Source organism: Pseudomonas sp. MF6751 (genome assembly GCF_016613265.1).
GTDB classification, from domain to species: domain Bacteria; phylum Pseudomonadota; class Gammaproteobacteria; order Pseudomonadales; family Pseudomonadaceae; genus Aquipseudomonas; species Aquipseudomonas fluorescens_BV.
Window position 1 is genome coordinate 115343 of sequence record NZ_JAENSV010000009.1, and the last position, 55338, is coordinate 170680.

Annotated in this window: 46 protein-coding genes, 2 tRNA genes and 1 riboswitch (1 of these 49 running past the window's edge); of the genes, 31 read left to right on the forward strand and 17 right to left on the reverse strand. The window is 60.9% G+C overall.

Features of this window, described 5'->3' with window-relative positions:
* Both msbA and hldE read left to right on the forward strand, forming a co-directional pair.
* Window positions 1–1091 carry the 3' portion of a lipid A export permease/ATP-binding protein MsbA gene (gene msbA, locus JJD66_RS10735; protein WP_014716640.1) on the forward strand. It extends 715 nt beyond the left edge of the window, so the window shows 1091 of its 1806 coding nt (coding positions 716–1806); its start codon lies beyond the left edge, outside the window; it ends in the stop codon at window positions 1089–1091.
* Window positions 1092–1320: 229 nt separating this feature from the next.
* The gene (gene hldE / locus JJD66_RS10740) at window positions 1321–2745 is read left to right on the forward strand and encodes a bifunctional D-glycero-beta-D-manno-heptose-7-phosphate kinase/D-glycero-beta-D-manno-heptose 1-phosphate adenylyltransferase HldE (protein WP_198714734.1); all 1425 of its coding nucleotides are present in this window, start codon (window positions 1321–1323) and stop codon (window positions 2743–2745) included.
* Window positions 2746–2772: 27 nt separating this feature from the next.
* On the opposite strand, the gene JJD66_RS10745 is transcribed toward hldE, so the two are convergent.
* From JJD66_RS10745 to JJD66_RS10760, 4 genes are read right to left on the reverse strand one after another with little or no spacing between them, the layout of a single operon-like run.
* On the reverse strand, window positions 2773–3732 hold the full coding sequence (locus JJD66_RS10745) for a metal ABC transporter ATPase (protein ID WP_198714733.1): 960 nt from the start codon (window positions 3730–3732) through the stop codon (window positions 2773–2775).
* 41 nt (window positions 3733–3773) lie between these two features.
* A complete protein-coding gene (locus JJD66_RS10750; protein ID WP_198714732.1) occupies window positions 3774–4586 on the reverse strand; it encodes an aldo/keto reductase in 813 nt (270 codons plus the stop codon).
* Complete coding sequence (locus tag JJD66_RS10755) at window positions 4583–5758, reverse strand: NAD(P)/FAD-dependent oxidoreductase (RefSeq protein WP_200648122.1); 1176 nt, start codon at window positions 5756–5758, stop codon at window positions 4583–4585. Before JJD66_RS10755 ends, JJD66_RS10750 begins: the two co-directional genes overlap by 4 nt.
* Window positions 5759–5813: 55 nt before the next feature.
* Window positions 5814–6149 (reverse strand): DMT family transporter, encoded by a 336-nt coding sequence (locus JJD66_RS10760; protein ID WP_003188013.1) that lies wholly within the window; start codon window positions 6147–6149, stop codon window positions 5814–5816.
* Window positions 6150–6252: 103 nt separating this feature from the next.
* Here JJD66_RS10760 and JJD66_RS10765 point away from each other — a divergent pair, with 103 nt between their 5' ends.
* Together JJD66_RS10765 and waaA are read left to right on the forward strand one after the other, a co-directional pair.
* The gene (locus JJD66_RS10765; RefSeq protein WP_200648123.1) at window positions 6253–7143 is read left to right on the forward strand and encodes a LysR family transcriptional regulator; all 891 of its coding nucleotides are present in this window, start codon (window positions 6253–6255) and stop codon (window positions 7141–7143) included.
* A 23-nt stretch (window positions 7144–7166) separates the two neighbouring features.
* Complete coding sequence (gene waaA / locus JJD66_RS10770) at window positions 7167–8444, forward strand: lipid IV(A) 3-deoxy-D-manno-octulosonic acid transferase (protein WP_200648124.1); 1278 nt, start codon at window positions 7167–7169, stop codon at window positions 8442–8444.
* Window positions 8445–8562: 118 nt separating this feature from the next.
* Here waaA and JJD66_RS10775 read toward each other — a convergent pair whose 3' ends face one another.
* Window positions 8563–10002, reverse strand: a complete 1440-nt coding sequence (locus JJD66_RS10775) for a TolC family outer membrane protein (RefSeq protein ID WP_032893875.1) — start codon at window positions 10000–10002, stop codon at window positions 8563–8565.
* A 196-nt stretch (window positions 10003–10198) separates the two neighbouring features.
* Window positions 10199–10304: riboswitch (TPP riboswitch) on the forward strand.
* A gap of 149 nt (window positions 10305–10453) precedes the next feature.
* Here JJD66_RS10775 and thiC point away from each other — a divergent pair.
* Window positions 10454–12343, forward strand: coding sequence for a phosphomethylpyrimidine synthase ThiC (thiC, locus tag JJD66_RS10780; RefSeq protein ID WP_200648125.1), 1890 nt, complete (start codon window positions 10454–10456; stop codon window positions 12341–12343).
* A 182-nt stretch (window positions 12344–12525) separates the two neighbouring features.
* On the opposite strand, the gene JJD66_RS10785 is transcribed toward thiC, so the two are convergent.
* Complete coding sequence (locus JJD66_RS10785) at window positions 12526–13272, reverse strand: RsiV family protein (RefSeq protein WP_054896254.1); 747 nt, start codon at window positions 13270–13272, stop codon at window positions 12526–12528.
* 193 nt (window positions 13273–13465) lie between these two features.
* Between JJD66_RS10785 and JJD66_RS10790 the strand changes: the two genes are divergently transcribed.
* The 9 genes from JJD66_RS10790 to JJD66_RS10830 all read left to right on the forward strand — a co-directional run bounded on the left by JJD66_RS10790 (window position 13466) and on the right by JJD66_RS10830 (window position 25135).
* Window positions 13466–14083 (forward strand): NUDIX domain-containing protein, encoded by a 618-nt coding sequence (locus JJD66_RS10790; protein WP_198714728.1) that lies wholly within the window; start codon window positions 13466–13468, stop codon window positions 14081–14083.
* Window positions 14074–14523: a DUF1249 domain-containing protein gene (locus JJD66_RS10795; RefSeq protein WP_073524857.1), complete on the forward strand. Its 450-nt coding sequence runs from the start codon at window positions 14074–14076 to the stop codon at window positions 14521–14523. The genes JJD66_RS10790 and JJD66_RS10795 overlap by 10 nt, the downstream gene beginning before the upstream one ends.
* A gap of 97 nt (window positions 14524–14620) precedes the next feature.
* The gene (gene cpdA, locus JJD66_RS10800) at window positions 14621–15433 is read left to right on the forward strand and encodes a 3',5'-cyclic-AMP phosphodiesterase (RefSeq protein ID WP_200648126.1); all 813 of its coding nucleotides are present in this window, start codon (window positions 14621–14623) and stop codon (window positions 15431–15433) included.
* Between the two features lie 191 nt (window positions 15434–15624).
* Entirely contained in the window at window positions 15625–16233 is a 609-nt protein-coding gene (locus JJD66_RS10805; protein ID WP_014716651.1) for a YqiA/YcfP family alpha/beta fold hydrolase, read from the forward strand.
* A 46-nt stretch (window positions 16234–16279) separates the two neighbouring features.
* On the forward strand, window positions 16280–18184 hold the full coding sequence (parE, locus tag JJD66_RS10810; RefSeq protein ID WP_003188026.1) for a DNA topoisomerase IV subunit B: 1905 nt from the start codon (window positions 16280–16282) through the stop codon (window positions 18182–18184).
* The gene (locus JJD66_RS10815) at window positions 18184–19179 is read left to right on the forward strand and encodes an esterase-like activity of phytase family protein (RefSeq protein ID WP_200648127.1); all 996 of its coding nucleotides are present in this window, start codon (window positions 18184–18186) and stop codon (window positions 19177–19179) included. The genes parE and JJD66_RS10815 overlap by 1 nt, the downstream gene beginning before the upstream one ends.
* A gap of 70 nt (window positions 19180–19249) precedes the next feature.
* A complete protein-coding gene (gene parC, locus JJD66_RS10820) occupies window positions 19250–21514 on the forward strand; it encodes a DNA topoisomerase IV subunit A (RefSeq protein WP_020301636.1) in 2265 nt (754 codons plus the stop codon).
* 173 nt (window positions 21515–21687) lie between these two features.
* On the forward strand, window positions 21688–22401 hold the full coding sequence (locus JJD66_RS10825; RefSeq protein ID WP_032873461.1) for a PqiC family protein: 714 nt from the start codon (window positions 21688–21690) through the stop codon (window positions 22399–22401).
* 163 nt (window positions 22402–22564) lie between these two features.
* Window positions 22565–25135: a hypothetical protein gene (locus JJD66_RS10830; RefSeq protein WP_200648128.1), complete on the forward strand. Its 2571-nt coding sequence runs from the start codon at window positions 22565–22567 to the stop codon at window positions 25133–25135.
* 53 nt (window positions 25136–25188) lie between these two features.
* On the opposite strand, the gene JJD66_RS10835 is transcribed toward JJD66_RS10830, so the two are convergent.
* Complete coding sequence (locus JJD66_RS10835; protein ID WP_105225544.1) at window positions 25189–26736, reverse strand: HAMP domain-containing protein; 1548 nt, start codon at window positions 26734–26736, stop codon at window positions 25189–25191.
* 133 nt (window positions 26737–26869) lie between these two features.
* Between JJD66_RS10835 and serB the strand changes: the two genes are divergently transcribed.
* The gene (serB, locus tag JJD66_RS10840) at window positions 26870–28084 is read left to right on the forward strand and encodes a phosphoserine phosphatase SerB (RefSeq protein ID WP_003188034.1); all 1215 of its coding nucleotides are present in this window, start codon (window positions 26870–26872) and stop codon (window positions 28082–28084) included.
* A 141-nt stretch (window positions 28085–28225) separates the two neighbouring features.
* On the opposite strand, the gene asd is transcribed toward serB, so the two are convergent.
* The 3 genes from asd to JJD66_RS10855 are packed head-to-tail and all read right to left on the reverse strand — an operon-like array spanning window position 28226 to window position 31510.
* Window positions 28226–29086: an archaetidylserine decarboxylase gene (asd, locus tag JJD66_RS10845; RefSeq protein ID WP_054896259.1), complete on the reverse strand. Its 861-nt coding sequence runs from the start codon at window positions 29084–29086 to the stop codon at window positions 28226–28228.
* Between the two features lie 15 nt (window positions 29087–29101).
* Window positions 29102–29917, reverse strand: coding sequence for a rhodanese-like domain-containing protein (locus tag JJD66_RS10850; protein WP_200648129.1), 816 nt, complete (start codon window positions 29915–29917; stop codon window positions 29102–29104).
* A gap of 57 nt (window positions 29918–29974) precedes the next feature.
* Window positions 29975–31510 (reverse strand): HDOD domain-containing protein, encoded by a 1536-nt coding sequence (locus JJD66_RS10855; protein WP_200648130.1) that lies wholly within the window; start codon window positions 31508–31510, stop codon window positions 29975–29977.
* Window positions 31511–31676: 166 nt separating this feature from the next.
* On the opposite strand from JJD66_RS10855, the gene motA reads away from it, so the two are divergent.
* Both motA and motB read left to right on the forward strand, forming a co-directional pair.
* Window positions 31677–32528 (forward strand): flagellar motor stator protein MotA, encoded by an 852-nt coding sequence (gene motA, locus JJD66_RS10860; protein ID WP_003188041.1) that lies wholly within the window; start codon window positions 31677–31679, stop codon window positions 32526–32528.
* Window positions 32529–32531: 3 nt separating this feature from the next.
* On the forward strand, window positions 32532–33551 hold the full coding sequence (motB, locus tag JJD66_RS10865) for a flagellar motor protein MotB (protein ID WP_034134753.1): 1020 nt from the start codon (window positions 32532–32534) through the stop codon (window positions 33549–33551).
* A gap of 58 nt (window positions 33552–33609) precedes the next feature.
* Here the strand turns inward: motB and JJD66_RS10870 are convergent, their stop codons facing one another.
* Window positions 33610–34005 (reverse strand): type II toxin-antitoxin system PemK/MazF family toxin, encoded by a 396-nt coding sequence (locus tag JJD66_RS10870; protein ID WP_200648131.1) that lies wholly within the window; start codon window positions 34003–34005, stop codon window positions 33610–33612.
* A gap of 286 nt (window positions 34006–34291) precedes the next feature.
* On the reverse strand, window positions 34292–35323 hold the full coding sequence (rsgA, locus tag JJD66_RS10875) for a small ribosomal subunit biogenesis GTPase RsgA (protein WP_072434863.1): 1032 nt from the start codon (window positions 35321–35323) through the stop codon (window positions 34292–34294).
* A gap of 108 nt (window positions 35324–35431) precedes the next feature.
* Between rsgA and orn the strand changes: the two genes are divergently transcribed.
* Both orn and JJD66_RS10885 read left to right on the forward strand, forming a co-directional pair.
* Entirely contained in the window at window positions 35432–35974 is a 543-nt protein-coding gene (gene orn, locus JJD66_RS10880; protein ID WP_105225549.1) for an oligoribonuclease, read from the forward strand.
* Window positions 35975–36086: 112 nt separating this feature from the next.
* Window positions 36087–36704 carry a trimeric intracellular cation channel family protein gene (locus JJD66_RS10885; RefSeq protein WP_169913170.1) on the forward strand — a complete coding sequence of 206 codons (618 nt, stop codon included), beginning with the start codon at window positions 36087–36089 and terminating at the stop codon, window positions 36702–36704.
* Here the strand turns inward: JJD66_RS10885 and queG are convergent.
* Window positions 36701–37765 carry a tRNA epoxyqueuosine(34) reductase QueG gene (queG, locus tag JJD66_RS10890; protein WP_032904047.1) on the reverse strand — a complete coding sequence of 355 codons (1065 nt, stop codon included), beginning with the start codon at window positions 37763–37765 and terminating at the stop codon, window positions 36701–36703. The genes JJD66_RS10885 and queG overlap by 4 nt on opposite strands.
* Before the next feature lie 63 nt (window positions 37766–37828).
* On the opposite strand from queG, the gene JJD66_RS10895 reads away from it, so the two are divergent.
* The 12 genes from JJD66_RS10895 to JJD66_RS10950 all read left to right on the forward strand — a co-directional run bounded on the left by JJD66_RS10895 (window position 37829) and on the right by JJD66_RS10950 (window position 52178).
* Window positions 37829–38689, forward strand: coding sequence for an NAD(P)H-hydrate dehydratase (locus tag JJD66_RS10895; RefSeq protein ID WP_200648132.1), 861 nt, complete (start codon window positions 37829–37831; stop codon window positions 38687–38689).
* Window positions 38677–39147: a tRNA (adenosine(37)-N6)-threonylcarbamoyltransferase complex ATPase subunit type 1 TsaE gene (gene tsaE, locus JJD66_RS10900; protein ID WP_014716665.1), complete on the forward strand. Its 471-nt coding sequence runs from the start codon at window positions 38677–38679 to the stop codon at window positions 39145–39147. Before JJD66_RS10895 ends, tsaE begins: the two co-directional genes overlap by 13 nt.
* 15 nt (window positions 39148–39162) lie before the next feature.
* Window positions 39163–40584, forward strand: a complete 1422-nt coding sequence (locus JJD66_RS10905; RefSeq protein WP_003188054.1) for an N-acetylmuramoyl-L-alanine amidase — start codon at window positions 39163–39165, stop codon at window positions 40582–40584.
* Window positions 40584–42500, forward strand: a complete 1917-nt coding sequence (gene mutL / locus JJD66_RS10910) for a DNA mismatch repair endonuclease MutL (protein ID WP_105225552.1) — start codon at window positions 40584–40586, stop codon at window positions 42498–42500. Before JJD66_RS10905 ends, mutL begins: the two co-directional genes overlap by 1 nt.
* Window positions 42500–43471 carry a tRNA (adenosine(37)-N6)-dimethylallyltransferase MiaA gene (miaA, locus tag JJD66_RS10915; RefSeq protein ID WP_054896266.1) on the forward strand — a complete coding sequence of 324 codons (972 nt, stop codon included), beginning with the start codon at window positions 42500–42502 and terminating at the stop codon, window positions 43469–43471. The genes mutL and miaA overlap by 1 nt, the downstream gene beginning before the upstream one ends.
* A 94-nt stretch (window positions 43472–43565) precedes the next feature.
* On the forward strand, window positions 43566–43826 hold the full coding sequence (gene hfq / locus JJD66_RS10920) for an RNA chaperone Hfq (RefSeq protein ID WP_003188059.1): 261 nt from the start codon (window positions 43566–43568) through the stop codon (window positions 43824–43826).
* A 12-nt stretch (window positions 43827–43838) separates the two neighbouring features.
* Window positions 43839–45140 carry a ribosome rescue GTPase HflX gene (gene hflX, locus JJD66_RS10925; RefSeq protein ID WP_200648133.1) on the forward strand — a complete coding sequence of 434 codons (1302 nt, stop codon included), beginning with the start codon at window positions 43839–43841 and terminating at the stop codon, window positions 45138–45140.
* A 96-nt stretch (window positions 45141–45236) separates the two neighbouring features.
* Window positions 45237–46412: an FtsH protease activity modulator HflK gene (hflK, locus tag JJD66_RS10930; protein ID WP_003188062.1), complete on the forward strand. Its 1176-nt coding sequence runs from the start codon at window positions 45237–45239 to the stop codon at window positions 46410–46412.
* A complete protein-coding gene (hflC, locus tag JJD66_RS10935) occupies window positions 46412–47278 on the forward strand; it encodes a protease modulator HflC (RefSeq protein ID WP_003188064.1) in 867 nt (288 codons plus the stop codon). Before hflK ends, hflC begins: the two co-directional genes overlap by 1 nt.
* 294 nt (window positions 47279–47572) lie before the next feature.
* Window positions 47573–48760, forward strand: a complete 1188-nt coding sequence (locus JJD66_RS10940) for an ATP phosphoribosyltransferase regulatory subunit (protein WP_003188066.1) — start codon at window positions 47573–47575, stop codon at window positions 48758–48760.
* Window positions 48761–48814: 54 nt separating this feature from the next.
* A complete protein-coding gene (locus JJD66_RS10945; RefSeq protein ID WP_200648134.1) occupies window positions 48815–50104 on the forward strand; it encodes an adenylosuccinate synthase in 1290 nt (429 codons plus the stop codon).
* Window positions 50105–50243: 139 nt separating this feature from the next.
* Complete coding sequence (locus tag JJD66_RS10950; protein ID WP_105225555.1) at window positions 50244–52178, forward strand: methyl-accepting chemotaxis protein; 1935 nt, start codon at window positions 50244–50246, stop codon at window positions 52176–52178.
* A gap of 108 nt (window positions 52179–52286) precedes the next feature.
* Here JJD66_RS10950 and JJD66_RS10955 read toward each other — a convergent pair whose 3' ends face one another.
* The 4 genes from JJD66_RS10955 to JJD66_RS10970 form a co-directional block, all read right to left on the reverse strand.
* Entirely contained in the window at window positions 52287–53840 is a 1554-nt protein-coding gene (locus JJD66_RS10955; RefSeq protein ID WP_200648135.1) for an ABC transporter permease, read from the reverse strand.
* The gene (locus tag JJD66_RS10960) at window positions 53840–54865 is read right to left on the reverse strand and encodes an extracellular solute-binding protein (RefSeq protein WP_200648136.1); all 1026 of its coding nucleotides are present in this window, start codon (window positions 54863–54865) and stop codon (window positions 53840–53842) included. The genes JJD66_RS10955 and JJD66_RS10960 overlap by 1 nt, the downstream gene beginning before the upstream one ends.
* Window positions 54866–55009: 144 nt before the next feature.
* A tRNA-Leu gene (locus tag JJD66_RS10965) sits at window positions 55010–55096 on the reverse strand.
* Between the two features lie 154 nt (window positions 55097–55250).
* Window positions 55251–55337: transfer RNA gene (locus JJD66_RS10970), tRNA-Leu, on the reverse strand.
* Window position 55338: the final 1 nt, after the last annotated feature.

The following is a 55338-nucleotide window of genomic DNA, read 5'->3' on the forward strand; positions in this document are numbered from 1 at the left end:
ACGAACAGAAGCGCTTCTTCAAGGCCAGCCAGAGCAATACGAACAAGCAACTGCGCATGACCCGCACTGGGGCGATCTACACCCCGGCGCTGCAATTGGTGATCTACTCCGCCATGGCCGTGTTGATGTTCCTGGTGCTGTACCTGCGTGGCGACGCCTCGGCGGGTGACATGGTGGCCTACATCACCCTGGCGGGCTTGCTGCCCAAGCCGATCCGCCAGCTCTCGGAGGTCAGTTCGACTATCCAGAAAGGTGTGGCAGGCGCCGAAAGTATCTTCGAACAGCTGGACGAAGACGTTGAGGTCGACCACGGCACTCTTGAACGCGACAAGGTCAGCGGTCGCCTGGAAGTGCGTCACCTGAACTTCACCTACCCTGGCACCGATCGCCATGTGCTCAAGGACATCAGCTTTACCGCCGAGCCTGGGCAGATGATTGCGCTGGTGGGGCGTTCGGGCAGTGGCAAGTCGACCCTGGCCAGCCTGATCCCGCGCTTTTACCATCATGAAAGCGGTGAAATCCTGCTCGATGGCATCGAAATTGAAGACTACAAGTTGCTCAACCTGCGCAAACACATTGCCCAGGTCACCCAGCATGTGACCCTGTTCAGCGACACTGTGACCAACAACATCGCCTACGGCGACCTGGCCGGTGCACCTCGTGCCGATGTGGAAGCGGCGGCGGCGGATGCCAACGCCAAGGACTTCATCGATCAGTTGCCCAAGGGCTTTGATACTCAGGTTGGCGAGAACGGTGTGTTGTTGTCCGGCGGCCAGCGTCAGCGTTTGGCGATTGCCCGTGCGTTGCTCAAGAATGCCCCGTTGCTGATCCTCGACGAGGCCACCTCGGCCCTCGATACCGAGTCCGAGCGGCATATCCAGGCGGCACTCGATAAGGTCATGCAAGGTCGCACGACCTTGGTGATCGCGCACCGCTTGTCCACCATTGAGAAGGCTGATCTGATCCTGGTGATGGACGACGGGCGGATTGTCGAGCGTGGTACCCATGGCGAGTTGTTGGCGCAGAACGGTTACTACGCCCGCCTGCATGCCATGGGTCTGGATGCACCGGTGCAGGCTGATATCACCTGATCCAACCGGCATCACGGTGTAAATGAAATGTAGGAGCGAGCTCGCTCGCGAAAAACCTCAACGATAAACCGCGCTTCCTGAATAAACGCGGCGTCTGTGAGTTTTTCGCGAGCAAGCTCGCTCCTACAGAGATCAAATCCCCTCCCACATTTGCCCTGCGGTGGTCGCAAGCCATCGCAAACCCTGTGCTAATATCGCGCCCCTGTTCATTTTGTATGTGGGTTGCTCCATGAAGTTGTCCATGCCGCGATTCAATCAAGCCGCTGTCTTGGTGGTCGGCGATGTCATGCTCGACCGTTACTGGCATGGTGGTACCTCACGGATTTCCCCTGAGGCTCCGGTGCCGGTCGTCAAGGTCGAGCAAATCGAAGACCGCCCAGGTGGCGCTGCCAACGTCGCGCTCAATATTGCCGCCCTCGGCGCCCCGGCCTCCCTGGTGGGTGTGACCGGTGACGACGAAGCGGCCGAAAGTCTGGCCAACAGCCTGCAGGGTGCCGGCGTGCATGCGTTGTTCCAGCGCATTGCTCATCAGCCGACGATCGTCAAGCTGCGGGTCATGAGCCGTCACCAGCAGTTGCTGCGTATCGATTTCGAAGAACCCTTCGCCACCGACGCTCTGGCCCTCGGCGACCAGGTCGAGGCGCTGCTCGAAGGTATCAAGGTGCTGGTGTTGTCCGACTACGGCAAAGGCGCCTTGCAGAATCACCAGGTATTGATCCAGGCCGCCAAGGCCCGCAACATCCCGGTGCTGGCCGATCCCAAGGGCAAGGACTTCTCGGTTTACCGAGGCGCCAGCCTGCTCACGCCCAACCTCAGTGAGTTCGAAACCATCGTCGGCGGTTGCGCTGATGAGCACGAACTGGTGAGCAAGGGCGCGGCGCTGATGGCCGATCTCGACCTGGGCGCCTTGCTGGTGACCCGTGGCGAGCACGGCATGACCCTGTTGCGTCCGGGTCACCCGGCGATGCACCTGCCGGCGCGTGCCCGTGAAGTGTTTGACGTTACGGGCGCCGGTGACACGGTAATCTCTACTCTGGCTGCGTCTATCGCGGCTGGCGAGGAACTGCCCCACGCCGTGGCCCTGGCTAACCTGGCCGCGGGCATTGTGGTGGGCAAGCTGGGTACTGCAGCCATCAGCGCACCTGAGTTGCGCCGTGCGATCCAGCGTTCCGAAGGCTCGGAGCGTGGTGTGCTGGGCCTGGAGCAGTTGCTGCTGGCAATTGACGATGCTCGAGCTCACAACGAAAGCATTGTGTTCACCAACGGCTGCTTTGACATCCTGCACGCCGGGCACGTGACGTACCTGGAGCAGGCAAGCGCCCAAGGCGATCGCTTGATCGTTGCGGTCAACGATGACGCTTCGGTCAGCCGCTTGAAAGGTCCTGGCCGCCCGATCAACAGCGTTGACCGGCGCATGGCGGTCCTCGCGGGTCTGGGCGCGGTGGACTGGGTGATCAGCTTTTCCGAAGGCACCCCGGAAAACCTGTTGGCCCAGGTCAAGCCCGACGTGCTGGTCAAGGGTGGTGACTACACTGTCGATCAGGTAGTCGGTGCGGACATCGTCAGCGCCTACGGTGGCACGGTAAAAGTGCTGGGGTTGGTTGAAAACAGCTCCACCACTGCGATTGTCGAGAAGATCCGCAACAACGAGTGATACCCCGTGGGGCGAGCCTGCTCGCCCCTAGCTTTTCTTCGGCACGATCTTGCGCAGCATCTGCCGTGCCTTGCCGGTCAAGCGCTTGAGCTTGGAGTCTTTTTCCGGTTCTGCCAGGCCCTGCTGCCTGAGCCAATCCTTCCAGCGTATCCGCTCATCGCGCACCAGCCAGCCCTCTTGCTGGGCAAAACTTTCCGCCAGATAGAGGCCGCGCGTGCTGGCCGGGTACAGCTGGTCTTTCTTGACCGTGTACAACTCTGCCAGTGGCTCGCCATCTTTGAGCGGCATCAAGTACAGGTCCGGGCGCTGACGGTCCAGGCGCGCCACCAGTTGGTCACCCTCCAAACGCTCATCCACATGAAACAAGCTGAGGGACTTGGCTTCCTTCGGCACTTCCAGGCGCAGGTCATAAATCAATTGCAGCGAGGCGGTCGGCAGGTGCACGTAGGCCCGTGGGCGCTCGATCAGTTGCATGGTGGCGCAGCGTACCGGGCGTGCGGCCCCAGACAAAGGGCTCAGGCGAAACGGCAGGGCTTCGCGGTAATGCAGGGCGGCGGAGTAGGGCGCCGGCAGCCAGGTATCGTTAAAGCGCCCGCCGAGCCAGCCTTCAGGGGTTTCGAGCAGGCACTCCTCGGCAATTTCCTGGATGGCGGTGTGCAGCGGCAGGTTCAGTTCATGAGCTGGGACGTAGCCGGAGATCAGCTTGAGCACAACATCGCCACGGTCCTGGCGGCGTTGGCGCACCAGCACCCAGTAGTCCTTGTTTTGCCAGTGCAGGGTCAGGCGTACCGAGACGCCGAGGTTAGCCAGTTCCAGGGCGAAGCGCTCGGGATCTGGCACCTCGACCGGCTTGCGCCGTTGCAAGGTCTGGGCGAAGTTGAGCGGCATGCCGACGCTCTGGTAACTCAGGCCTTCGGGGGTGGCTTCGACGTGCAGCGGCAGTGTCTTGAAGTTGCTGGGGTTCTTTCTTATGAGCGTACGCGGCATGTCGGCTCCTTCTTGCGACGGGGTCGGCCGCGTGGGCGGCATCAGAGTTGACGAATGACCCGGGCAGCAGTTGCTACGTTATGGGCCAGGTGCAGCGGATTAATGGTCCCGACAATAGCACTGGCGACGCCCGTTTGCGCGAACAACAAGGTGAAACTGGCCTGAATTGGATCCATTCCCGGTTCCAGGCATACGTGGCCGCTGGCCAGCGCCTTTTTCACCAGGATGCCCTTGCCGTGGGCGGCCGCATAGTCGATCACGGCCTTCTCAGCCTGTTCGTTGAGGTTGTAGGTGACCATCGCGCAGTCGCCCTGTTCCAGCGCTTTCACACCGCCCTCGACGGTTTTGCCGGAGAAGCCGAAACCGCGAATCTTGCCGTCTTTCTTCAGCTGCGCCAGGGTCTGGTAAACCTCGCAATCATTGAGGATATGCAAGTCGTTGCCGTCGGAATGCACCAGCACCAGGTCGATAAAATCCGTTTCAAGTCGTTTCAGGCTGCGTTCAATCGACATCCGCGTATGGGCTGCGCTGAAATCGTGATGGGACACGCCATTGGCAAACTCTTCGCCAACCTTGCTGACGATTACCCAGTCCTTGCGCTGATCACGCAGCAGCGGCCCCAGGCGCTCTTCGCTGATGCCGTAGGCCGGCGCGGTGTCGATCAGGTTGATGCCCAGCTCGCGGGCCTGGCGCAACAACATGCGGGCGTCGTCGTCGCCAGGGATCTGAAAGCCGTTGGGGTATTTCACCCCTTGGTCGCGGCCCAACTTGACGGTGCCCAGGCCCAGGGGCGACACCAGCAGGCCGGTGCTGCCCAGGGGGCGATGCAGGTCGTGCAGGGTTGGCAGGCTCATGGCAACAGTTGCTCCCAGGCGGGTTGGCCGATTGCCGGGGTTGGCAGTTCGGGCAGAGGGGCGCTGGCGCTGGGGCGTATGCCGTCGCGCTCCAGGGCGTGGAGTACGCGGTCGGCGAAGTCCGGCGCCAGGGCCAGTTTGGTGGGCCAGCCCACCAGCAGGCGGCCGTCTTCGGCAAGGAACGCGTTATCGGGACGGCTCAGCCCCGTTTGCAGCGGCTCGGCGCGATCCACCCGCAGGGTGGCCCACTGGGTCTGGCTCATGTCGATCCAGGGCAGCAGTTGCGCCAGCTCTTTCTGCGCGGTGGCGATCTGTTCTTGCGGCGTACGCCCCACACCGTCAGCCTCGGCGATATCGCCGCCCATGTACCACACCCAGTTGCCGTCGGCGGCCGGGTGGGTGGTTACGGTGATCCGCGGCTTGGTGCCGCCGCCCAGGCAGTGGGCGTACAGCGGCTTGAGGCCGGGGCCTTTGGCGATGATCATGTGCAGCGGGCGTTTTTGCATGGCCGGCTGGCTATGGCCCAGGGCGGCGAGCAAGTCTGCCGTGCCGCCGCCAGCGCTCAGGACTATGCGCTGGGCGCGGATCTCACGACCATCGACCTTCAAGCCCACCAGGGTGTCACCCTCCAGCAACGGTTCGATGTGCTGACCAGCGAGCAGACCGTCACCGGCCAATTGCGCCAGGCGGTTGATCAGGCTGGGCACGTCCACCACCAGCTCGGCCAGGCGATAGACCTTGCCTTTGAAGCGACGGTCCTGCAGCGCCAGGGGCAGTTCGTCGCCCTTGACCTGATCGACGCGGCCACGCACGGCCTTGCTGGCAAAAAAGCTGGTGAGGTTGCCGGCAATCGTCCCGGGCGACCACAAGTAATGCGCCTGGGACAGCACGCGCACACCGGACAGGTCCAGCTCGCCGCTGCCGGCCAGGGCTTCACGCCAGCGGCGCGGCATATCGGCAATGGCTTCGGAGGCGCCGGTGAGGGCGCCATGCAAGGCGTATTTCGCACCGCCGTGAATGATCCCCTGGGACTTCAGGCTTTGCCCGCCGCCCAGGGTGGCGCTTTCCACCAGTACCGTGGAGAACCCCTGGCCGCGCAGGCGCGCATTGAGCCAGAGGCCGGCAACCCCGGCGCCGACAATCAGAACGTCGGTGGAAATAACGGATGGCATCGGCGACCTCAGTGTTCAAGACAAGAGGCGCAGTATACAGGCTGTTGAGTGGCGGTCAGTGCCCGGCGGTTTTCGAGAACAGCTGAATCACCACCACGCCCAGCACAATCAGGCCCATCCCCAGCATCGCCGGCACATCCAGCTTCTGCCCATAGATGAACAACGCCGCGATGCTGACCATCACGATGCCCATCCCGGCCCACACCGCGTATGCCACGCCGACCGGCACGGTGCGTACCACTAGGGTCAGCATCCAGAACGCCACGCCGTAACCGACGATCACCAGCAGCAACGGAATAGGGGTGCTCCAGCCTTTGATGGCTTTCATGGAAACGGTGGCGATCACTTCCGAGCAGATGGCGATGGCCAAGTAGTAGTAGGCGGCATTCATGGGGCAATCCTCGAGGTGATGCGCATTTGATAAGGTCGGCATTCTAGAGGTTCGCCAGATGGGGTAAAGTCATTACCTATCTGGAATTGAGATGGGTTTAGCCATGAGCGTGCAATGGGATCTGGAGCAGATGCGGCTGTTTGTCAGCGTCGCCGAGCAGCGTTCGTTTTCTGCCGTGGCCCGTGGGCAGCGCAAGGCGCAATCGGCGGTCAGCAATGGCATTGCCCTGCTGGAGGCGGACTTGGGCGTTGTCCTGTTCGAACGTAGCAGCGGCCGGCAACCGCGCCTGACCGAGGCCGGCAGTGTGTTGTTGGAGGAAGCGCGTGAGGTGCTGCGCCAGTGTGAGCGCCTCACGGGCCGGGCCTTATCGTTGACCCGCGGCGAGGAAGCCTGCCTGCGCCTGGCCCAGGATGAGGCGATATTGTTCCAGCCTGTGCTCGACAGCCTGGAGGCGCTGGCGGTGCACTACCCGCTGTTGGAGGTGCAGTTGTCCAGCGCGGCTCAGGGCGATGTGGCGCGCAAGCTGGTGGAGCGCAAGGCGGACCTGGGGCTGTTGTTCTATCACGACCAGATTCCCGAAGCCCTGGAGCGAAGGGTGGTGGGCAGTGTGGAAATGGTCACGGTGTGCGGAGTCAATCACCCGTTGGCCAAGGAGCAGTACGTGACGTGCCAACACCTGGCCCAGTTTCGCCAGTTGCTGATGTCGACCCAGACCAGCGTCTACCCCGGCAGCGAGGCGGCCAGCCCCCTGGTGTGGCGCGCCGACAGCTTCTACGTATTGGCCGAATGGCTGATGAGTGGCCTGGGCTGGGCCTGGCTGCCTCGGCATATCGTGCAATATCCGACTTACCAGCAACAGATGATCGAATTGGCCAGCGAATGGACCCCGCCCGCCCTGGTAGTGGAACTGGTGTGGCGCCGCGACGAGCACCTTGGGCCCGCTGCGCGCTTCTTGGCCAAACGTTTTGCTGAGTGCTTGCAGGCGATCGACTGAAAAAGCCGATAAACTCCGCCGCCATGAATAGAACTCTCTACAGCTGTCTGTTTTACCTGGCGCTGCCGTTGGTGGCTTTACGCTTGTGGTTGCGTGCGCGCAAAGCGCCGGCCTATGCCAAGCGGGTGGGCGAGCGGTTTTCCTATGGCTTGCCGGTGATGCGGCCCGGTGGGATCTGGGTGCACGCGGTGTCGGTCGGCGAAAGCATTGCCGCCGCCCCGATGGTTCGCGGCTTGTTGGAGCGTTATCCACAGCTGCCGATTACCGTCACCTGCATGACGCCCACCGGTTCCGAGCGGATCCAGGCGTTGTTCGCCAACGAACCGCGCATCCAGCACTGCTACTTGCCGTACGATTTACCCTGCGCCGCCAAGCGTTTTCTCGACCGCGTGCAGCCCACGCTGGCGGTGATCATGGAAACCGAGCTGTGGCCCAACCATATCCATGCCTGCGCCCAGCGCGGTATCCCGGTGGCGCTGGCCAATGCGCGGCTGTCGGCGCGTTCGGCCAAGGGGTATGCGCGATTTGCCAAGCTGACGGCGCCGATGCTGGCAGAAATGAGCTTGTTCGCGGTACAGACCGAGACCGAGGCTGAACGTTTCCGCAGCCTGGGTGCACGTCCTGAAACTGTGGAGGTGACCGGCTCGATCAAGTTCGACCTGAGCATCGACCCTCAGTTGACGGCCCGCGCCGCCGCCCTGCGTGAACAATGGGGCGCCAGCGAGCGTCCGGTCTGGATCGCCGCCAGTACCCACGAAGGTGAAGACGACGTGGTGCTGGCAGCTCATCGCCTGTTGCTGGCGAACTATCCCAATGCACTGCTGATTCTGGTGCCCCGTCATCAGGAGCGCTTTGGCCCGACGTTTGAGCGCTGCGTGCAGCAAGGGTTTGCCACCGTGCGTCGCTCCAGCGGTGAGCCGGTCACCGAGCAAACGTCGGTGCTGCTTGGCGACACCATGGGCGAATTGCTGTTTCTTTACGCCCTGGCCGACAGCGCATTTGTCGGCGGCAGCCTGGTGCCGACCGGCGGGCACAACCCGCTGGAACCGGCGTCGCTGGGTAAACCGGTGATCATGGGGCCGCATGTCTTCAACTTCCTCGACATCACCGCGATGATGCGCGACGCCGGGGCGTTGCGAGAGGTGGACGATGCCGATGGGCTGGCCGAGGCGGTGCGACAGTTGTTTGAGTTGCCCCAGGACGCACGCAGGATGGCGCAGGCTGGGCTCAAGGTGATGCAGGCCAATCAGGGCGCTTTAAAGCGTTTACTGGATGGCTTGGACAGACTGATCACTCGCTGACAACACCAACCCAATGTGGGAGCTGGCTTGCCTGCGATAGCATCACCTCGGTGTACCAGATATACCGAGGTGTCTGCATCGCAGGCAAGCCAGCTCCCACATGGGTTCGGCGGTGCGCTTAATAGCCGGGGCGGGCCTTGAGCTGTTCGGCAGCGGCTTTGGCCAGGTCCGGCGGCAGGAAGTCTTTGTCCGGGTTGTAGTCGGCCTTGAGATAGCGCGCCAGATCCTGCAAATCCCCCGGGTTGAGCGTGCCTGCCGCCTGCTTCAAGCGCAGGTTATCGAGGATGTAGTCGTAGCGGCTGTTGTTGTAGTTGCGCACTGACGCGTACAGCTGGCGCTGTGAGTCCAGCACGTCGACGATGTTGCGCGTGCCCACCTGATAGCCGATTTCCGTGGCTTCCACCGCGCTCTGGTTGGAGATGATCGACTGACGGCGTGCCTGTACCTGCTCCACATCGGTGTTGACTGCACGGTGCAGGTTGCGGGTGTTTTCCACCACTTGGCGGCGCAGGCCTTCACGTTGTTGCTCGGTCTGGTCGAGGCGCGAATAGGATTCGCGCACTTGCGAGCTGGTGAGGCCGCCGCTGTAGATCGGGATGTTCAAGCGCAGGCCGACGGTGCGTTGCGACACATCGCCACCGTACGGGATAGGCAACTGATTCGGGTTGCTGAAACCCAGGGCGTCGTTGTCGCCTTTTTCGTATTGCGCAACCGCATCGAGCGTCGGCAAGTGGCCGGCCTTGCGCTGCCGTAGGGTCTCTTCGGCGGCGGTTACCGCGTAATTGCTGGCGAGCAGGTTGAGGTTCTGGCGCCCGGCAGTTTCGACCCAGGCCTTGGCGTCGTTCGGTGCCGGCGGCAGCACCGGCAGCGTGTGGACGATACCCTGAATCGAGTTGTATTGGCGGTTGGTCAGGGTGATCAGCGCTTCGAAAGCGTCGTCCACCTGGCGCTGGGCCAGGATGCGGTTGGCCCGTGCAGTGTCGTAGCTGGCTTGTGATTGCAGCACATCGGTCTTGTCCGACAGGCCCACATCGAAGCGTTCGTTGGACTGGTCGAGCTGGCGCTTGAAGGCATTTTCTTCGGCCTTGGTCGACGCCAGGTTGTCCTGGGCGCGCAGCACGGCGAAGTAGCTCTCGGCACTTTGCAAAATCAGGTTCTGCTCGGAGGCCGACAGTTGCAGCGAGGCTTGCTCGTTAACGGCTTGGGCGGCTTGCAGCTGGAACCAGCGGTCGGCACGGAACAGCGGCTGGCTCAGGGTGGCCCGCCAGGAGTGGGCGTCACGGTTGGCCGTGGCGGCCGGTTGGTCGATCTGGGTACGTACGTTATTGCTGTCGGCGCCGGCCGACAGATTCGGCAGCAAACCTGCGCGGGCCTGGGGCACCACTTCTTTTTGCGCGCCGTACTGCGCACGGGCAGCGGCCAGGTCGGCGTTGTTGTTCGCCGCTTCCTGATAGACGCTGACCAGGTCGGTATTGGCGGACAAGGGCGCTTCAGCTGCCCAGACCAGTCCGTTGGTCGCACAAGACACGGCAACAGCCAGTGAGAGTTTGCGCAGCATGAGGCGATCCCTAGTAAGAATATTACGGTGATAATTCATCGCCCAAGGCTAAGGCTGGCCATGCCTGGCGTCAAGCCTTGAGGCCGTGCCCGAGTGTAGTGGCCGTACCGTCACACAACAATCCCACGATCACGCCATTCATCACGCTGAATGCACCGCTATTGGCAATTTGCCCACGCCATGGTCTAGACTGGCCGCGTTCTTGTCGGGGTGCCTTGTTGGAAGGCTGAGATCGGTAAATACCGGATCCCGTTGAACCTGATCAGGTTAGCGCCTGCGTAGGGAACAAGATTTCTCGTCACCCGGCGAGTCCTCTTGTGCTTCGTCCGGGATGTTGTTCGACAATCGAACAGCCCTCGTGCGCCAAGCACAGCACTGGTTCCAGTGCGTCCGTCCGTCACAGGTTCGCTCCGACAAAAATCCACCGCCTGGATAAGTTGGAGAGCCTGTGATGAGTACAAAACTAAAAAATACCGTGCACCTGAGTGAATCGGCCAAGGTCGACTCCGGCTCCGTGCAGCCATTTACCCGCTCGCAAAAAATCTACGTGCAGGGCTCGCGCCCGGATATTCGCGTGCCGATGCGTGAAATCAGCCTGGACGTGACCCCCACTGAGTTTGGTGGCGAAATCAACGCCCCTGTAGTGGTCTACGATACCTCCGGCCCCTATACCGACCCCAATGTCATCATCGACGTGTGCAAAGGCTTGGCCGATGTGCGCTCGCCGTGGATCGAAGAGCGTGGTGACACCGAGCGGCTGGCCTGCTTGAGTTCACGCTACGGCCAGGAACGTCTGGATAACCCCGACCTGGCCTACCTGCGCTTTGCCCACCTGCAAAACCCGCGTCGGGCCAAGGCCGGCGCCAACGTCAGCCAGATGCACTACGCGCGCAAAGGCATCATCACGCCAGAAATGGAATACGTGGCCATCCGCGAAAACATGAAGCTTGAGGAAGCCCGCGCCAGCGGCCTGCTCAAGCAACAACATGCCGGGCACAGCTTCGGCGCCAGTATTCCGAAAATCATCACGCCCGAGTTCGTGCGCGAAGAAATCGCCCGCGGCCGCGCAATCATCCCGGCCAACATCAACCACACTGAGCTGGAACCGATGATTATCGGCCGTAACTTCCTGGTGAAGATCAACGGCAACATCGGCAACAGCGCCTTGGGTTCGTCCATTGAAGAAGAAGTGGCGAAGATGACCTGGGGCATTCGCTGGGGCTCGGACAACATCATGGACCTGTCTACTGGCAAGCATATCCATGAAACCCGCGAGTGGATCATCCGTAATTCGCCCGTGCCGATCGGCACAGTGCCTATCTATCAGGCCCTGGAAAAAGTCGACGGCGTTGCCGAAGACCTGACCTGGGAGCTGTTCCGCGACACCCTGATCGAACAGGCCGAGCAAGGCGTGGACTACTTCACCATTCACGCCGGCGTATTGCTGCGCTACGTGCCGCTGACCGCCAATCGCGTCACCGGCATTGTCAGCCGTGGCGGAGCGATCATGGCCAAGTGGTGCTTGGCCCATCACAAGGAAAACTTTGCCTACACGCATTTCGAAGAGATCTGCGAAATCATGAAGGCCTATGACGTCAGCTTCTCCCTGGGGGATGGCCTGCGCCCGGGGTCTGTGGCCGATGCCAACGACGCTGCGCAATTCGGTGAACTGGAGACTCTGGGCGAGCTGACCAAGATCGCCTGGAAGCACGACGTGCAAACCATGATCGAAGGCCCTGGCCATGTGCCGATGCAACTGATCAAGGAGAACATGGACAAGCAGCTGGAGTGTTGCGACGAGGCGCCGTTCTATACCCTCGGCCCACTGACCACTGATATTGCGCCGGGCTACGACCACATCACCTCAGGCATTGGCGCGGCGATGATCGGTTGGTTCGGTTGCGCCATGCTCTGCTACGTCACGCCCAAGGAGCACTTGGGGCTGCCGAACAAGGATGACGTGAAGACCGGGATCATCACCTACAAGATTGCGGCCCACGCGGCCGACCTTGCCAAAGGCCACCCTGGCGCGCAGATTCGCGATAACGCCCTGAGCAAGGCGCGCTTCGAATTCCGCTGGGAAGACCAGTTCAACCTCGGCCTGGACCCGGACACCGCACGGGCATTCCACGACGAGACGTTGCCCAAGGAATCGGCCAAGGTCGCGCATTTCTGCTCCATGTGTGGGCCTAAATTCTGCTCGATGAAGGTCACCCATGAGGTGCGTGAGTACGCGGCCAACCAGCGCATTGATGCGGTGGATGTGGACGTGGCCAAGGGTTTGGCCGAGCAGGCTGAGCGGTTCAAGCAGGAAGGTAGCCAGCTCTACAAGAAGGTCTGATCCATAGACGGCGGTGTCCGCACCGCCCTCATCGCGGGCAAGCCCGGCTCCCACAGTTGGCCGAGTGGTACACAGATTTTGTGTTCACAAACGGTCCCCTGTGGGAGTCGGGCTTGCCCGCGATAGCGATCCGACAAACACCCAATCTCCCTCTGTAATAACACCCTTGAACCGTCAACCGATCAACGGCGTGCGGGCACCAGCTCAGGCTTGATCACACCGGTGAGGCGCGTATAGGGCAGGGTGATTTCGATCAGCCCCTGTGCGTAAGGGGCGATGGTGCTGACGTTGTACTTGAGCACCACACCGCCGCTGGTCAGGGCCACGTTCGGGGTTTTCTGGAACGGCCAGCTCTTCACGAACTCCGGATCGCGGTCCATCTTGGTGCTGATCAACCAACTGTTGTGGGCAACTTTCGCGGTGTTCCAGAAGGCCTGCTCCTGGCCGGGCAGCAGCATGTCGGCCAGGGTCAGTTCCTTATGCAGAATCCGTGAATAGTTGATAAACCCACGGCCTGGCTCGCCGTGGGCGACACCGGTGTCCAGGTAGCTGGACACTTCAACGATCACCAGTCCGTCATGCTGGTCACGTACCTTGGCTTGCAAGTACATGCCATGGCGGTCCGGCGACTCACGCAGGAAGGTGTTCCGGTAGGCGTTCAGGCTCGCCGGTACGCTGGCGCCAGGCGTGGTGCGGGTCATTTGCAGCAAACGCTGTTCCACCAGGCTGTCGAGTTGTGGCTCGGTGGGGAAATGCACGGTGTCGATGTTCACCAGCGGGCAGGCTGGGCTGTCACAGCCGGGCTTGATCTGCTCCGATTTGTCGGTGGTAACGTCCAGCGGCTTGAGATAGGCGGGTTGGAACAGGCTCTGGCAAGCACCCAGGGTCAAGGCAATACAGGCCACGGAGGCGATTTTTAAAAGCGACATGTGTGTCCTTCGTAAATCGATGGAAAGCGAAAAGAGTAGCGCTTGGACTGCCAACGTGGCCGTCAGTTCGCCACTAAACTGATTGCAGCGAGTTTGACGCTCGCCGCCTCTCCCGGCAACCGCAAAGGGGCTGCATCAACGGGCGTCGGCGCGTTAGGATGGCGCCCATTGCACGAGCTTAACGAGGGACAGCATGACGGACATCGCGAAGTCGACGCCGAACAAGATCGAGATTGTTCAGCGTGACAATGCCTATAAAGGCTTCTACAAGCTCGATCGCGTGCAACTGCGCCACGAAAAATTCGACGGCGGCATGAGCCGGGTGATCAACCGCGAGGTGTTCGTGCGTCATGACGCCGTGTGCGTGCTGCCCTACGACCCGCTGCGCGATGAGGTGGTGTTGATCGAGCAGTTCCGCGTCGGCGTCATGGGCCGCGCCGACAACCCCTGGCTGGTGGAGATGGTCGCCGGCCTGATTGACAAGGATGAGCAACCCGAGGAGGTTGCACACCGCGAGGCCGAGGAGGAAGCTGGGCTGACATTCTCCGCGCTGTGGCCGATCACCAAGTATTTCCCGTCGCCGGGCGGCAGTACCGAATTTGTCCACCTGTACCTGGGCCGATGTGACAGCTCGGGCGCGGGTGGTGTCCATGGATTGGAAGAAGAAGCAGAAGACATCCGCGTCACCGTCTGGGCATTCGAAGATGCCTTGCAGGCGGTGCGCGATGGCAAGATTTCCAACGCAGCCAGCATTATCGCCCTGCAATGGCTTGCGCTTAATCGCGCGGAAGTGAGGGGGTTATGGCAGTAAAGGCACGGGAACGTTATCGAGTTGACCTGATCGGGCTGCAAGCGGCCTGCGAGGCCAACTATGCGCGGCTGATGCGCCTGCTCCCGGACATGCGTCACACCCCACAGGCGCGGCGAATCGCCGTCACCCATGGCGACCAGATGCTTGGCGTGCTGACCCTGGAAGTCATTCTCACCTGCCCATACACCACCACCCTGCGGGTACGCCAGGAACACAGCCTGCCGTGGTTGCCGGTGCCGCAACTGGAAGTACAGGTGTACCACGACGCCCGTATGGCCGAAGTGATCAGCGCCGAGCACGCACGACGCTTTCGCAGCATCTATCCTTACCCGAATGTGTTCATGCACCAGCCCGATGAGAAAGCACAGCTCAATGTGTTCCTCGGCGAATGGCTCAGCCACTGCCTGGCCTTGGGCCATGAGTTTGAAGTGGTGCGGTAAATGTGAACTGTGCCTGCTTCCTTGGGTTTCCTCTTTGTGTCCTGCCCCAGCATAATCGCGCCAAATGTCCATTCCTGTAGTTGCCAGGGAGAGCGCCTTGCCGAGCGTATCCGCCGTGAATCCTGATGCCGTGTTGCTGGTGCAGTTGTCCGACAGCCATCTGTTTGCCGACGCTGACGCCACGCTGCTGGGCATGAATACCCGTGAAAGCCTGCAGCGGGTGGTCGAGCTGGCGCGCGCGCAACAGCCGACCATCGACCTGATACTGGCGACCGGTGACTTGTCTCAGGACGGCACGCTGGCGTCCTATCAGCAGTTTCGCGACTTGACCGCTCCCCTTGGCGCCCCGGCGCGCTGGATTCCCGGCAACCACGACGAACCGCAGGTCATGGCCCAGGCTGCCATGCACAGTGATTTGCTCGAACCGGTGGTGGATATCGGCAACTGGCGTATCACCCTGCTGGATTCGGCGGTACCCGGGTCGGTGCCGGGTTACTTGCAAGACGAGCAACTGCAACGGCTGGCGCAGGCCTTGAGCGAAGCGCCGGACCGCCATCATCTAGTGTGTTTCCATCATCATCCGGTGCCCATCGGCTGTGCGTGGATGGAGCCGATCGGCCTGCGCAACCCCGAGGCGCTGTTTGCCGTGCTTGAGCGCTTCCCGCAGACCAAGGCATTGCTTTGGGGTCACGTGCATCAGGAGATCGACGGCGACCGCAACGGTGTGCGACTGCTGGCTTCGCCGTCCACCTGTATCCAGTTCGCGCCGGGAAGTGAGGATTTCCAGGTCAGCGAGCAGGCGCCGGGTTATCGCTGGTTGCGTTTGCATGGCGACGGACGGTTGGAGACGGGGGTGGAGCGTTTGGTCGGCTTTGCATTCACCATCGATTACGGCAGCAACGGCTACTGAGGTATCAATTGTGGGAGCTGGCTTGCCTGCGATGGCGGTCTGCCAGCCAATGATCGGTGACTGATGCACCGCTATCGCAGGCAAGCCAGCTCTCACAGGGGTTATTCGACGTCTGATAGATTGAGGTGCTCACAGCCGGCCTCGAACCCCTGTAAACTGCGCCTCTTTGGCCCCAGCACGGAGAGCCCGGCATGTCCGCTTCGATCCTGTATATCCACGGTTTCAACAGTGCGCCTGCTTCTAACAAGGCCAGCCAGTTGACCACTGTGATGGGCACCCTCGGCCTGTCCGACCAGCTACGTGTACCGGCGCTGCATCACCACCCTCGTCAGGCGATTCTTCAATTGGAGCAAGCGATTGCGCAACTGGGCCGGCCACTGCTGGTCGGCAGCTCACTCGGCGGCTACTATGCAACCCATCTTGCAGAACGCCATGGTCTCAAGGCGTTGCTGGTCAACCCGGCGGTCAGTCCCCATCGGATGTTTGACGGTTACCTGGGCACCCAGAAGAACCTCTACACCGATGAGACCTGGGAATTGACACAGGACCACGTCACGGCCCTGGCCGAGCTGGAAGTACCGGCGCCCCAGGATGCCGCGCGTTATCAGGTGTGGTTGCAGACCGGGGACGAAACCCTGGATTATCGCCTGGCCCAACAGTATTACCGGGCCTGCGCCTTGCGCATCCAGGCCGGTGGCGACCATGGCTACCAGGGGTTCGCCCAGCAATTGCCGGCACTGTTGTGTTTTGCCGGCATTGGCGCAGATCAGTTTCAATCCTTCGATTTTTCGTCACTGTAGAAAATCGCAGGTCACTTTTTAATCGAACGACTCACGACGAGACCCCATGGCCACTCCCAGCGCTAGCTCTTATAACGCCGACGCCATCGAAGTCCTCTCGGGCCTCGACCCGGTGCGCAAACGCCCCGGCATGTATACCGACACCAGTCGGCCGAACCACCTTGCCCAGGAAGTCATCGACAACAGCGTCGACGAAGCCTTGGCCGGGCACGCCAAGTCGGTGCAAGTCATCCTTCACGCCGACCATTCCCTGGAAGTGTCCGACGATGGTCGTGGCATGCCGGTGGACATTCACCCCGAAGAGGGTGTGCCGGGCGTCGAGCTGATCCTTACCAAGCTGCATGCCGGCGGCAAGTTCTCCAACAAGAACTACCAGTTCTCCGGCGGTTTGCACGGCGTGGGTATTTCCGTGGTCAACGCGCTGTCGACCCTGGTGCGGGTCAAGGTCAAGCGCGATGGCAACGAGTACCAGATGACTTTCGCCGATGGCTACAAAGCCACCGACCTGGAAGTGATCGGCACCGTTGGCAAGCGCAACACCGGCACCAGCGTGTACTTTGCGCCGGACCCCAAGTATTTCGATTCGCCCAAATTCTCCATCAGCCGCCTCAAGCACGTGCTCAAGGCCAAGGCTGTGTTGTGCCCGGGCCTGCTGGTCAGCTTTGAAGACAAAGGCACCGGCGAGAAGGTCGAGTGGCACTACGAAGACGGCCTGCGTTCCTACCTGGAAGACTCGGTCAGCGACTTCGAACGCCTGCCCAACGAGCCGTTCTGCGGCAGCCTGTCGGGTAATAAAGAAGCGGTGGACTGGGCGCTGCTGTGGTTGCCCGAAGGTGGCGACAGCGTGCAGGAAAGCTACGTCAACCTGATCCCCACGGCCCAGGGCGGCACCCACGTCAACGGTTTGCGCCAAGGCTTGCTGGATGCCATGCGTGAGTTCTGCGAATACCGCAGCCTGTTGCCGCGCGGCGTCAAGCTGGCGCCGGAAGACGTGTGGGAGCGCATCGCGTTCGTGCTGTCGATGAAGATGCAGGAGCCGCAATTTTCCGGCCAGACCAAAGAGCGCCTGTCGTCCCGCGAGGCGGCGGCGTTTGTCTCTGGTGTGGTCAAGGACGCGTTCAGCCTGTGGCTCAACGAGCATCCCGAGCTGGGCCTGGCCCTGGCGGAGCTGGCGATCAACAACGCCGGCCGGCGCTTGAAGGCCAGCAAAAAGGTCGAGCGCAAGCGCATCACCCAGGGCCCGGCACTGCCGGGCAAACTGGCCGATTGCGCCGGGCAAGACCCGATGCGTTCCGAGCTGTTCCTGGTCGAAGGTGACTCCGCCGGCGGTTCCGCCAAGCAAGCGCGGGACAAGGAGTTCCAGGCGATCCTGCCGCTGCGCGGCAAGATCCTCAACACCTGGGAAGTCGACGGCAGCGAAGTGCTGGCCAGCCAGGAAGTGCACAACATCGCCGTGGCCATCGGGGTCGACCCGGGTGCGGCGGACATGAGCCAGCTGCGCTATGGCAAGATCTGTATCCTCGCCGACGCCGACTCCGACGGCCTGCACATTGCTACCTTGCTGTGCGCGTTGTTCGTCCAGCATTTCCGCCCGTTGGTGGATGCCGGTCACGTCTACGTCGCCATGCCGCCGCTGTACCGCATCGACCTGGGCAAGGAAATTTTCTACGCCCTGGACGAAGCCGAGCGCGATGGCATCCTCGACCGCCTGGTGGCCGAGAAGAAACGCGGCAAGCCACAGGTCACGCGATTCAAGGGCCTGGGTGAAATGAACCCGCCGCAACTGCGCGAAACCACCATGGACCCGAACACCCGGCGCCTGGTGCAGTTGACCCTGGAAGACTTCGCCGCCACCTCGGAAATGATGGACATGCTGCTGGCGAAGAAACGCGCTGGCGACCGCAAGACCTGGCTTGAATCCAAAGGCAACCTGGCCGAGGTTCTGGGCTGATGCGCACAGGCTTCGCCCTGGCGATCCTGATGTTGAGCGGGCTGGCGGTCACCCAGGTGGCCGCAGCCAGCGTGGCAGAGCTCAAGCTGGTCTCGGAACACCCGGTTGACGGCATGCGCGGTGGGAACCTGTCGGGCCTGGCGTTGTGTGGCAACGAGCTGTGGACGGTTTCGGACCGCGATGACGACCAGATCTACCGCCTGGATACCCGTGCGCCGACGTGGAGCGCGCAAGCGCTGAAGATCGACGTGCCGCCCGTGCCCGAGTCCGGCCTGCCTTGGGGCTTGCGTTCGCGCACCAAGGCCGCTTCGTTCATACGTGGTGGTGACCTGGACTTTGAAGGCATCAGCTGTGATGCCGCAGGCAATCGTTATATTGTCAGCGAAGCCCATGCCGCAGTGTTGCAGGTGCCCGCGACGGGCGCGCCGGAGTGGTTGAAAATCGCGCCGGGCATGGTGCGTGAAGCCAGGGCCAGTGGCATGTTGCTGCACTTTAATGCCTTGTTCGAAGGCTTGGCGGTAAACCCTGAAGGCAATCAGATCTGGCTGGCTGCCGAGCGTGAACGCCGTGGCCTGGTCTCGATCAAGCGTGGGCAGAGCGTATGGGATTGCGATGGTCGTTGTGTATTGTTGAGCGAGGCCGGCCAGGAAGTGCAACCGGCGCAGTTCCCCAACGCCAAGGCCGTGTCCAAGGACTTTGCCGACTTGTCGCTGTTCAACGGCAAGCTGTTTACCCTGGAGCGCAATGCGTTCCAGATCTGCCGGCGCGACCCGCTCACGGCCAAGGTTGAGCTGTGCTGGTCGTTTGCCGACGAAACCCTGACGCCACAGCGACGTTACCCGCAGTCGTATGGCCTGGCTGAAGCCCTGTTGGTGGATGCCGACGGTGCCTGGGTCGGGATCGACAACAATTTTGGCCCGCGTGCCGATGGTGAAAAACGCCCGATCGTCTATCGTTTTGCCGCTCCGGATGGCGGCTGGAGTGCCCAGCCATGAATCGAGATTTTTTTGAATTGAATCAGCGCAGCGGCAGTTCCGCTGCGCCTTACCCCATGATGAGGCCCGCATGAGTGACATCCTCGCAGACAGCTTAGATGGCGTAGAACGCCGGTCGCTGGCTGAATTCACCGAAAATGCCTACCTCAACTACTCCATGTACGTGATCATGGACCGTGCCTTGCCGCATATCGGCGATGGCCTGAAGCCCGTGCAACGGCGCATCATCTACGCCATGAGTGAGTTGGGCCTGGACGCCGATTCCAAGCACAAGAAGTCGGCGCGTACCGTCGGTGACGTGCTCGGTAAGTTCCACCCCCACGGCGATTCGGCGTGCTATGAAGCGATGGTGCTGATGGCCCAGCCGTTCAGCTACCGCTATACCCTGGTGGACGGCCAGGGTAACTGGGGGGCACCGGATGACCCCAAATCCTTCGCCGCCATGCGTTACACCGAGGCGCGGCTGTCGCGTTATTCCGAAGTGCTGCTCAGCGAGCTGGGCCAGGGCACTGCCGACTGGGGGCCGAACTTTGACGGCACCCTCGACGAACCCCTGGTGTTGCCGGCGCGTTTGCCGAATATCCTGCTCAATGGCACCACCGGTATTGCGGTCGGCATGGCCACCGACGTGCCGCCGCACAACCTGCGCGAAGTCGCCACCGCCTGCGTGCGCTTGCTGGATGAGCCTAAGGCTACGGTCGAGCAGCTCTGCGAGCATATCCAGGGCCCGGATTACCCGACCGAAGCAGAGATCATCACGCCGCGCGCCGACCTGCTGAAGATGTACGAAACGGGCAAGGGCTCGGTGCGTATGCGTGCCGTGTACCACATTGAGGACGGCGACATTATTGTGACCGCGCTGCCGCACCAGGTATCGGGTGCCAAGGTGCTGGAGCAGATCGCCGCGTTGATGCAGGCCAAACCGTCGAAATTGCCGCAAGTGGCCGACCTGCGTGACGAGTCCGACCACGAGAACCCATGCCGCATCGTGATCATCCCGACCAACAGCCGGGTGGATCACGAAGTGCTGATGCAGCACTTGTTCGCCAGCACCGACTTGGAGTCCAGCTACCGGGTCAACGTCAACATCATCGGCCTGGACGGCAAACCGCAGTTGAAGAACCTGCGCAATCTGCTGGTGGAATGGCTGGAGTTCCGTGTACAAACCGTGCGCCGCCGCCTGCAATTTCGCCTCGACAAGGTCGAGCGCCGCTTGCACCTGTTGGACGGCTTGCTGATCGCCTACCTCAACCTGGATGAAGTGATCCATATCATCCGTACCGCCGAGCATCCAAAGGCCGAGCTGATCGCGCGTTTCGAGCTGAGCGAGATCCAGGCGGACTACATCCTCGACACCCGCTTGCGCCAGTTGGCACGCCTGGAAGAAATGAAGCTGCGCGACGAGCAGGATGCACTGCTCAAGGAACAAGCCAAGCTGCAAGCCCTGCTGGGCAGCGAAGCCAAGCTCAAGAAGCTGGTGCGCAGCGAACTGATCAAAGACGCCGAAACCTATGGCGATGACCGTCGCTCGCCTATCGTCGAGCGCGCTGAAGCCAAGGCCCTGACCGAAACCGAGCTGTTGCCCAACGAGAAAATTACCGTCGTTCTGTCGGAAAAGGGTTGGGTTCGCTCCGCCAAAGGGCATGATATTGACGCCACCGGCCTTTCGTACAAAGCCGGTGATGGCTTCAAGACCGCTGCCGCCGGGCGCTCCAATCAATTCGCGGTGTTTATCGACTCGACCGGGCGCAGTTATTCGGTGCCGGCCCACACCCTGCCGTCTGCGCGGGGGCAGGGCGAGCCTTTGACCGGGCGCCTCACGCCGCCGCCGGGGGCGAATTTCGAGTGTGTGCTGTTGCCGGACGATGATTCGCTGTATGTCATCGCCTCCGACGCCGGTTACGGTTTCGTGGTCAAGGGTGAAGACCTGCAGGCCAAGAACAAGGCGGGCAAGGCGCTGTTGAGCCTGCCGAACAACGCCAAGGTGATTCTGCCGAGGCCGGTGGAGGATCGTGAAAGCAACTGGCTGGCGTCGGTGACCACCGAAGGGCGTTTGCTGGTGTTCAAGATCAGCGACTTGCCGCAGTTGGGCAAGGGTAAAGGCAACAAGATCATCGGGATTCCCGGTGACCGGGTGGCCAGTCGCGAGGAGTATGTGACTGACATCGCCGTGGTCCCGGAAGGCTCTACCCTGGTGCTCCAGGCCGGCAAGCGCACGTTGTCATTGCGCCCTGACGACCTTGAACACTACAAGGGTGAGCGTGGCCGGCGAGGTAACAAACTGCCACGAGGCTTCCAGCGAGTGGATGCCTTGCTGGTCGAAACGCCGGTTTAAGCGGTACTAGAGGCCTCGATCTACGATTTAACGCGTAGATCGATGCTTTCGCGCTGGAGTCATGGCGCATATTCACGGATGATATGGCCTTTCCAGCGCCGGCGTGGCCGAGCGTGTTCAGGTTATTTTTAGTATTACATTGTGGTTCGCCTTGTGGCAGCCACTTGGATGGGATGATGACTGCTCCACGCCTTCCTCTATTTTTGATGCTCGCTGGCCTTTTGGGGTTGGCGGGTTGCAGCACACATCAACCGGTGTCGCTGTACCAGCTGGACAGCGGAAGTCCGGCTCAGCCAGCCCAAACCGCTGGCATGGCAGTATTGCTGGGGCCGGTAGTCGTTGCCGATTACCTGCAACGCGAAACCCTGCTTCAACGTCAGAACGACGGCAGCCTGCAAGGTTCCACAGATGGTCGTTGGGCCGGTAGCCTGTCGTCGGATATCAACCAGCTGATGTTGCGTCAGGTCGCTGGCCAGTTAGACAGCCAGCGAGTGGTCCTGGCGCCGGGACCCTCCGGGTTCACCCCGGATGTACAGGTGTTGCTGACCATTACGCGGCTGGATTCCGGCAAGTCGCAACCGGCGATCCTGGATGCACAGTGGCGCTTGATCGACCGTCGCGGGCAGGTGCGGGACAACCGCATTGTGCACCTGCAGGAAGAACACGCCGGCACCACTGCGTCCCAGGTCCAGGCTCAGGGTGTGCTGTTGCAGCACTTGGCACAGCAGTTGTCGGTGGCGCTCAAACCACTGGCCAACCAGCCGCCGATTGCCGAAGCGCAGCCGCGTAAACAGGCCCCCGCCCAGGCCAAGCCTGCGGCCCCGGAAAAACCGAAGATGCCGATGGCCACGCCGATTCGCACGGATCTGGAAGTGTTCAGGTTCTGATCTGAGATTTATTTTTGAAAAAGCCCGCCAAGCCCGCGGGCTTTTTCATGCCTGCTGTAAAACGCCAGCGCCTAATTCTGCGTACCTGTTAATTCTGACAGTATCCAGCTGCGCATAAGGTCTCTAGTGTGATTTCAGTCCTATCTCTTAAGGTACTGAGCTCATGAAAAAAATATCGATCTTCCTCGCTTGGTTTTTTTGTAGTGCATTAAGTGTTGCTCTCATGGGCTGTAGCCATGAAGTTAATCGTGAATTTGGCGGCCTTGAAAATGATGAACTTCCGCCAGCCGAAGGTGAACTGTCAAGCTTGAGTCAGATAATCCGCCCTGTGACGGGCACCAAGAGGATGTTGGTCACGGTAACCCATTGGCAGGGAGAGCGTGTGTTGGACAGGGATCAGGTGGAGTTGCATACGCTGTCTACTGATCCTAATTCATTACGCTCTTATATTCTGGCTGCGTCCGGTGGAAAGCTGAAGTTGGAGGGGCGGGTAGTGGAGGCGACGTCTGGACCGAAGCCTGAGGGATGCTCTATGTCCACGTCTATCGCGGAGGGTCGCAAGACTGCCGAAAAGAATGGCCTTAATCCCGATGATTTCGACTATGAAATTAACATCGTTAATTGTGGCGGTGGCGCCTTGGCCTATACCCCCGGTAGGCATGTTGGAGTGTTTGGCAAGGCAGGCTCCCCGCATGTTTACAAGCACGAGTTTGGTCATAATTTAGGCTTTAGTCATGGGGGAAGCCTCATAGGCTGCCCCCGCAATGGCGCGTCTGTGAGTGCGCCTGTTGGTTGCACTTACGTTGGGTATGGCGACACTGGTGACTCAGTGTCAGGTGGTGGCACGCTTTATCCTGCGGTCAGCCGCCGCTATGCCGGCTGGCTGGATGATGGCCAGGCGACGACTATCACGCGCACCGGCCTTTACAGTTTGAAGGTGTTGGGGCGCGAAGGCCCGCAGCTGTACCTGATCAAGATCCCTGAAACCCATTCGCCTGGTGGGGCCTACTACCCGTTGTTGTCGCTGGAATACAGGAAGCCTACGGTCTTTGATAACTTTCCGGAGAATGACAACCGGGTCAATGGCGTGTGGATGCGTTATGCGAGGGAGCAAGGCGTGCAGAATGTGCAGATTGATGCCACGCCAGAGACGCCAAGAACCAACGATCCTACGCTACTTGCGGGCCAGACATTTGAGGACTCTTCCCGCAAGGTTAAAGTGCTTGTGTGCAGCGCCGGGCCGGACGAGGCGATAGTCGCGGTCGCGCTTGATGGGGCCGGTTTTCCTTACTGTACAACCACGGTTCCCGCTCCCGTCATTGCGGTCCCTCTCGAGGGGGCCAGCACCGGTAAACAGCCAGTATTTGCCGGCACTGCCTGGCCTGGCGCACGTATTGAAATAGTAAATGCTTCCAAGCCCGCGGAAGTCGAGGGCACTGCCATTGCCGATGGCAACGGCAACTGGTCGGTGTACTCGCTGTCAGTGCATGATGTTGGCAGTTATTCCTATACCGCTCGACAAACTTTCGGGGGAAGAACCTCGGTGTTATCTGGCAATCGCAGCTTCAAGGTGGCTGAACTGAGCGTGCCTGCGGCAATAATCGAGACCCCCGCCCAAAATGTCGAAGTTGGCCGCCTGCCGCAAGTGTCAGGTACCGGTGTCCCTGGTGCTACTGTGGTGTTGCTTAAATCCTACGACCCTTACAATCCGCTGGCCACTACTAGGGTCGATGGCTATGGCCGCTGGTCAGTGCGCATAGAGCGCCCTCTACCGATAAGTCCACCCGCCTTTACCATGACCGGCTATCAAACCCTTGATGGAAAACGTTCGGGTTGGCTGGCGAACAGGACACTCAAGGTTGTTGATGTACCTGATCCGGCGATTATCCAAACGCCGGCCCAAAGCGTCAGAACGGGCCGCCGGCCTTTTGTGACCGGTACGGGTGTAGCAGGTGCTACTGTTGTGTTGATGCAGTCGTACAAACCTGAAAATATTCTAGCCACTACTACCGTCGATGGTTATGGGCGATGGGCCACGCAGGTTGATAATCCGCTGCCGATAAGCCCACCCGCCTTTACCATGACTGGATATCAGTCGATTGAGGGGAAAAGATCCGGTTGGTTGGCCAATAGAACTATCCAGGTTGTCGATGCTCCCGATCTGGCGATTATCGAAACCCCTGCACAAGGTGTGAAAACAGGACGTCGGCCAGTTGTGTCAGGTAGTGGTATTGCGGGCGCGACCGTCGTGTTGCTCAAACCGGGTGACCCGTATAACGCCTTGGCGACCACCACTGTCGATGGCTATGGACGCTGGTCGGTGCAGGTTGATCAGCCTCTGCCGGTCACAAACTCCTTTGTCATGACGGGCTATCAGCAGCTTGACGGTAAAATCGCCCGCTGGTTGGCGAATAGGACCTTCCAGGTAGTGCAGGTTCCCGATGCTCCGGTTATCGAAACCCCTGCCGAAAACCAGACCGTTGGCCGCCAGCCTCTTGTAAAAGGCACTGGCGTTGTGGGGGCCGTGGTTGAGTTGAATCAGGAGAACAGGCCCGGAGTTCCACTTGGGTACGCGGTTGTCGATGGTTTTGGACAATGGTCTGTCCAGATAGAAAGGCCGCTACCCGTCGGATCCAACTTTAAAATGAGTGGGTATCAGCTTTTGGACCAGGTCAGGTCAGGCTGGATTCCACGCCGAACCATAAATGTCGTGGATAGCAAGAAAATCAAATAGTACTAGAAAGCCCGCAGGTGTTTGTTCTCTGCGGGCTTGTGATCATCAGTGCATTAGTCTTGGAGTCGACCCTTGTTGCGGGTCTCATGCATCCGCGCCAACTGACGCTCCAGCATCGACGGATACGGCTCCATCAAGCGCTCCACACAGCTGGCCCCTTCAGGGCTGGCAATCGGGCGGATACGTGCGCGTTGGCGGATCAACGTGTCCTCACTGATCTTGCGCTCCACCAACAGCAGGTTACGGCTGTGCTGGGACAAGGCCAGGGCATCCTGGGCGATTTCGGTGAGTAGCAGGTCGATCTGGCTGATGCCAAACAGGTCGTCACCCACGGTTAGACCCAACTGCAGTTGCAGGGTAATGCCGCTGTCGGCCACTTCGATCTGCAGGGCATGGCCCAGGGCGCGCAACAGCTCGCCGCAGCAGATGGCATTGGTCAGGTAGTCTTCGCCGCTGTCTTCGCTGTGGAACAGCATCAGCGTGCTGCCATCGTTCAGGGTGTGCAGTTCGCTCTGGTAGAGCGAAGCGGCCTGGTCGAGGCAGTCGCGGTAGCGTTCAAGCAGTTCGGTCAGGCGGGCACGGGGCAGGCGGCGCAGTTGATCCTGGGCGCCCAGTTGCACGGCGAGTACGGCACTGTGCTGTGGCTCGGCGTTCTTGACCGCAACCGGTTTGGGCGCAGCGACTGGGGCGGCTGCCGAGGTGTCGCGCAGGTCGGCGAACGGGTCTTCGTCGCCCAGCTCGTCTTCCTCGGCCTTGATCACATGGCGCGGCGCAGGCTTGAGGCCGGCCACCGGGGCGCTTTCGTCGAAGCCCGGGTCGCGCAGGTCGCGCACTTCAAACTCAGGCTCGTCGGCGTAGTCCTCGGCGTCGTCGTACTCAGGCTCGGGCTCGACTTCAGGCGCTTTTGGCTCCGGGGCAAAGCTGGCGTGGAGCTGGCGCGCGAGGTCGCCGATTTCGTCCTGGCGATCAGTGGCCGGGGTGTGTTCGTCGATATCCCGCAGCCAGATGCGCAGTTGCATCAGCGGCGTGGAGATATGCCGCCCCAGGCGCAGGCTCAAGGCCAGGGCCAGGGCCAGCAAAATCGCGCTCAGGATGCCCATGCTTTGCAGGCTGATGGTCATCGGCTGCTGGAACTGTTGCATATCAAGGCTGATACGCAGTTGGCCGGCCTTCACGTCCTGGAACGTAATATTGCTCTGATACAGGCCTTCGGCCTCACCGAGCAGACCGTTTTTCGGGCGTTGCCCGGCCTCGGCCATGATCCGGTTGTCCACGCTATAGATAGCGGCGTGGGCCACCAGCGGGTTCTTGGTCAGGTTGTTGAGCAACACGTTGAGGCTGAGGATGTCGTTGGACACCAGCAACTCAGTCGCCGAAGTGGCGGTCTGGGTTGTCAGGCTTGCGCCCAGGGCATCAGCCTGCTCGTGCATGGCCTGCTTGAACTGCAAACCCATCACGCAGGCGTAGATCACCAGGGCCAGAGCGACCAGGATCACGTTATGGCTGGCGATGCGTAATGCAATCGGTACACGGCGGTGGCGCAGTGCCCGGAAGATCAGCAGGAAGAAGTTATCGGTTTTTACTGGCGTGGGCCGGTTCACTTGCGCTCGGCTCTTGGTCCGTGAAGTTGACGCGCAGTATAGCGACAGGCCCATGGCCGGCAAAGCGCTGGCTGTGCCCGATGGTCACTGAAAGTGGGTAGAATGCGGTTTTTTTCCAGCCTGGGGGTGCGCTTTGCGCGAAATTGTCCTGATCAACATCACGGGTGAAGACCGGCCGGGTCTCACCGCAGCCATTACCGGCGTCCTGGCCCAGGGTGGTGTGAACATTCTCGACATCGGCCAGGCGGTGATCCACGACACCTTGTCGTTCGGCATCCTGGTGGAGATCCCCAGCACCGAACAGGCCTCCTCGGTACTCAAGGACATCCTGTTTACGGCGTATAAGCTCGATCAACAGGTACGTTTCACCCCGGTGTCCGAAGCTGACTACCAGCACTGGGTCGAAGGCCAGGGTAAAAAGCGCCATATCGTCACCCTGTTGACCCGCAAGGTAACGGCTGAGCAGTTGCAGCGCGTCAGTTCGATCACCGCGCAATACGGATTGAATATCGACCATATCGACCGTCTGTCGGGTCGCATGCCCTTGGACACTCCGGCTGACAAAGGCAAGGGCTGCATCGAGTTCTCCGTGCGCGGTGAACCGGCTGACGCGCAAGCGCTGCGCGCCGATTTCCTGAGCGTAGCCCAGGAACTGAATGTCGATATCGCCTTCCAGGAAGACTCCCTGTTCCGTCGCAACCGCCGCCTGGCGGTGTTCGACATGGACTCCACCTTGATCGAAGCCGAAGTCATCGACGAGCTGGCCAAGGCGGCCGGTGTGGGCGAGCAAGTCTCGGAGATTACCGAGCGCGCGATGGCCGGCGAGCTGGATTTTCGTGCCAGCTTCAAGGAGCGTCTGGCGCTGCTCAAAGGCTTGGACGTTGGCGTGCTGGACTCGATCGGCGCGTCGCTGCGCCTGACTGAAGGCGCCGAAACCCTGTTCGCCGAACTCAAGCGCCTGGGCTATAAGACCGCCATCCTGTCCGGCGGCTTCACTTACTTTGCCAAGCAGTTGCAGGCCAAGCTGGGCATTGACTATGTATTCGCCAACGAGCTGGAAGTGGTGGATGGCAAAGTGACTGGCGTCGCGGTGGAGCCGATTGTCGACGCCCAGCGCAAGGCCGACCTGCTCAAGGAGTTGGCCCATAAGGAAGGCTTGCGCCTGGAGCAGACCATTGCGGTCGGCGACGGCGCCAATGACTTGCCGATGCTGGCGATTGCCGGGTTGGGCGTGGCCTTTCGCGCCAAACCGTTGGTCAAGCAGTCGGCCAAGCAGGCGATTTCGACCTTGGGGTTGGATGGCGTGCTGTATCTGCTGGGCTTGCGTGACCGCGACGGTCAGCTATAAGCCGATCTCACTGTAGAAATACAGGCAAAAATGCGGGAGCCGGGCTTGCCCGCGATGGCGGAGTGTCAGTCAACACATCATTGACTGAACTGCCGCTATCGCAAGCAAGCCCGGCTCCCACATAGGATCTCACCAGCAATATCAGGCTTTAGCAGCGGCGATACCCTGGCCCATCTGCACCGGCGTACCCGCTGCCAGTTCTTCAGCCCACTTCACCTGGTCCGGCCCGAACAATACGATGGCGGTCGATCCCAGTTTGAAGCGACCCAGTTCCGCACCTTTCTCCAGATGAATCGGCGCGCGGGCCGCTTCGTCGTAGCGGAAGGTTTTCAGCTCGCGTTTCGGCGGCGTCACCAAACCGGCCCACACGGTTTCAATCGACGCAACGATCATCGCACCTACCAACACCACGGCCATCGGGCCGCGTTCGGTGTCGAACAAGCAGACAACGCGCTCGTTACGGGCGAACAGTTCCGGCACGTTTTCGGCGGTGGTCTGGTTGACCGAGAAAATCCGCCCTGGCACATACACCATCTCGCGTAGGGTACCGGCCAGTGGCATATGTACCCGGTGGTAGTCCTTGGGCGACAGGTAAATAGTCGCGAAGTCGCCGCCCATGAACGGCGCAGCCATTGCCGCATCGCCACCGAGCAGTTCCAGCACGCTGAAGCTGTGGCCCTTGGCCTGAAAGATACGGCCATGTTCGATCGGGCCAAGCTGGCTGACCGCGCCATCGGCAGGGCTCAGCACTGCGCCTGGGGTTGGATCCAACGGGCGGGCGCCGTCTTTCAGCGCGCGGGTGAAGAAGGCGTTGAAGTGCTCGTAGGCGGTCAGGTCTTCCACCAGGGCCTGGGACATGTCCACCTGGTAGCGCTTGGCGAACCAGGCAGTGAAGGCGTTCTTGAACCAGCGCACGCGGCACTCGGCGATACAGCCGGCCAGGCGCGACAGCAAGTGGTGCGGCAGCAAGTACTGGCTGAGGATAAACAACTGCTTTTTCATAACTGTCCTTAAACCTTAAATCTCAACGGGGGTGTCGGGGTGGTTGCCCCATTCGCCCCAGGAACCGGCATAACCTTTGACTCGCGGATAACCGAGCGCCTTGGCCACCAGGTAGGTGAAGCCAGAGCGGTGGTGAGTCTGGCAGTGGGTGATGATTTCTTTGTCTTTGGTCAGCCCGAGGTCTTCGAGGATTTGCGGCATGTCACGGCGGATACGCAGGTTGCGCGCCTTGTCCATGCCGGCGGTCCATTCCAAGTTCACCGCGCCGGGGATGTGGCCGCCCTTGGCTGCGAGCACTTTCTCGCCGGAATACTCCAGCGGGCCACGAGCGTCCCAGATCCCCAGGTCGGCCGCGCCGAGGCGGCTTTGCAGGTATTCGCGGGTGGCTGTTGGGCCGTCGTGCAGCGTAAGGCTGACCGGGCCGCCGGCTGCTGGGGGCACATCGGTGGAAAGCGGGTGCCCTTCCTCCAGCCAAGCCAGCAGGCCGCCGTCGAGGTAGTGATATTTCTGGTGGCCGATCACGTCGAGCATCCAGATAAAACGCCCGGCCCAACCGCCGCCTTCGTCGTCATAGACCACATAGGTGGCGTCCGGGGTGTGGCCCAGTTCGCCGAACAGTTTTTCCAGGTCGGCCTTGCTTGGTAGCAGGCCGGGTGCCGGTGGCTGTCCCAGTTGGGTGCGCTTGGGGTCAACGAAATGCGCGCCGGGGATATGCCCTTCGGCGTAGCGGGCGACACTGGTGAGGTCTACCAGTATCAAGTGCTTGGAATCGAGGCGACCCAACAGGTCGGCGGATTCGATCACCAGCGGCAAGCCAGAGAAGTCAGGCATGTGAGGTCTCCTGGGCACAAATGTTGGCGATAAAGGCCGGTGATTGTAGCGCAAGCATCAGGCGCTGCGGTTGGTAAAGCTGTGCAGGGCTTTCTCGATGCATTGGGCGGTTTTGCCGAACGCCTGCACGGTGGTTTCCGAGAACGGCCCGCCGCCTTGGTCCGCCACGATCAGCATGACCACACGGCCGTTGCAGCTCAGTGAGCGCAGCAGCAGATGCTCGCCAATAAACAGACGACGCAGGATCGATGGCAGCAATGCGGAAAACTGCGCATGGTTGTCGGGGTTCAGGCGTACCTGGGCGGACTTTTCCAGCAGGCGTTGCAGTAACGTGCTGTTGACCACATCCAGGCTCAGGTGAGCCGCGTCCTTGGGCAGGCCGTCGGCCTGGTGTACACGCAAGGTGCTCAAGGCGCGATCTGCCATGAATATCAGTACCCGCTGCATGCCACTGGCCACCAGGGCTTCCTTGGCGCAAGTGGTCAGGTGCATGGCGTTGGCAAAGCGGCTCGGCTCCACCAGCAACTCGGTGCAACGCGTGCGCCACACGGCCAAGGCTTCGGCAGTGGGCGGTGGTGCAGGCAGCAAGCCGCGATGGACTTTCTGTACGTGCCACGGCCAGATCAGCGACAGCGCCGGGTGCCAGAGGTCGGGCATCAAGGTGGTACGAGCACTGGTCACCGCTTGCTGGTGGGCTTGCTGTTGCACATCGCTCAACGGCGTTTGCAGGTACAGCGCCGTCAGGTATTGCCAGCGCTCAGTGTGCGGGCAGGTCCAGGATTCCTGGGCCGACATCGCCAGGCCGTTGGCCAGCAACACGGTGTTGGCCGGCTGGTTCAGCCAGCGTCGCAGGTTGGGCTCGGCATCGAGCAATTGCTGGTGGCGCAGGGCATCGTCTTGACGGGCAATGTGCAGCGCCTTGACCAGCAGGCGTTGCTCGGCCAACAGCAACTTGTAGCCCTGCGAAACCCAGATCGGCAGGTGCCAGGCTTCGGTCAAGCCCAGGCACAGGTCGAGCAAGCGCACGCCGAACAGCTGTTGCTCGACCTGGCGCGCCGATTGGCCTTTATGGATCACCCGTAACTCCCATTCCTCCAGAAGCTTGGGGTAGGCAACGGCCATCGGCCACAGCGGCGACAGAAACAGCAGGCTGCCCCAGTGGATGTCCTGCCACAGCCGCGCCAGGCGACTGCCGAACAAACCGTTGGCTTGCTGGGATGCGTGCTGGCTGATCAGCAGCAGTTGACGCAAGGCCACGGGGATTTCCCGGGTGGGTACCGAAGGCAGGCGCGCCAACAACTCTTCGGCACGTTTGAGGCCAAGACGGTTAAGTGCGACTTCAAGGTTTTCTGCAGGTTCGGTCAGGCTGCCGTGGGCGTGGCTGTTGGCTTCGCGCATCACACTCAGCACCAGGGCCGGACTGTTTTGCATCAACTCAGCAATATCTCGCAATGAACTGCGGCTATCGCGAATGGCTTTGCACACGCGTTCATGGCTGGCCTGCGGCACGGGCAGCAGCACGTCGTCCAGGCACTTGATCCAAGCGGCGAGGGTGGTGGGGCGGTTTGTTGGGACTGTCGTTTCAATTGCCATGATTGGGGCGCGATCATCACTTGCGTTCAACACGCCCGGAACGGGCCGAATTGGCTTTTCGCCTTAACGGGCTATAGTCTGGCGCAGTTTTGCCGATAAGTAGAACAAGAGTTTTCTGCTGCACCCCATATGTCCATGAACCCGACGGCGCAAGTACCCCTCTCCTATGGCTAAAATTATCGGCATCATTGTCGTCATCGCAAGTGTGCTCGGAGGGTACGTCCTCTCCCACGGTAAAATCGCCGCACTGATCCAGCCTTTCGAAGTGCTGATTATCGGCGGTGCCGCGTTCGGCGCATTTTTGCAGGCCAACCCAGGCTATATGACCATGCACGTGGTCAAGAAGTCCCTGGGCATGTTCAGCTCGCGCTTCTCCCACACGTTTTATCTGGAAGTGCTGGGGCTGATCTACGAGATCCTCAACAAAAGCCGCCGTGAAGGCATGATGGCGATCGAAGGCGATATCGAAGACGCTGCGGCCAGCCCGATTTTTGCCAAGTACCCGGCCGTGCTTAAAGACGAGCGCATGACCGCGTATATCTGCGATTACCTGCGCATCATGTCCTCCGGCAACATGGCGCCTCACGAGCTGGAAGGCCTGTTCGACATGGAGTTGTTCAGCCTCAAGGAAGAGCTGGAGCATCCTTCCCACGCCGTGACCGGCATTGCCGACGGTATGCCCGGTTTTGGTATTGTCGCGGCGGTACTGGGGATCGTGGTGACCATGGCCTCCCTGGGCGAAGGCGATCAGGCTGCCATCGGCATGCACGTAGGTGCGGCGCTGGTGGGCACCTTCTTCGGTATTCTCGCCGCCTATGGTTTCTTCGGCCCGCTCGCCACTTCCCTGGCCCACGATGCAAAGGAAGAGATCAACCTCTACGAAGCGATCAAGGCGTGCCTGGTGGCATCGGCGTCGGGCATGCCGCCGTCGTTGGCCGTGGAGTTCGGGCGCAAGGTGTTGTACCCGAAACACCGCCCAAGTTTCTCCGAGCTGGAACAAGCGGTTCGCGGTCGCTAAGCCATGGAAAACAACCAGCCGATCATCATCAAGCGCGTCAAGCGCTTCGCTGCGGGGCACCATGGCGGTGCCTGGAAAATCGCTTTCGCCGACTTTGCCACGGCGATGATGGCGTTCTTCCTGGTGTTGTGGCTGATGTCCACCGCTACGCCAGAACAGAAAATCGCCATCGCCGGTTACTTCAAAGACCCGATTGGCTTTTCGGAAAGCGGTACGCCGTTTGTCATTGACCTGGGCGGCTCGCCGGAACTGGCGCCCGAGCGCACCATCAACCCGGAAGTGCAAACTGAATCGCCTCAGGAAAAAATCCCGATCGAGCGCGACACTGTCGAGTCCATGGCCGAGCAGGTCGAACAGGAGCGATTGGAACTGTTGCTGCAGGAATTGCAGAACAAGGTTGAAGAAAACCCACAGTTGCTGAAGTTCAAGGACCAGATTTCCTTCGAGATCACCCCCGAGGGGCTGCGCATCCAGATTACCGATGCGGCCAACCGGCCGATGTTCGACTCTGGCAGTGCGCGGTTGAAGCCGTACTTTGAAGACATCCTGCTGGCCATGGCTGACACCATCAAGGCGGTGCCGAACAAAATCAGCATCAGCGGGCATACCGACGCCAAGCCCTACGCGGGCCAGGGTGATTTCGGCAACTGGGAACTCTCGGCCAACCGCGCCAATGCTGCCCGGCGTGCGCTGGTGGCCGGCAGCTACCCGGACCCGCAAGTGGCGCGGGTGGTGGGCTTTGCCTCCTCGCAACTGTTTGATCCCAAAGACCCGTTCAACCCGGTCAACCGCCGTATCGACATCGTGGTGCTGACCAAAAAAGCCCAGCGTGCGATTGAAGGCGATCAACCACCGCCACCGGCACCGACCCAAGGCGACGGTGCGCCAGGCGAAGTGCCGGCCGACCCGAACGCGCTGCCACCAGAGCAGGAACCGCTGCCGGCCCATGAGCTGCGCCAGAAGCTGAACCTGTTTGATGATGGGGGCGTCAAGGATCCTACGGCGCCTGCACCGGGGTCATAGTTGATCTAAGCGCTGGAAACCTAAACGCCCCGATCATTCGGGGCGTTTTCATGTGTGTTCAAAGTGGGAGGTACGCTTTGACACCACTGACTACGCCTCGCATGTCGTCGGCGCACAGGCGTGGGACGAAGTACTCTCGACCTTTGGCGCGAGTCTTTCTATGCAACTTGTCGAGGCGCTCAAAGCTGACGGTATAAATCATGTCGCACTTCACCCATAGCTCTTTATAGCCATCGGACTGAAGTGGATTGGTGCGTAGCAAATGGTGCCAGTCGTATTGGGTCGCTGGTGCAGTAGAGGAGATTGGCACCACGGTGCAGAGCTTGCGACTGTGGGTCGCGGTAGGAGATATCACTACGACTTTGCGGATCTTCAGCATTTCCGGGGCGACAAAGCCTCGGGTGAAGTCACACAGCAAAACGTCGCCTTGTTTGGGGTGATAGTAGAGAGCCAAATGTTAATTCCCCACAAAAAGCAAAGCCGCCCGAAGGCGGCTTCATTCGACACGCAGCGGAGCTTGCTTCGCCCCTTCTGCGCCGCTGGATCAACTCCGAAAAGGATCCAGACTCCTGCCAGCTTTCGCTGGTGACGGAGCAATTATGAGCATCAGGAAATCCGAATACAAGCTGGCTTGTGCGTATCAGCCACCCAGTTGACTCGAATTCTTGATGCCTGCTCCTGTTAAATCAATGGGCTAGGGCTTTCAGCCCGCTGGTTTATGTGTATCAAGAAATTGACCGTCAATAATTGCTCTCAGGCAAGCTCGCAATAATCGACCGATAGCTGTTCATCCGCTGCTGCTGCACGCGCCCATCTTCCAGTGCCTTGAGCAACGCACAACCCGGTTCGCGGTCGTGTTTGCAGTCGCGGAAGCGGCAGGTGCCGATCAGGTCGTTGAACTCAATAAAGCCCGCTTCCACATCGCTGCGGCTGACGTGGCCCAGGCCGAATTCACGAATACCCGGTGAGTCGATCAACTCGCCGCCGCCCGGGAAGTGGAACAACCGTGCGGTGGTGGTGGTGTGGGTGCCCTGGCCGGACAGCTCCGACAGCGGGCCCACACGGGTTTCGACTTCCGGCAACAGGCTGTTGACCAGCGACGACTTGCCCACGCCAGATTGGCCGACGAACACGCTGATCCGCCCGTCCAACTGCTGTTGCAGCTGTTCCATGCCGTTGCCGTGGTGAGCCGACACTTCCAGCACCGGGTAGCCCAGGGTGCGGTACACCGCCAGCAATGCGTTGAGCGCCGGGGCGTTCTGCTCGTCGATCAGGTCGAATTTGTTCAGCAGCAGCAACGGGCGGATACCGGCATGCTCAGCCGCGACCAGATAACGGTCGATCAGGTTGGCATGGGGCTCGGGCAGCGGCGCGAACACGATCACGATCATGTCGACGTTGGCCGCCACCGGCTTGAGCTGCCCACGGCTGTCGGGGCGGCGCAGTTCGGTGCTGCGTGGCAACTGGGCGACGATGACGCCGATGCCCTGGTTGCCGGCACGCCACACCACCTTGTCGCCGGTGACCAGCGCGGGCAGGTTGGCGCGCAGGTGGCAACGGAACACCTGGCCTGCGAGTTCGCCTTCGAGCGCCTCGACTTCGACCTGCACGCCAAAGTGCGCGATCACCAGGCCCGTTTGTTCGGGCCCCAGGTCGCCGCCCTCGAGCGCTTCCACGGCGGAGGATTCACGTTTGGCGGCGCGGGCGGCGCGTTCACCTTGAATCTTTTCGATGCGCCAGTTTTGGCGACGGTTGAGCTGGCGTTTGGCCATTGGTGTTCCGTGTCGATAATGCAAAAGTTGGGTAAAACGGCCGCGAGTCTAGCACGCCCCCGCCTGCTAAACTGCCCGGCTACGCCAAGGTGCCAAGAGAATCAAGCCATGCAAAACCCACAGAACCTGATTTGGATCGATCTGGAAATGACCGGTCTGAACCCCGACACCGACGTCATCATCGAGATGGCGACCATTGTCACCGACAGCAACCTCAACACCTTGGCCGAAGGCCCGGTGATCGCCATTCACCACAGCGACGCCGTACTCGCCACCATGGACGAGTGGAACACCCGCACCCACGGTAACTCCGGGCTGACCCAGCGCGTGCGCGACAGCCGCATCAGCATGGCCCAAGCCGAGGCCGAAACTATCGCCTTCCTGGAAAAATGGGTGCCCAAGGGCAAGTCGCCAATCTGCGGCAATAGCATCTGCCAGGATCGTCGCTTCCTTTATACGCACATGAAGGGGCTGGAAAGTTACTTCCACTACCGCAACCTGGACGTGTCGACCTTGAAGGAACTGGCTGCGCGTTGGGCGCCGGAAGTCAAAGACAGCTTCCATAAAGGCAGCACGCACCTGGCGCTGGACGATATTCGTGAGTCGATTGCCGAGTTGCAGCATTACCGCAAGCATTTCATCAAGGCTTGATTCTGCGGCGCCAGTGAGTGCGCTATCGCAGGCGACGCGGTTTATCGCCAAGCGCCCCCTTTTGGTGCCCTCGGCAAATGATTAGACTGCCGGCCTCTCTGTCAGGATCGCCATCATGTTGCTGATGCTCTACCTCGTCGCCATCACCGCCGAAGCCATGACTGGCGCCCTGTCCGCGGGTCGGCGTGGCATGGACTGGTTTGGCGTGGTGCTGATCGCTTGCGTGACAGCCCTGGGCGGCGGTTCGGTGCGCGATGTGTTGCTCGGCCACTACCCGCTGACCTGGGTCAAACACCCGGAATACTTGGTGCTGACCTCTGTTGCGGCGCTGGTGACGATCTTTATCGCACCGCTGATGCGCCACCTGCGCTCGCTGTTCCTGGCGCTGGATGCGGTGGGGTTGGTGGCCTTCACCCTGATCGGCTGCATGACCGCCCTGGAAATGGGCCACGGTATGTTGGTGGCGTCGGTCAGCGGGGTCATCACTGGGGTATTCGGCGGCATCCTGCGGGATATCTTCTGTAACGACATCCCGCTGATCTTCCGCCGCGAGCTGTATGCCAGCGTGTCTTTCCTGGCAGCGTGGTTCTACTTGCTATGTCTGTACCTGGAGCTGCCCAGCGAGCAAGCGATTCTGCTGACGCTGTTCAGTGGCTTCCTGTTACGCCTGCTGGCGATCCGGTTTCACTGGGAAATGCCCAAGTTCGTCTACAACGACGATGTGCACTAGCGCGCAGCGTGTTGCTCCAGCGCCCATTCCACGTGTTCGCGTACCAACTCCGACGGGTAGTCCCGCCGCGCCTTGAGTGCTTCCAATACCGGAATGCTGGAGGGCGCATTGCCCAGGCCCACCGCCAGATTGCGTAACCAGCGCTCGTAACCGGCGCGGCGCAGGGGCGAGCCCTCGGTGCTGCTGAGGAATTTATCCTCGTCCCACATAAACAATTCGGCCAGTTCTGCGTTATCCAGATTGTGCCGTGGCTTGAAATCGCTTTCGGCGGTAGGTCGAGCGAAACGATTCCACGGGCAAACGATCTGACAGTCATCGCAGCCAAATACCCGGTTACCAATCAGTGGGCGCAGGTCTTCGGGGATAGCGCTCTTGAGTTCGATGGTCAGGTACGAAATGCAGCGTCGCGCGTCCAGCACGTAAGGGCCGACGAAGGCGTTGGTGGGGCAAATGTCCAGGCACGCCGTGCAGCGGCCGCAGTGTTCGGTGGCGTGGGGTGGGTCTACCGGCAACGGTAGATCGACAAACAGTTCGCTCAGGAAGAAATAACTGCCGGCCTTGCGGTTGAGAACCAGGGTGTTTTTACCGATCCAGCCCAGGCCCGCTTGCTCGGCAATGGCTTTTTCCAGGACTGGCGCGCTGTCGACGAAGGCGCGAAAGCCGAACGGCCCGATCTGCGCCTGGATGCGGTCGGCCAGTTGCTGCACGCGCTTGCGGATCAGCTTGTGGTAATCGCGGCCCAGGGCGTAGCGCGAGATGTAGGCTTTTTCTGGTTGGGCCAGCAATTGCGCCATCTGGGTGTCGCCAGGCAGGTAGTCCATGCGCAGTGAAACCACGCGCAAGGTGCCGGGCACCAGCTCGTCCGGGTGGGAGCGTTTGCTGCCGTGGGCGCCCATGTACTCCATCTCGCCGTGGTAACCCGCGTCGAGCCAGCGTTGCAGGTGCTGTTCATGCTCAGCCAGGTCGAGGCCGCTGATGCCCACTTGTTGAAAGCCCAGCTCGCGACCCCAGTCTTTGATCGATTGGGCGAGGGCGGGCAGATCGGAGGTAATAGCAGGCATGAGACACGGGAAACCACAGGTTAGATGCGTATAATTCTGCCAGACATCGGAGCTTGAAGACGCATGCCTCAGACAAAACACCCAATTACCGACGTTCAGCTGTTGTTGCCCGGCCATTTGCCGCAACTGGCTGCGCGTTCCCCGGACGCCCATAAGGGCCAGTTCGGCCACCTGTTGGTCATCGGTGGTGACCGTGGCTTTGGCGGCGCGGCGTTGCTGAGCAGCGAAAGTGCCCTGCGCAGCGGCGCCGGCATGGTCTCGCTGGCGACGCGGCCGGAACACGTGCCGGCCGCTCTGGCTCGGCTGCCGGAGGTCATGGCCGTCGGCGTGAGCTCGGCCAACCAGTTGATGGGCCTGCTGGAAAAAATCTCGGTGATCGTCATTGGCCCAGGCCTGGGCGATGCCGCCTGGGGCAAGAGCCTGTTGTCGGTCGCGGCCAATGCCAGCCTGCCGCAGGTGTGGGATGCCGACGCGCTCAATCAACTGGCCACTGGCAGCGTCGAGCTGCCGGCCAACTGTGTGATTACCCCGCATCCGGGCGAAGCTGCGCGTTTGTTGGGGCTATCGACAGCCGAGGTTCAGGCAGATCGCCTTAAGGTGGCGCGCGCGTTGAGCCAGAAATTCAATGCAGTGGCTATCCTCAAGGGTGCTGGCAGTTTGATTGCAAGTCCGGATGGACGGCTTGCCCGTTGTGATCAAGGCCACCCGGCGATGGCGACGGCGGGGCTCGGTGATGTCTTGGCCGGTCTGGTCGGCGCGCTATTGGCTCAGGGGATGCCCGCGTACGAAGCGAGCTGCCTGGCCGTGTGGTTGCACGCGACCGCCGGAGACCGCCAGGGCAGTTTTGGTCGCGGCTTGGCTGCCAGCGACCTGATCCCCGCCATTCGTCAATTGCTGGAGGAGCAGTCGCCGTGCCTGAAGTAATTCTTTTCCTGGCAGATGAAGAGGCCATGGTCGCGTTGGGTCAGCGTATTTCACAGGTCACGCAAGGGGCCGGGTTGATCTTTCTCGAGGGCGATCTGGGCGCAGGCAAAACCACACTATCCCGAGGGATTATTCGCGGCCTGGGCCACACGGGCGCGGTAAAAAGCCCGACCTTCACGTTGGTCGAGCCCTACGAGATCGGCGACGTGCGTGCTTTCCACTTCGACCTCTATCGCCTGGTCGATCCGGAAGAGTTGGAGTTCATGGGCATCCGTGATTACTTCGACGATGATGCGCTGTGCCTGATCGAGTGGCCAAATAAAGGCACAGGCTTTTTGCCAAAGCCGGACCTGACCATTACCATTACGCCGCATGAGCACGGACGTCAGCTGAAGTTGTTGCCCCAGAGCCCACGCGCTGAGTCGTGGTGTGCTGCTCTGGCATTGGAATTCAAATAATTGGTGGGGTTAGGTATGCGCTTTCGCGCGTTGGTTGCTGTCGTGGGGGTGTTGCTTGCGGCAATGACTGTCAATGCTCTGGCTGCTTCACAGGTGAAAAGTGTTCGCCTGTGGCGAGCGCCGGATAACACGCGACTGGTGTTCGACCTGTCTGGCCCGGTCCAGCACAGCGTCTTTACCTTGACGGCGCCTGATCGCCTGGTGATCGACATCAACGGTGCCAGCCTGGCCGCGCCGCTGAAAGTCTCCACCGCCAACACGCCCATTACCGCCATGCGCTCGGCCCAGCGTACGCCGACCGACCTGCGTGTGGTTATCGACCTGAAAAAGGCCGTGACCCCCAAAAGCTTCTCCCTGGCCCCCAACGCCCAGTACGGCAACCGCCTGGTGGTCGACCTGTTCGACAACCCCGCCGACGCCGCACCGCCGCCTGCGCCAACGCCAAGCGTGGCGACGGTGCCTGCGGTGCCGGTCAACCCTTCGCAACCCCAGGTCAAGCTGCCACCACCGCCGCCTGCACCGGCAGGCAAGCGTGACATTATCGTGGTGATCGACGCCGGCCACGGTGGCGAAGACCCGGGGGCTTCCGGCTCACGCGGCCAGCATGAGAAAGACGTGGTGCTCGCCATTGCGCGTGAACTGCAGCGCCAGGTCAACGGCATGAAAGGCTACCGCGCCGAGCTGACCCGTACCGGTGACTACTTCATTCCGCTGCGTGGCCGTACTGAAATTGCCCGTAAGAAGGGCGCTGATTTGTTCGTGTCCATTCACGCCGACGCCGCGCCTTCAACCGCTGCCTTTGGCGCCTCGGTATTTGCCCTGTCGGATCGCGGCGCCACCTCCGAGACTGCGCGCTGGCTGGCCGACAGTGAAAACCGTTCCGACTTGATCGGCGGGGCCGGCAACGTGTCCCTTGATGACAAGGACAAGATGCTTGCCGGGGTGCTGCTCGACCTGTCGATGACTGCCTCGCTGACTTCCAGTCTTAACGTCGGGCAGAAAGTGCTGAGCAATATCGGCCGCGTGACGTCGCTGCATAAACAGCGGGTGGAACAAGCCGGGTTCATGGTGTTGAAGTCGCCGGACATCCCGTCGATCCTGGTGGAAACCGGGTTTATCTCCAACGCCAATGAAGCCTCGAAACTGGCTAGCGCCAGTCATCAGCAAGCGCTGGCACGCTCGATCAGCGCCGGTGTGCGCCAGTTCTTCCAGCAAAACCCGCCGCCGGGCACCTACATCGCCTGGCTGCGTGACTCCGGCAAAATCGCCCAGGGCCCGCGTGACCATCGTGTGCAACCCGGTGATACCGTTGCCATGCTGGCGGTCCGTTTCCAGGTCACGCCTGCAGCCTTGCGCAGCGCCAATAACCTGAAAACCGACGAGTTGAAGATAGGCCAGGTGTTGACCATCCCCGGCACTTCATTGGCGGCGCAGTGATGAGCGAATCCACCTTGAACAGCGGCTCGCGCATTGAATTGCTCAGCCCGCGCCTTGCCAACCAGATCGCTGCGGGTGAGGTGGTTGAACGCCCGGCGTCGGTAATCAAGGAGTTGCTGGAAAACAGCATCGACTCCGGTGCCAAACGCATTGATGTCGATGTGGAGCAGGGCGGCGTCAAGCTGTTGCGGGTACGTGACGATGGCAGCGGCATCTCTTCGGATGACCTGCCCCTGGCCCTGGCCCGTCACGCCACCAGCAAGATCCGCGACCTGGAAGACCTGGAGCGGGTCATGAGCCTGGGCTTTCGAGGCGAGGCCCTGGCCTCCATCAGCTCCGTGGCCCGCCTGACCCTGACCTCCCGCACCCGCAGCGCCGAGCAAGCCTGGCAGGTGGAAACCGAAGGCCGCGACATGGCGCCTCGGGTCCAGCCGGCGGCGCATCCGGTGGGCACCTCGGTGGAAGTGCGCGACCTGTTCTTCAATACCCCGGCGCGGCGCAAATTCCTCAAGGCCGAGAAAACCGAATTCGATCACCTGCAAGAAGTCATCAAGCGCCTGGCCTTGGCGCGTTTCGATGTGGCGTTTCACCTGCGCCACAATGGCAAGACCATCCTCAGCCTGCACGAAGCCAACGACGACGCCGCGCGTGCTCGGCGGGTGGCAGCGGTGTGTGGCAGCGGGTTCCTGGAACAGGCGCTGCCGATTGAGATCGAGCGCAATGGCTTGAGGTTGTGGGGCTGGGTCGGGTTGCCGACGTTCTCCCGCAGCCAGGCCGACTTGCAGTATTTCTTTGTGAACGGCCGGGCGGTCCGCGACAAGCTGGTGGCCCACGCGGTGCGCCAGGCTTATCGCGATGTGCTGTTCAACGGGCGACACCCGACCTTTGTGCTGTTCTTTGAGGTTGACCCTTCGGTGGTCGACGTCAACGTGCACCCGACCAAACACGAGGTGCGCTTCCGTGACGGGCGCATGGTGCATGACTTCCTCTACGGCACGCTGCACCGCGCCTTGGGTGACGTGCGTCCGGATGATCAGTTGTCAGCGCCGATTGTCACGGCGGTGGTGCGGCCGAGCGGCCCGGAAGCCGGCGAGTTCGGCCCCCAGGGCGAGATGAGCCTGGCGGCCAACCTGCTGCAATCGCCGCAGGCGCAGCCAGCCTACACGGCGCCGAATTCGGGTGCCGGTGCGGGTTATCAGTATCAATACACACCGCGCCCGCAATCGACGGCGCCGGTGGCCGAGGCCCAGGCGGCGTACCGTGAGTTTTTCGCGCCGCTGCCGGGTGCCGAGTCGGGTGCTGCTGTGGCGTTGCCCGAAGGCGGCGGTGATATTCCGCCGCTGGGTTATGCCCTGGCGCAGCTCAAAGGCATTTATATCCTCGCCGAAAACGCCCATGGCCTGGTGCTGGTGGACATGCACGCTGCCCATGAGCGGATCATGTACGAGCGCCTGAAGATCGCCATGGCCAGCGAAGGCCTCAGCGGCCAGCCGCTGCTGGTGCCCGAATCCCTGGCGGTGAGCCAGCGTGAAGCCGACTGCGCAGAAGAACATCACGGTGTGTTCCAGAAGCTTGGCTTCGAGCTGCAACGCCTGGGCCCGGAAACCCTGGCGATCCGCCAGATTCCCGCGCTGCTCAAGCAGGCCGAGGCCAACCGCCTGGTGGCCGATGTGCTGGCAGACCTGATGGAGTACGGCACCAGCGACCGTATCCAGGCGCATATCAACGAATTGCTCGGCACCATGGCCTGCCACGGCGCCATCCGCGCCAACCGCCGCCTGGCCCTGCCGGAAATGAACGGCCTGCTGCGCGACATGGAAAACACCGAGCGCAGCGGGCAATGCAACCATGGCCGACCGACCTGGACCCAGATGGGCCTGGATGATCTGGACAAACTGTTCTTGCGCGGCCGCTGATGAGTGCCTTGCCCCCCGCCATTTTCCTGATGGGCCCCACGGCCGCCGGCAAGACCGACCTGGCCATCGAGCTGACCAAGGTGCTGCCCTGCGAGTTGATCAGCGTCGACTCTGCCCTGGTTTACCGGGACATGGATATCGGTACGGCCAAGCCGTCGAAGGCGCTGTTGGCCCAATATCCGCACAAGTTGATCGACATCATCGATCCGGCGCAGAGCTATTCGGCGGCGGATTTTCGCACCGACGCCCTGGCGGCCATGGCCGAGATCACCGCGCGCGGCAATATCCCGCTGCTAGTGGGCGGCACCATGCTCTATTACAAGGCGCTGCAGGAAGGCTTGGCCGATATGCCGCCTGCCGATGCCCAGGTGCGCGCCGAGCTTGAAGAAGAGGCTGCGCGCCTTGGCTGGCAGGCCCTTCACGACCAGTTGGCGGCGGTAGACCCGGTGTCTGCGGCACGTATTCACCCCAATGACCCCCAGCGGCTCACACGCGCCCTGGAAGTCTGGCGCGTCAGTGGCCAGACCATGACTGAACATCGCCTGAAACAAACTGCGCAAAGTACTGATGCAGGCGCATCTGGACAGTCACAATTGCCCTATACTGTGGCGAATCTGGCCATCGCTCCGGCAAACCGCCAGGTGTTGCATGAACGAATTGCACAAAGATTCACAATAATGTTGGAACAGGGGTTTGTGGACGAGGTCGTAGCATTGCGTTCAAGAGGCGACCTGCATGCAGGGCTGCCTTCGATACGTGCTGTAGGCTACCGCCAAGTCTGGGATCATCTGGATGGCAAGCTGACGTCCGCCGAAATGCAGGAGCGCGGCATCATTGCCACGCGCCAATTGGCGAAGCGCCAGTTCACCTGGCTGCGCAGCTGGAGCGATTTGCACTGGTTGGACAGCCTGGACAGCGACAATCTGTCACGCGCCTTGAAATACTTGGGAACGGTCTCCATATTGAGCTGAGTCCTTGCAATTGCCGTCTATCCTTGGGGGTGTGACGGCCATAAGCTATCTATTTTCCGATTTTTTATTATTGATCCTTAAAGGAGTGCGGCACATGTCAAAAGGGCATTCGCTACAAGACCCTTACTTGAATACTTTACGTAAAGAGAAAGTTGGGGTTTCCATCTATCTGGTCAACGGCATCAAGCTGCAGGGTACGATCGAGTCGTTCGACCAATTCGTTATCCTGCTGAAAAACACCGTCAGCCAGATGGTTTACAAGCACGCTATCTCGACAGTCGTTCCAGTTCGTCCAATCCGTCTGCCTAGCGCAGCAGGTGATGAACAGGGTGACGCTGAGCCAGGTAACGCCTGATAGGAGTCTCCTTTGTTCTTTGAGCGCCACGGTGGTGGTGAGCGAGTAATCCTCGTTCACTTGGATGGACAGGACCCTGAGGCGCGCGAAGATCCGCAGGAGTTTCAGGAGTTGGCAAATTCGGCCGGCGCCGAGACCGTTGCGTTTTTTAACGTGCCGCGTCATCGGCCAACCGCCAAATACCTGATTGGCAGCGGCAAGGTCGAGGAACTGCGCGACCTGGTTCATGCCGAAGAAGCCGATCTGGTGATCTTCAATCACACCCTCACGCCCAGTCAGGAACGTAACCTCGAACGTGTTTTCGAGTGTCGCGTGATCGACCGTACCGGTCTGATTCTCGATATTTTCGCCCAACGCGCCCGCACCCATGAAGGTAAGCTCCAGGTTGAACTGGCCCAGCTTGACCACATGAGCACGCGCCTGGTTCGCGGCTGGACTCACCTTGAGCGTCAGGGTGGCGGTATCGGCATGCGTGGCCCGGGTGAAACCCAGCTGGAAACCGACCGGCGTCTGCTGCGGGTTCGCCTGCGCCAGATCAAGGGCCGCCTCGAAAAAGTGCGCAGCCAGCGTGAACAGTCGCGACGTGGCCGTTCCCGTGCGGATATCCCGACCGTGTCCCTGGTGGGGTACACCAACGCCGGCAAGTCCACGTTGTTCAATAACGTGACCAAGTCGGATGTGTACGCGGCCGACCAACTGTTCGCCACCCTCGACCCGACCCTGCGGCGTCTGGACATCGACGACCTGGGGCCGATTGTGCTGGCCGATACTGTGGGTTTCATTCGTCACCTGCCCCACAAGCTCGTCGAGGCATTTCGGTCTACGCTCGAAGAGTCGAGCAATTCCGACCTGCTGTTGCACGTGATCGATGCGGCCGAACCGGATCGTATGTTGCAGATTGAACAGGTCATGGTGGTGCTGGGCGAGATTGGTGCCCAGGACTTGCCGATCCTCGAGGTCTATAACAAACTCGATTTGCTTGAAGGCGTTGAGCCACAGATCCAGCGCGACGAGAACGGCAAGCCCCAGCGGGTCTGGTTGTCGGCGCGAGATTGCAGTGGCTTGGAGTTGCTGGAACAAGCCATTGCCGAATTGCTCGGCAGCGATTTGTTCGTCGGCACCTTGCGCTTGCCGCAGCGTTTTGCTCGACTGCGTGCACAATTTTTCGAGTTGGGCGCGGTACAGAAAGAAGAGCACGACGAAGAAGGTGTCAGCTTGCTGGCTGTTCGATTGCCACGCTCGGAACTCAATCGGCTGGTCAGCCGAGAGGGTGTTGTACCGGCAGAGTTCATCGAACAACACACTTTGCAATAAAAGCCTGAGAAAGCGGTTGTGCCGCAGTAGCAGGCATTCTGTAGCATTGGTCGGCGCGCCGTGGGTGCGTCTTTGCTTTATCAGATGGAGAGCGCTATGGCTTGGAATGAGCCGGGTGGCAACTCGAATAATCAGGATCCTTGGGGTGGTAAGCGCCGCAATAATGGCGACCGCAAGGGGCCACCGGATCTCGACGAGGCCTTCCGAAAGCTGCAGGAAAGCCTGAATGGGTTGTTCGGTGGTGGAAAAAAACGTGGTGGTGACGACGGCGGTCGCACAAGCAAGGGCGGTGGCTATGGCCTGCTGGGCCTTGGTCTTGTCGTGCTCGCGGCCGTATGGCTGTACAGCGCGGTCTACGTGGTGGACGAGCAGGAGCAAGCCGTGGTGCTGCGCTTCGGCAAGTACTACGAGACTGTCGGGCCAGGCCTGAACATCTATTTCCCGCCGATCGACAAGAAGTACATGGAGAACGTGACGCGTGAGCGTGCGTACACCAAGCAGGGCCAGATGCTGACCGAAGACGAGAACATCGTCGAAGTGCCGCTGACCGTGCAGTACAAGATCAGCAACCTGCAAGACTTCGTGCTGAACGTTGATCAGCCGGAAATCAGCCTGCAACACGCAACCGAAAGTGCCCTGCGCCACGTGGTGGGTTCCACCGCCATGGACCAGGTGCTTACCGAAGGTCGTGAGTTGATGGCCAGCGAAATCAAGGAGCGTCTGCAACGCTTCCTCGACACTTACCGCACCGGTATCACCGTTACCCAGGTGAACGTACAGAGCGCAGCGGCACCGCGTGAAGTGCAGGAAGCCTTTGACGACGTGATCCGTGCACGTGAAGACGAGCAGCGTTCGCGCAACCAGGCTGAAACCTATGCCAACGGCGTTGTGCCGGAAGCCCGTGGTCAGGCCCAGCGCATCCTTGAAGATGCCAACGGTTACCGCGATGAAGTGGTCTCCCGCGCCAAGGGTGAGGCAGATCGTTTCACAAAACTGGTCGCCGAGTACCGCAAGGCTCCTGAAGTGACCCGCGAGCGTCTGTACCTGGACACCATGCAGGAAGTCTTCAGCAACACCAGCAAGGTTCTCGTGACCGGCAGCAAAGGTGGGCAGAACAACCTGCTGTACCTGCCGCTGGACAAGATGATCGAAGGTGGTCGTAGCGGCGCCAGTGCACCGTCCACCGGTTCGAATGCCGCTGCCAACGAAGCGAGCGCCCGTGCGGCCGCTGACTTGCTGCAACAGCAAACACGTACCAGGGAGAGCCGTTGATGAGCAATAAATCGCTGACCGCCCTGATTGTGGGCGTCGTCGTGGTCATCGCTGCCTGGAACTGCTTCTACATCGTCGCTCAGACCGAGCGTGCGGTGCTGCTGCAATTCGGTCGCGTGGTCCAGGCGGATGTCCAGCCGGGCCTGCATGTGAAAGTCCCCTACGTCAACCAGGTGCGCAAGTTCGACGCCCGCCTGATGACCCTGGATGCACCGACACAGCGCTTCCTGACCCTGGAAAAGAAAGCCGTGATGGTTGACGCCTACGCCAAGTGGCGCGTCAAGGATGCCGAGCGCTTCTACACTGCGACTTCCGGCCTCAAGCAGATTGCCGACGAGCGTTTGTCCCGTCGTCTGGAATCGGGCCTGCGTGACCAGTTTGGTAAGCGCACCCTGCACGAGGTGGTATCCGGTGAACGTGATGCGCTGATGGCTGACATCACTCGCTCGCTGAACACCATGGCGGAAAAAGAGCTGGGTATTGAAGTGGTCGACGTTCGCGTCAAGGCCATTGACTTGCCCAAGGAAGTGAACCGCAGCGTGTTCGAGCGTATGAGCACCGAGCGTGAGCGTGAAGCGCGTGAGCACCGCGCCAAGGGTAACGAGTTGGCTGAAGGTATCCGTGCCGATGCCGACCGTCAGCGTCGTGTACTGCTGGCAGAAGCCTATCGTGAGTCTGAAGAGGCTCGTGGTGACGGCGATGCTCAAGCCGCGGCGATCTACGCCAAGGCCTACGGCCAGGACCAGGAGTTCTACGCGTTCTACCGTAGCCTGCGCGCCTACCGTGAAAGCTTCGCGAACAAAACCGACGTACTGGTGTTGGACCCAAGCAGCGACTTCTTCCGCTACCTGGAAAAGTCCAAGTAACCAGCCCGTGATTCTGTAAGGCGCACTCCGTCGGGCGGCTAAAATGCCTGGCGGGGTGATCCTTTCAGAAAACGGGTGTATGATGCGGCAGCCGGGAAATTCCCGGCTTTTTTGCGTCTGCATGTTTGATTCGGCAGGCGTGACAGGTTTTTCGAGGAAAGTGCCCGACGAGGCCGTTTGCAGGCCGTTCGTCACGTCGCTCTTGCGCGTGGTTTATGCAAGGGGGCGGGTATTTTCTGCTTCACTCAAGGCTCGGCCGAGGGCTGGCCGCCCGGATCAAAGGGGAATGGCGTAATGGCAACGGTAGACCGCTGGCTGCTGCCAGATGGCATCGAAGAAGTACTGCCACCAGAAGCTGCGCGCATTGAAGTAGCGCGTCGCCAGGTGTTGGATCTGTTCCAGAGCTGGGGTTACGAGTTTGTCGTGACTCCCCATATCGAGTACCTGGAATCCCTGCTGACCGGCGCGGGCCAGGACCTGGATCTGCGCACCTTCAAGGTCATCGACCCGCAATCGGGCCGGCAAATGGGGTTCCGTGCCGACATCACGCCACAAGTGGCGCGCATCGATGCGCACACCCTGCGTCGTGAAGGCCCGAGCCGCCTGTGCTACGCCGGCAGCGTACTGCATGCCCAGCCGCGCGCCTTGTCGTCTTCCCGTAGCCCGATCCAGTTGGGCGCCGAGTTGTACGGCGATGCCAGCCCGAGCAGCGATGTGGAAGTGATCAGCCTGATGCTGGCCATGCTGCAACTGGCGGATGTGCCGGACGTGCACATGGACCTGGGCCACGTCGGTATCTACCGTGGCCTGGCGCGTGCTGCCGGGTTGTCCGGTGAAGTGGAGCAACAGTTGTTCGATGCCCTGCAGCGCAAGGCGATCGATGAAGTGATCGCTCTCACCGAAGGTGTGCCTGCTGAGCTGGCTGGCATGCTGCGGGCGCTGGTAGACCTGTGCGGCGGCCGTGAAGTGCTGGTGGCTGCGCGTGAGCGCCTGGCCAATGCGCCGGCACCGGTATTGGCAGCACTGGACGATGTGCTGGCAATTGCCGAGCGCCTGTCGGCACGGTTCCCGGAGCTGCCGCTGTATTTTGATCTGGGTGAATTGCGCGGCTACCACTACCACACCGGTGTGGTGTTCGCGGTATTCGTCCCGGGTGTTGGCCAGGCCATCGCCCAAGGTGGTCGCTATGACGATATCGGCGCCGACTTCGGTCGTGCGCGTCCGGCCACTGGTTTTTCCACCGATTTGAAAACCCTGGTGACCCTGGGGCGTGCTGAGGTCGAGCTGCCGTCTGGTGGCATCTGGATGCCCGACAGTACGGACGCAGCGCTCTGGCAGCAGGTTTGCCAGTTACGCCGTGAGGGTCAGCGTGTAGTCCAGGCCTTGCCTGGGCAGCCATTGGCCGCCGCCCGTGAAGCGGACTGCGACCGGCAATTGATTCAGCAGAACGGGCTTTGGCAAGTATCGCCACTGGCTTCTTGAGTTTTCCTGCCGGCCATCGCCGGCACCAAGTTTGCGCGAATGAGGACAAGTGTTATGGGTAAGAATGTCGTAGTCCTGGGCACCCAATGGGGTGATGAGGGCAAAGGCAAGATCGTTGATCTGCTGACCGAACATGCTGCCGCCGTAGTGCGCTACCAAGGTGGTCACAACGCTGGCCACACCCTGGTCATCGATGGCGAAAAAACTGTCTTGCACCTGATCCCGTCGGGTGTCCTGCGCGAAGGCGTGCAGTGCCTGATCGGCAATGGCGTGGTGGTTGCACCTGACGCCCTGCTGCGCGAGATCACCAAGCTGGAGGAGAAAGGCGTACCGGTGCGCGAGCGCCTGCGTATCAGCCCGTCCTGCCCGCTGATCCTGTCCTTCCACGTTGCGCTGGACCAGGCCCGTGAAAAGGCGCGTGGCGAGCTGAAGATCGGCACCACCGGTCGCGGCATCGGCCCGGCCTACGAAGACAAGGTTGCACGTCGTGGCCTGCGTGTGGGCGACCTGCTCAACATGCCGCGCTTTGAAGACAAACTGCGTGAACTGGTGGATTACCACAACTTCATGCTGGTCGGTTACTACAAAGAGCCAGCCATCGAGTTTGAAAAGACCCTGGCCGAGTGCAAGGAATACGCTGAGCTGCTCAAGCCGCTGATGCTGGACGTGACGGCCGAGCTGCACGATCTGCGTCGCGCTGGCAAGGACATCATGTTCGAAGGTGCCCAGGGCTCGTTGCTGGACATCGACCACGGTACCTACCCGTACGTGACCAGCTCCAACACCACCGCTGGCGGCGTTGCGACCGGTTCTGGCGTTGGCCCGATGTTCCTGGACTACATCCTGGGTATCACCAAGGCCTACACCACTCGCGTAGGTTCGGGCCCGTTCCCGACTGAGCTGTTCGACGACGTCGGCGCGCACCTGGCCAAGCAAGGCCACGAATTCGGCGCCACCACTGGCCGTGCTCGTCGTTGCGGCTGGTTCGATGCCGTTATCCTGCGTCGCGCTATCGATGTGAACAGCATCTCGGGCATCTGCCTGACCAAGCTGGACGTACTCGACGGTCTGGAAGCCATCAACATCTGCGTCGGCTACAAAGACGCCCAAGGCAACGATGTTGCCCCGACTGACGCTGACAGCTACGTGGGCCTGCAGCCTGTGTACGAAGAAGTGCCAGGCTGGACCGAATCGACCGGGGGCGCCAAGACCCTGGAAGAACTGCCAGCCAATGCTCGCGCCTACATCAAGCGCGTGGAAGAGCTGATCGGTGCACCGATCGACATTATTTCGACCGGCCCGGACCGCAACGAGACCATCGTTCTGCGTCACCCGTTCGCGTAATAAGCTGTTGATGTGAAAAGCAAAGGGCTCCTTCGGGAGCCCTTTGTCGTTTCTGCCTGGCAAGCGGCACGACCCTTGCTGTGTTTCCCTCTTTCGAGGTGCTATCAAATTAATGGCACCCGTGGTGGAGGGATTTCCAGTGTCTGCCGTTCTCTCGTTGTTACAAAGCCGTCTGTTGCGGCCGGTGTTCGTTACCCTTGGTATCGCCCTTTTGGTGCAAGTGCTGGTGGCCGTCGCGCTGACGCGGAGCACGGTGACGGCGCTGGAAGCCGATTTGGGCAATCGCCTGGGCATTGATAGCCAGAAGTTGTCTGGCGAACTGGCCCAGGCTGGCAAGGAAGTCACGTCCAGCCTGGACAGCCTGTCCGCCAGCACGCGCCAGCGACTGACAGCCGGGCTTTCCACGCGTTTGCAGGAAGAGCAAAAGCAGTTGCGTGCGACGCTGGAAAAAGACCTGCAGGACTCCGCCAATGACATGGCGCAACTGCTGGCCTCGGTCGCGCCCCGTGCCATGTGGGACAGTGACGTGCCGACCCTTTCAGAGTTTGCCCGCCGGGCCCAGCGCAACCCCAATGTGCTGTTTGTGGTGTATGACGACGCTGCGGGCGAGCACTTGACCCGTTACCTGAATCGCGAAAACCCTATCAACCAGGCCCTGCTGGCGAAGGGCGCAGGGGAGCGTGCGCTGGACAAGGTGCTGGACGCGGCCAAGACAGACCCCTCCGTGTATTACGTCGAAGCCTCCATCAGCCCCAACGGCGTGGAAATCGGCAAGGTGCGCATGGGTGTGTCGACCGCGACGGTTGAGGCAAACCTGCAAGCGTTGGATAAGCGCTTTGCCGCGCTGATCGCCAGCGGTGATCAACTGGTGGGTGATAGCCTCAAGGGAGCCGCAGCTGACAGCGCCAACGCCATGGGCGCCCGGCTGCAATCGGCGCAAGCCACTGCCACGCAAATGACGGCCAATACCGCCAGCGCCGTGCAAGACGCGGCGGGCACCCTGCGTTGGCGTATCGGGATGGGCCTGGCACTGGTGGGGCTTGGGGTATTGCTGCTGATCGCCATTGTGCTGGGGCGACGCGTGGTCAATCGCCTGAAGTTGCTGATTGCCGCGATGGATGATCTGGCGGCCGGCGAGGGCGACCTCACCAAGCGCGTGCAGATCAACAGCAAGGATGAAATCGGCGATATGGCCTCGGCGGTCAATCGCTTTGTGGATAAGTTGCAGCCCATCGTACGGGAGGCAGGCGACGTGGCCCAGCGTACTGGCGTGGAAATCGGCGCCATGACGTTGCGCAATGCTGGCGCCGATGCGGCGGCGGGCTTGCAGCGTGATGAAGTGGCCGAGAGTTTGCGCGCTTTGTCGCAAATGGCCGACGAGGCCCAGGCCGAAAGCCACGCTATGCAGGCGGCCTTGCAGCAGGTGGTGGATATTCGCCAGGCCACGGATGAAAACTCACGAACCTCGGCTGAAGTCGGTAGCTTGATCGAGGCGTTGGCGGGGCAGGTGCAGGCCGGTTCCCAGGTGATCGAACGGCTGGCGCAGCAAAGCGAACAGATTGAAGTGGTGTTGACCGTGATTCATGGCATCGCCGAGCAAACCAACCTGCTCGCTCTCAACGCGGCCATCGAGGCGGCACGGGCTGGCGAGACTGGCCGCGGCTTTGCGGTGGTGGCCGATGAAGTGCGTGCGCTGGCGAGCAAGACTCAAAGCTCCACTGGCGATATCCAGGCGCATATCGTGGCATTGCAGCAGGGCGCGCGTGAGGCGGTGGAAACCATCGGCAAGGCGGGGCGCCAGGCCAGTGAGGGCTTGCTGGTGCTGCGCGACAGCGTGCGCTTGCAGCAGACGGTGCAGGCTTCTGTGGAGCAGGTGCATGCGGCGATTGGCCTGGCGACGCGCGCGGCCGAGCATCAAGCCCAGGGCGCGCATGCGGTGCGTGGGCGCGTGGAGGTGATCCATGCCCAGGCCGAGCGTGCGGCGCAAGCGGTGGTGGAGACGACGGCCAGTGGGAAGGTGCTGGATGGGTTGGCGGCGCAGTTGAAGGCGAGCTTGGGGCAGTTCAGGGCTTGAGGTTGTCTGGACGGGCCTCATCGCAGGCAAGCCAGCTCCCACATTCAACTGCATTCCAAAGTTGGAGCGCGGTCAACTGTGGGAGCTGGCTTGCCTGCGATAGCTGTTTCAGCGGCTCAAATACATCCGCGTCGTAAGCAGATACACCGGCAACCCCGACACCAGAATCAACAACGCTGCATACGGCGCCGCCGCCGCAAATTCCACATTCGAGGTATGCGCCCAGACGGCCGTCGCCAAGGTATTCAGCCCGGTCGGGCTCAGCAGCAATGTCGCCGTCAATTCCTTCATCGCATCCAGGAACACCAAGGCAAACGCCGCCCCCAGCGCCGGAAAGATAATTGGCAGCGTCACCCGGCAAAACGCACTGAAGGACGATGCGCCTAACGTGCGCGCCGCCTCTTCCAACTGTGGCGCCGCCTTGTTCAGCGCTGTACGAATCGGCGCCTGCGCCAATGGCAAAAACAGCAGCGCATAAGCAATCAGCAGCAATGCCGAGGTCTGGTACAGCGCCGGCACGTAATGCAGGGCGAAATACACCAGGGTCAACGCAATCACCAGGCCGGGCAGGGCATGCAGTAGGTACGGCAAGCGTTCGGCCCATATCGCCAGTTGCCCTTTGTAGCGCACCACCAGCAAACCAACCGGTACTGCCAGTACCAGGCACAGTGCGGCGCCGCCCAGCGAGAGCGCCAGGGAAGACAGCAGCGCCTCACCGATCTCGGCCATCGGAAACGCTGCCGACGAACCGACTGCCAACCAATACCCGAGCATCCCCAGCGGAATGCCGCTGCCAATGATCGCTAGCGCCAGGCAATACACCTGGCCCAATGGCGTCCACTTGCCCAGTCGAACCTGCTCGGCGTGCCGCGCCGCGCCCTGGCCGATGCGCACGTGCCGGCCTTTGCCGCGTATGCGCAGTTCCAGCCATAGCAGGGTCAGGCACATCACCAGCAGCGCTGCCGAGAGCATTGCCGCATTGGCATTGCTGAATTCCAGTTCGAACTGCTGGTAGATCGCGGTGGTGAAGGTCTGCAGGCCAATGATCGACAGCGCGCCGAATTCCACCAGCATGTGCAATGCGATCAATAGTGAGCCGGCCAGCAGCGATGGCCACAGCAGCGGCAGGGTGATGCGAAAGAACACGCCCCAGCGGTTGAGCCCCAGCGTGCGGGCCGATTCTTCCAGGGAGGGGTCAAGATTGCGTAGCGTTGCCGCCACCGGCAGAAATACCAGCGGGTATTTGGACAGGCTCATCACCAGGATCGCGCCGCCAAGCCCCTCGAACTGGGCGCTCAGCGACACCCAGGTAAAACTGCTGACGAACGCCGGCACCGCAAACGGCAGGCACAGGACCACACCCCAGATGCGCCGCCCTGGCAGGTTACTGCGCTCCAGCAGCCAGGCCAGGGACAGGCCGATCACGCCGCAGGTCAGGGTCACGCCGACCATCAGCGCCAGGGTGTTGCGCAGCAGTCCGAACACATAAGGCCGCCACAGGAGATGCACCGCCTCCGTCCAGCCCGCCTGCCAGGCTTTGAGCCCTACGTAGGCGAGCGGCAACAGGCTCAGGCCAACCAGCAACAGCACGGGTAGCAGCAGCCAGATCGACGGGCGTTTGCGACGGGGGGTGAACCCCGCGACGGAAAGCGATGGGTTCATCAGTTCAGGCCAACGTCACGTTCCAGCTCCAGGGCTTCTTCGGCGTTGCCCAGGTCTGCGGGGGTGACTTTCGGCGGCTGCAGCTCGCTAAATGGCTTGAGGCCGCGGTTCGATTCCATGCCCTTGCGCAGCGGGTACTCGGCCGACGTGTTGGTGATCACGCGCTGGCCTTCTTCGCTGGTCATGAATGCCAGCAATTGCTGAGCTTCTTTGGGATGCTTGCTGGATTTGAGTGCGGCAGCGGAGGATACGGTGATCAAGCCGCCAGCATCACCATCGGTGAAGTAGTGCAGTTGGGAATCCAGATTGGTTTTTTCCTTTTTCAGGGCAAACCAGTAGTAGTTATTCACCAGCACGGTGGCCACTTCGCCTTTTTCCACGGCCTTGAGGGCGACCATATTGTTGCTGTACACCTTGCCGAAGGCGCGCAGGCCGGTCAGCCATTCTTCTGCGGCTTCGCGACCGTGCAGCTTGATGATCGCCACGGCTTGCTCCTGGAACGCGCCGCTGGTGGGGACGAAGCCGACTTTGCCTTGCCACTCGGGGCCGGCAAAATCCAGTACCGACTTGGGCAGGTCTTTTTCGGCAATCAGTTTGGGGTTGAAGGCTACGACGCGGGTGCGTGCGGTCACGCCCATCCAGTCGCCGTTTTTGCCCACGTAATCCTTGGGCAGTACATCGAGGGTGCTGGCATCGATTTTTGCCAACAGGCCTTGCTCGCCGAGTTTGTTCAGGGGCGGTGATTCTTCGGTGTAGATGACGTCGGCAGGGGAGCGCTCACCTTCTTCGACGACCTGGCTGGCCAGCTGGTTGCTGCTACCTTTGCGCACGTTGACGTGGATGCCGGTCTTGGCTTCGAAGGCCTTGGCGAGTTCATCGCCGACTTCTTTGTGTTGGCCGTTGTATAAGGTCAGGGAGACCTTGTCGGCAGAATGGGCGGCGGGCAAGAGCAGGGTCAGGCTGAGTAGGGTGAGGGTCAGGCCGCGCAGAAGGGATGTCTTGAGTCGGTTGTCACGGATCATCATCCGAAGTGTTCCTCGCTTATATGCAACAAATCATTGCAAGGATAAACGATAAATCTTCTCAAGTGCGGATGAGGGGAAAATCACTGGGGAAGTTTTCAAACCCCGGAAACGAAAAAACCCGCTTTCGCGGGTTTGATCTGAATTTGGTGCCCAGGAGAAGACTCGAACTTCCACGACCTTGCGATCACCAGCACCTGAAGCTGGCGTGTCTACCAATTTCACCACCTGGGCATTATCTAACAACGTTGCCGCTGTTGATGGGGCGAACTATACGGCGGGGCTTTTGATCTGTAAACCCCTGATTCGAAAAATATAAATCAATTTTTCCGTTAAAAATCAGAGGCCTGAAACGAAAAAACCCGCTTTCGCGGGTTTGATCTGAATTTGGTGCCCAGGAGAAGACTCGAACTTCCACGACCTTGCGATCACCAGCACCTGAAGCTGGCGTGTCTACCAATTTCACCACCTGGGCA

Coding starts and splice junctions, on each gene's coding strand:
- hldE (WP_198714734.1), top strand. CDS start 1,321: ATGAAGTTGTCCATGCCGCGATTCAATCAAGCCGCTGTCTTGGTGGTC.
- JJD66_RS10745 (WP_198714733.1), bottom strand. CDS start 3,732: ATGCCGCGTACGCTCATAAGAAAGAACCCCAGCAACTTCAAGACACTG.
- JJD66_RS10750 (WP_198714732.1), bottom strand. CDS start 4,586: ATGAGCCTGCCAACCCTGCACGACCTGCATCGCCCCCTGGGCAGCACC.
- JJD66_RS10755 (WP_200648122.1), bottom strand. CDS start 5,758: ATGCCATCCGTTATTTCCACCGACGTTCTGATTGTCGGCGCCGGGGTT.
- JJD66_RS10760 (WP_003188013.1), bottom strand. CDS start 6,149: ATGAATGCCGCCTACTACTACTTGGCCATCGCCATCTGCTCGGAAGTG.
- JJD66_RS10765 (WP_200648123.1), top strand. CDS start 6,253: ATGAGCGTGCAATGGGATCTGGAGCAGATGCGGCTGTTTGTCAGCGTC.
- waaA (WP_200648124.1), top strand. CDS start 7,167: ATGAATAGAACTCTCTACAGCTGTCTGTTTTACCTGGCGCTGCCGTTG.
- JJD66_RS10775 (WP_032893875.1), bottom strand. CDS start 10,002: ATGCTGCGCAAACTCTCACTGGCTGTTGCCGTGTCTTGTGCGACCAAC.
- thiC (WP_200648125.1), top strand. CDS start 10,454: ATGAGTACAAAACTAAAAAATACCGTGCACCTGAGTGAATCGGCCAAG.
- JJD66_RS10785 (WP_054896254.1), bottom strand. CDS start 13,272: ATGTCGCTTTTAAAAATCGCCTCCGTGGCCTGTATTGCCTTGACCCTG.
- JJD66_RS10790 (WP_198714728.1), top strand. CDS start 13,466: ATGACGGACATCGCGAAGTCGACGCCGAACAAGATCGAGATTGTTCAG.
- JJD66_RS10795 (WP_073524857.1), top strand. CDS start 14,074: ATGGCAGTAAAGGCACGGGAACGTTATCGAGTTGACCTGATCGGGCTG.
- JJD66_RS10805 (WP_014716651.1), top strand. CDS start 15,625: ATGTCCGCTTCGATCCTGTATATCCACGGTTTCAACAGTGCGCCTGCT.
- parE (WP_003188026.1), top strand. CDS start 16,280: ATGGCCACTCCCAGCGCTAGCTCTTATAACGCCGACGCCATCGAAGTC.
- JJD66_RS10815 (WP_200648127.1), top strand. CDS start 18,184: ATGCGCACAGGCTTCGCCCTGGCGATCCTGATGTTGAGCGGGCTGGCG.
- parC (WP_020301636.1), top strand. CDS start 19,250: ATGAGTGACATCCTCGCAGACAGCTTAGATGGCGTAGAACGCCGGTCG.
- JJD66_RS10825 (WP_032873461.1), top strand. CDS start 21,688: ATGATGACTGCTCCACGCCTTCCTCTATTTTTGATGCTCGCTGGCCTT.
- JJD66_RS10830 (WP_200648128.1), top strand. CDS start 22,565: ATGAAAAAAATATCGATCTTCCTCGCTTGGTTTTTTTGTAGTGCATTA.
- asd (WP_054896259.1), bottom strand. CDS start 29,086: ATGAAAAAGCAGTTGTTTATCCTCAGCCAGTACTTGCTGCCGCACCAC.
- JJD66_RS10850 (WP_200648129.1), bottom strand. CDS start 29,917: ATGCCTGACTTCTCTGGCTTGCCGCTGGTGATCGAATCCGCCGACCTG.
- JJD66_RS10855 (WP_200648130.1), bottom strand. CDS start 31,510: ATGGCAATTGAAACGACAGTCCCAACAAACCGCCCCACCACCCTCGCC.
- motA (WP_003188041.1), top strand. CDS start 31,677: ATGGCTAAAATTATCGGCATCATTGTCGTCATCGCAAGTGTGCTCGGA.
- motB (WP_034134753.1), top strand. CDS start 32,532: ATGGAAAACAACCAGCCGATCATCATCAAGCGCGTCAAGCGCTTCGCT.
- rsgA (WP_072434863.1), bottom strand. CDS start 35,323: ATGGCCAAACGCCAGCTCAACCGTCGCCAAAACTGGCGCATCGAAAAG.
- orn (WP_105225549.1), top strand. CDS start 35,432: ATGCAAAACCCACAGAACCTGATTTGGATCGATCTGGAAATGACCGGT.
- queG (WP_032904047.1), bottom strand. CDS start 37,765: ATGCCTGCTATTACCTCCGATCTGCCCGCCCTCGCCCAATCGATCAAA.
- JJD66_RS10895 (WP_200648132.1), top strand. CDS start 37,829: ATGCCTCAGACAAAACACCCAATTACCGACGTTCAGCTGTTGTTGCCC.
- JJD66_RS10905 (WP_003188054.1), top strand. CDS start 39,163: ATGCGCTTTCGCGCGTTGGTTGCTGTCGTGGGGGTGTTGCTTGCGGCA.
- mutL (WP_105225552.1), top strand. CDS start 40,584: ATGAGCGAATCCACCTTGAACAGCGGCTCGCGCATTGAATTGCTCAGC.
- miaA (WP_054896266.1), top strand. CDS start 42,500: ATGAGTGCCTTGCCCCCCGCCATTTTCCTGATGGGCCCCACGGCCGCC.
- hfq (WP_003188059.1), top strand. CDS start 43,566: ATGTCAAAAGGGCATTCGCTACAAGACCCTTACTTGAATACTTTACGT.
- hflK (WP_003188062.1), top strand. CDS start 45,237: ATGGCTTGGAATGAGCCGGGTGGCAACTCGAATAATCAGGATCCTTGG.
- hflC (WP_003188064.1), top strand. CDS start 46,412: ATGAGCAATAAATCGCTGACCGCCCTGATTGTGGGCGTCGTCGTGGTC.
- JJD66_RS10940 (WP_003188066.1), top strand. CDS start 47,573: ATGGCAACGGTAGACCGCTGGCTGCTGCCAGATGGCATCGAAGAAGTA.
- JJD66_RS10945 (WP_200648134.1), top strand. CDS start 48,815: ATGGGTAAGAATGTCGTAGTCCTGGGCACCCAATGGGGTGATGAGGGC.
- JJD66_RS10955 (WP_200648135.1), bottom strand. CDS start 53,840: ATGAACCCATCGCTTTCCGTCGCGGGGTTCACCCCCCGTCGCAAACGC.
- JJD66_RS10960 (WP_200648136.1), bottom strand. CDS start 54,865: ATGATGATCCGTGACAACCGACTCAAGACATCCCTTCTGCGCGGCCTG.